Origin of the sequence: Muriicola sp. SD30 (genome assembly GCF_041205185.1) — a bacterium.
GTDB lineage: Bacteria > Bacteroidota > Bacteroidia > Flavobacteriales > Flavobacteriaceae > Muriicola.
Genome location: NZ_JBGEWB010000003.1, coordinates 576,283 through 633,953 on the forward strand (window position 1 = coordinate 576,283; position 57,671 = coordinate 633,953).

Consider the following 57,671-nt stretch of genomic DNA (forward strand, 5'->3'; position numbering starts at 1 on the left):
AATCCATTTGTGATGCATTTCTGAAGGCATTAAGAGCTTCTTGTTTCTTCCCGAGATTTAGATAGCACTCAGCAAGGTGGTAATAAGCATTCTGCGCCACGCTGTTCGTACCCCCAATTATCTTATTGAATTGCAGGATGGCATTGGCATAATCCTGCTGCTGGTAATAACAGTAACCCAGCTGATAATAGTCTGTATTGTTCCATCTGCCGCGCTTCCCTCGATAGGCTTCCAGGTAGGGAATGGCCTGAGCGTATTGCTGCAGATTGAAATAACTCTCCCCTATAATCTTGTTGAGTTCGGAAATCTCCTGCCTGTCTGAATTTGGAAGCTGTTTTTTTCCCAGGGCGATGGCTTCTTCAAAATTGCCCAGCTTGAAGTTCAGATCTGCCTGAAAGTAGGAGAGTTTCTCATCGAGAAGATCCTGGTCTGTGATCTGATCAAATCTTTCGGTAGCTTCCTGATAATCGTCCTGCTGATAGGCTATAAATCCGAGGTAATATTTGGCTTGCGAACCGTATTCGGCTGAATTTAAAACACGGTTAAAATAGCTTTTAGCCTCCTCGGGCTTTTTTGCAGCGTAGAGGGAATAGCCAAGATTGAAGTTGTAGCGTTCCCGGTCCTTTTTGGGAACCGTATAAGGCTCTACTTTCTTATACCATTTAAGCGCATACGGATATTTACCATTCTCGAAGTAATAGTCGGCTACATCCATAAAGGCCGCATCGCGTTTGGTAGAAGTGGGGTAGCTTTCCACAAAATCTTCCATCAGTCGGTCTGCCCCCAGCTGATTGAGTCTTACAGCTGCGTTGGCCGCGTAATAGGCACTGTTGGCTTTGGTTTCCTCGTTTTGGGTCCTTGCTTTTACTTTTTCAAAGAGGGTCTGCGCAGCCTGGTACTGTTTATTATTATATAGTTGCAGCGCTTCCTGGTATTCACTGTCATCATGGGTATAGATACCAGATTCCTGGGCATTTGCCACAAATAGCAGCCCAAGGGCCACGAGGGTGAAGGCGGTCTTTTTCTTTAACATAGTGTTCTAAAACTCGTGAGAATTACCGTATTTGTCTTAGTAACGGCAAATATCGGGTTGCAGTATAATCCAGTCAAAGAAAAAGTTTTTTAAGGAGGCTGTACTTTTTATCCTGCAGAACTTATTACTTTTATATCAACAAAAGATGCATGGAAGAGCCTGTACTAAGCTTAAAGGAAGTTGCTGTTTTCCAAAAAGAAAATTTGGTTTTAAACGATATCAATTTGGAGGTCAGGAAAGGTGAATTTGTATACCTGATCGGAAAAACCGGGAGTGGAAAGAGTAGTTTTATGAAAACTCTTTATGCCGATCTTCCATTGAAACAGGGTCATGGCCGGGTTGTAGGGTTTAATCTTAAAACACTTGAGGAGAAGAATATCCCGTACCTGAGACGAAAACTAGGAGTAGTTTTTCAGGATTTTAAACTTCTCCCGGACAGGAACATCCATAAAAATCTTCTATTTGTCCTGAAAGCTACTGGTTGGAAAGATTCGAGTAAGATGGATGCCAAGATCGAGGAGGTTCTCGAAAAAGTAGGGATGAAGACCAAAGGATTTAAATTTCCCCACGAACTTTCGGGGGGAGAGCAACAGCGGGTAGCCATTGCCAGAGCCTTACTCAATGACCCCGAACTTATCCTTGCTGATGAACCTACGGGAAATCTCGATCCTCAGACCAGCGTGGAAGTAATGAAGGTGCTACAGGAAATCAACCAGACAGGACGTACTATCCTAATGGCCACACACGACTACGCCCTGATCCTGAAATACCCTTCAAAGACCTTAAAATGTGATGGAAATAAGGTTTTCGAAGTAGTTCAGAAAGCTGTATAATAATTTATACAACCACCTATTTTTAGGATTTCTGAAAGGAAAAAAAACGTATCTTTCCACAACAACCAACCTGATTTATTATGAAACTGAAAGCTTTTACCTTACCCCTATTCTTGCTATTCCTATTTTCATGTAAAACAGATACTGCTCCACTAGCTGAAAATGTTGTAGAGGAAGTAAAAGTTTGGCAGCCTGAGGATACCCGCAGTATGACCGGAGTCATGGCCAAAAGGGGCCTGATCTACAATTCTGAAACGGATACTGAAGGTTTTGTTCTATTTGAACCATCGAGCAGTACATCCACTTTTTTAATAAACAAGAATGGAGAGGTAGTTCATCGCTGGGATTCCGATCTCAATTCAATGAACTCCTACCTTCAACCAAACGGACATCTTATCCGGATGGAACGCGATGAAAATTTCCCAACCTTTGCGGCGGGAGGGCAATCCGGTAGAATTAAGGAATACGACTGGGAGGGTAATCTCGTATGGGACTTTGCCTATTTCAGTGAAACCTACCTCACCCACCACGATATAGAAGTAATGCCGAATGGCAACATCCTTGCGATTTCGTATGATGCACTAAGTGCAGAGGAGGCCGAAGCAGCAGGCATGGATCCCCAACATATCCCAAAGGCGGGGATATGGCTCGATAAGATCGTAGAGATTGAACCTGTAAAGCCTGAAGGAGGCAAGATAATCTGGGAGTGGAGAATGCAGGACCATCTCGTACAGGAATTCGATCCTGCGAAAAAGAACTATGCAGCAGTTGCAGAACATCCCAGAAAGATCAATCTCAATACAGCCAGTGAAGAAGCCGGGCCACCCATGTCCCAGGAACGTCTGGACCAGATGAAAAAAATGGGCTTTTTAACTTCCAATGCGACAATAGACAACCAGGGCTCGGATATCACCCATACAAATGCCATATCGTATAATCCTGAACTCGATCAGATCGTCATTAGTGTTCCAGGATATGGAGAGATCTTTGTCATTGATCACAGTACTACCACAGAGGAAGCCAGAACAACATCCGGAGGCAGGTCAGGATTAGGGGGAGAATTGTTATACCGCTGGGGAAATCCCGCCAACTACGGAAAGGGAACTAAAGAAGATCAGAATTTATATGGACAACACGACAGCAAATGGATCCCCAAAGGATACCCTGGAGAAGGGAATCTAATGGTCTACAACAACGACATTCCTCATCCGGACAACAAGCTTCCCAATATGTGGGCAGCTCTGGCAGGTAATCCCTCGCCCGAATTAAATGTATCTGTAGGAGATGTAGGTAATTATTCTGCTGTCCATGAATGGAAGATACCCACATCAGAAAACGGAATTTACGAGCCCAATGAGGATGGGGTATTCGGGCCAAAAACACCCGACTGGACCTACACTGCCCCGGATAAATATTCTATGTATTCTTCCTTTATATCAGGGGCACATCGACTAAAAAACGGACATACTTTTATCACACAGGGGAAGCAGGGTAGATTTATAGAAGTTGATGAGAATGGCAAACTGGTCTGGGAATACTGGAATCCTTACATAGATGACTACAAATTACCAGACGGATCCCCTGCTCAACCAACGGGGCCTTTTATATACGGAATTTTCAGGGCCACTTTATACCCGGAAGATCACCCAGCTTTCATGGGTAAAAACCTGGAGCCAATAACTCCCCAACCCGATCCCTTTATCTTTAAAATGCCTCCTCCACAGGAAGAAACCACTCAATAAAATATCAACCTTAAACCAAGAATAATGTCAATTAAAATTATCGGAGCCGGATTCCCTAGAACGGGAACCACCACACTTAAAAGATCGCTTGAAATGCTTGGGTTTGATCATGTTTATCACATGAAAGAACTTCTTGTAAACCCACATAATCTTCACTACTGGAAAACTCTTTCTGAAACAGGCGACACAGATTGGGAAGGCCTTTACAAAGGGTATGATGCCACAGTGGACTTTCCTGGATATCCCTGGTATAAAGAACATATGAAACGCTATCCGGATGCCAAGGTAATCCTTACTGTCAGGGATTTTGATGCCTGGTACAAAAGTGTAGACAGTACAGTTTACCGGGCCGGACCTCAGACTCCCGGAGAGAAAATAAAGATGATGGGGAAGCTGCTTTTTAGCTCAAGGGCCAGAAATGTGGTGAAATGCATTAAATTCTTTAAAAAGACCTTTTTTGCTGGGGAGTTAAATGGCAATTTCGAAGATAAAGCACATGCGCAAAAAGTTTGGGAAGGCCATCTGGCAGAGGTAAAACGGTTTGTCCCTGAAGATAAACTATTGGTATACGATGTGCGAGATGGCTGGGCACCCCTTTGTAAATTCCTGGGGGTTGAAGAACCGGGCGAATCTCTGCCACATTTAAACAAGAAGGAAAACTTTAAAGAAATGCTTCCTAAATTAATGAAAGGGCAAATGGCCTGATTGATTTTAAATGTAATTCTTTCTCAGGTCTGTAACCAGATCATTTAGTAATCCGCATTGAATTTCCCTGTATGAATTCAGAAACCTGGCAGGTAAAGGCCACGCTTTTGTTGGTGAGTAGTCTTACCATCATGTCTATGATCACCATTTCGGCTTCGCTTCCGGATATGACCGAAACTTTTTCAGATGTTCCCAATCATCTTGCCCTGGTAAAATTATCCCTTTCGTTTCCAGGGTTATTTATTGCCCTCAGTGCCATTGCAGCAGGAATAATTATAGATAAAACCGGGAGATTAAAACTATTAGGGGTTGCGCTGGTCCTGTATGCCATCGGTGGCACTTCGGGGTACTGGCTTAAAAACCTCTATGCGATCCTGGCCGGAAGGGCACTGCTTGGTATTTCCGTTGGAATTTCCATGACTATCGTCACTACACTCGTAGCCGATTATTACCAGGGAAAGGCCCGGCAGAAATTTGCGGGACTGCAAATCGCCGTAATGTCCTTAGGAGGTATACTATTTATTACCCTTGGGGGGATCCTTGCCGACATCAACTGGCGTGTTCCTTTTTTACTATACCTGTTTTCACTCCTCATCCTTCCCCCCGCCTTCCTTTTTCTAAAAGAACCCGGGAGGGTAAAACAACCCGAACAAAAGAGTAAAATTAAATCCCCGGGGATTATCTGGTTGATCTTTGGCAATGTGATGCTGATGTGGATCATCTTCTTTATTATCCCCGTACAGATTCCGTTCTATCTGAAATCAATTGGAATAGAAAAAAATACAATGATTGGGATTGCTATCGCTTCCAGTACGCTGTTTTCTGCCATTTCCTCATTTTCCTATAGCAGGATCAAGGACTTGTTGGGTTTTCGCCAGATCTTTGGCCTTGGTTACTTCCTGATGGCCCTTGCATTCATTGCGATCGCATACGGAAACTCATATGTCATGGTGCTGTTGGGAATGCTTCTGGCCGGTTTTGGTATGGGCCTTATGATTCCAAATGCCAATGTCTGGGTAATGCAACTGGCTCCTCAGGAAATCAGAGGTCAGGAGATAGGGCGCCTGACTACCTTCTGGTTTCTAGGGCAGTTCTTATCCCCACTTGTGCTTCTTCCTTTTTTGGATTATTTTTCACTTGCTCAATTATTTTATGGCCTTGGCATCGTTTTGTTTGGACTTACCTTGACCTTTCTGGTCTGGTATTGGGTTCAACCACGACAAATACAGTGAATTTTTGATAATAGTTATCCCCCAATCTATTGATACGGAAGATAAAAACCTCAGCCCCCGATAAGAAATCGAACCCCATGATTGGGGTATTGCTCTTTATTATTTCCCTGATATTACTTGTCATCACAGGTCCAGTCGGATTTCTCTACGGCCTATTTCACTCTTTGATTAAAGGTGGGATTTCTGGTCTGGGGGAATACCTGTTGAAGATTGCCGTTTCGATAGACCAGCTGGGCAATGTGATGATGCAGCATTTACTGAATCTGTTATGGATAAGGAAGGGAGGCTATCCCTTCGGCAACAGGGATGAAACCATCTCCAGTGCTCTTGGAAGGAATAAGAAACTGGGTATGCTAACCGGGTTCGGGAAAGGCATCGACAAATTTCTTGATACAATCGATCCCAATCATTCACTGAATTCCATTGATTACTATGTAGAGCCCTCCCCCAAAATTATAGACAAACTAGCATGGGTACTGGTTGAAAACAAAAAGCTTTTATGTGTCAGGAGTAAGGGAAAGGAATTGTTCTATATCCCAGGTGGAAAAAGGGAAAAAGGTGAATCGGATCTGATGGCATTGAGCCGGGAAATTCTGGAAGAACTGCAGGTAATTCTGAAACCGTCCAGTTTTAGCTTTTTAGGAAATTTTGAAGCACAGGCCGATGGGCGACCAAAGGGAATTTTGGTTCGATTGCGCTGTTACGAATCGAATTACAAAGGAATACTACAGCCGGCCTCTGAGATCGCGGAAATGCAATGGCTCGAATTTAAGGATAGGGAGAAAGTATCTAAAGCGGGGCAATTGGTTTTTGATTTTCTTCGAAAACAGGACAGGCTTTAATCATTTTGCTTCACTTTTCATCTCTTAGTTTTTTGTTACTTTTACGGCCGACTAACCGGGCGGGAATCGCCATTTATTTAAAAATTAAATGACAGTACTGGGAATTGACATTGGAGGATCGGGCATGAAAGGTGCCCTGGTGGATTCTATAACGGGAGAAATGCTATCAGAACGATTTCGAATTCCCACACCTGCCTCGCGCAAGCCCAAACCCATGGCCAAGGTTTTTAAGGAAATTGTAGATCATTTCAACTACTCCGGCCCCATTGGTTGTGGCTTTCCCACCACCCTAAGACATGGGGTTTGTAAATCAAAAGGCAATCTCCATAAGAAATGGATCAATGTCAACGTAAAAGAACTATTTAGTGAGGCCTCCGGTTTGCCTGTGACAGTTATCAATGATGCCGATGCTGCGGGTTATGCCACGATGAACTATGGAATAGGGAAAGGACGCAAGGGATTTGTGGTAATGATTACCATCGGTACCGGACTAGGAAGCGGAGCTTTCTGGGATGGTGAACTCATCCCTAATTTTGAATTAGGACAAATACCCTACAAGGAATACGATAAGATTGAGAAATGGGCCGCAGCATCTGCCAAAGAAAAAGAAGGTCTTTCCTATGAGGAATGGGGCAAGAGATTTAATATTTTCCTCGAATACGTAGAAGTCATTGTCTCGCCTGATTTGATTATCCTCGGTGGGGGAACATCAAAGGATTTTGATGAATACAAAGAATATATAACAATCGAAACACCTGTTATTCCGGCCGGTCTCCAGAACCATGCAGGAATCATAGGCGCAGCCGCAGCTGCCATGCACCATCCTATTACCCTTGATTAAAAAGAAAAAAAGCGCCTGATGGCGCTTTTTCTAATTTATTTTATTTCGTTTACGATCCACTTCTTTAAGATAAATCTTCCGTAACCGAATGTGTTTTGGTGTCACTTCAACATATTCATCTTTCTGAATATATTCCAGGGCCTCCTCAAGGGAGAATTTGATCGCAGGAACGATCTTGGCCTTGTCGTCAGCACCAGCCGACCTCACGTTAGACAACTTTTTGGTTTTTGTGACATTAATGGTCATATCATCACCTCTTGAGTTCTCACCGATCACCTGGCCTTCGTAAATATCTTCTCCCGGATCAATAAAGAATCGACCTCTCTCCTGTAATTTATCAATAGAATAAGGGATCGCCTTTCCATTTTCCATAGAAACTAATGATCCGTTCTGCCTTTGAGGAATATCCCCTTTCATAGGCTGATATTCCAGAAAACGGTGTGTCATGATAGCTTCCCCTGCGGTTGCTGTAAGTAATTGGTTCCTCAATCCTATAATCCCTCTTGAAGGGATTAAAAAATCACAGACCATTCGCTCTCCTTTGGCTTCCATTCCGATCATCTCTCCTTTTCTAACGGAGACCATTTCCACTGCCTTTCCTGAAACAGTTTCAGGAAGGTCGATGGTCAGCTGCTCAACGGGCTCACATTTAACCCCGTCAAATTCCCTGATAATTACCTGGGGCTGCCCGATCTGAACTTCATATCCCTCCCTCCTCATCGTTTCAATGAGTACAGACAGGTGTAGTACACCTCTTCCGAACACCATAAACTTATCGGCACTATCGGTTTCTTCAACTCTTAAAGCCAGGTTCTTCTCCAGTTCCTTTTCGAGGCGTTCCTTGATATGCCTGGAAGTCACAAACTTTCCATCCTGTCCAAAAAATGGACTGTCGTTAATAGTGAACAACATGCTCATGGTTGGCTCGTCTATAGCTATGGTTTTTAATCCTTGTGGATTCTCGCTATCTGCAACGGTATCACCAATGTCAAAACCTTCGAGTCCAACCAGGGCACAAATGTCCCCTGTTGCAACTTCTTGTACCTTAATTTTTCCCAGGCCTTCAAAAGTATAAAGCTCTTTGATCTTGGATTTTACCTTACTCCCATCCCTTTTGACCAAAATAATGGGCTGCCCTTCTTTTAAAATGCCTCTCTGTAACCTTCCGATTGCGATTCGACCCGTAAAAGAGGAGTAATCTAGGGAGGTGATCAGCATTTGGGTATTACCTTCTGCCGGTTTAAATTCGGGAATATGTTCCAGGACCATTTCGAGTAAAGGCTCTATGGTTTCAGTGGGTTTTTTCCAGTCTTCGCTCATCCAGTTGTGTTTGGCAGAGCCATAAACCACCGGAAAATCTAACTGCCACTCTTCAGCACCTAATTCATACATCAGATCGAAAACCTTCTCATGCACTTCTTCGGGGGTACAATTTTCCTTGTCTACCTTATTAATTACCACGCAGGGCTTTAATCCCAGACTCAGTGCTTTCTGCAATACAAAACGAGTTTGTGGCATCGGTCCTTCGAAGGCATCTACTAAAAGTAATACCCCGTCTGCCATATTCAAGACCCGCTCTACCTCCCCGCCAAAGTCGGCGTGACCAGGAGTATCGATGATATTGATCTTGGTATCCTTATAGGTAACAGACACATTCTTGGAAACGATAGTAATCCCTCTTTCCCGTTCCAGGTCGTTGTTATCCAGAATCAGGTCGCCAGTCTTTTCATTCTCGCGAAATAACTGACAGTAATGTAAGATCTTATCAACCAGGGTAGTTTTTCCGTGGTCGACGTGAGCAATAATTGCTATATTTTTGGTAGTAGACATCTCTTTGTTTTGAGCCGGCAAAGATAGTCCTATTTTCGGTACCGAAGCTTAAAGTTATAATAATTTTACATTCCTGGTTTTGAGGAAGTTCTGGTAAAATTCAAGTCCTAATAAAGTCTCCTCAAATTCCTACCTTTACGAAAATTTTAGAATGGACCTTACTAAAATCCCACGGCTAAAACACACTGACAGTCAGCAGTTTTTTCTGCTCTCCGGGCCCTGTGCCATCGAAGGAGAAGAAATGGCCCTGCGCATCGCAGAGCAGATCGTAAAAGTGACAGATCGACTGAAGATCCCTTATGTATTTAAAGGGAGTTTTAAAAAGGCCAATAGGAGTCGGGTCGACTCCTTTACGGGGATTGGCGACGAGAAAGCATTAAAGATCCTTCAAAAAGTTTCGCAGACTTTTGATGTACCCACGGTTACAGATATACATGAGGTCTCTGATGCTGAAATGGCAGCTGAATACGTAGATATATTACAAATTCCGGCATTTCTTGTACGCCAGACCGATCTTGTGGTTGCAGCGGCCAAAACCGGTAAAACGGTAAATTTGAAAAAAGGGCAATTCATGAGTCCGGAAAGCATGAAACACGCCGTTACTAAGGTGACCGATTCGGGGAATGATCAGGTGATCATTACCGACAGGGGAACTATGTTTGGTTACCAGGACATGATTGTCGATTTCAGAGGGGTGCCTACTATGAGGCAATACGCCCCTGTTGTGTTAGACGTCACCCATTCTCTTCAACAACCAAATCAATCGTCCGGTGTTACGGGAGGAAGGCCTGCTCTGATCAGCACCATGGCCCGGGCCGGCATTGCGGCGGGCGTTGACGGCCTCTTTATGGAGACCCACTTTGATCCTGCTAATGCGAAGAGTGACGGAGCCAACATGCTTCCTTTGGATAAATTGGATCAACTACTCACTCAATTGACACGTTTGAGGGAAACAATCAACCAATTTGATTCGTAATTAGTTCAGGAATAAAACTTCTTATTCCTCACCTCATATGCGTTACGCAATATGTCGCAAAGGATGTATTCATCGATATCCGCTAAATTTCGATAGCGAAGGGACTTCATCATTTTCCGGCCTTTAGTGGTCATCTTATCCAAATGAACGCTCAGGTGAGCGGCCATCCAAAAGCCCAGGTCTACATAGTCCTCAGTCTGATTGAGATAGCAAAAAGGCCTTCCTTCCAGGTAATAAAACGGAATCCGGTATTTAAATTTAAGGGTGACATCGGGAATTTCCCTTTCGATTATCCCTTTTAAATGCAGGAGTATTGAGCGAAAAGGTTCGGTCTGATCCAGAATAAAAGCAGAGGCAGGATCCATTTTAAAAATCCCTCAGGTACAACAAAGACTATTGATCTCCCTTTCAAAGTCGCGTTTGATCATTCTGGCAAATCTGGAAGGCGTTCTGGGAGAAATTCGAATAGTATTGGTAACCATATCCACGTCAAAATGAAAAGAGGAAAAGTCTCCTGAACATTCATGTTCTAAACGAGCCATCAGGAATTTTGTGATCCTCGGTCTTAATCTATATTCTAAATCGATACATTGACGCTTTAAGTTGACGTCCATATCGTTGGAAAGTATCCAATTAAATTTCACCTTAGAATCCGATTGGTTAATCCATGAAATATATTAAATTTCTTGTACAATCAGGATATTTTGAATCAACTTTTCAATATTTTTAGAAGCACATCGACAAAAGACAATTAATCATAGATTTTGTATTAGAATTCTATCTATTAAATAATGGATACCCTGCCATCTCAGTGGGCAAATTATTAATTAGTTTTTGTCATGGACCAACCTAAATGATGATATTATGAAATTACAAACCCTGACTTTTTATGTACACCTTCTCTTTTTTGCGACCGTCTGGTCACAGAATCATAATCACTTAGGTGGAAAGGCACTTACGTATCCTGACATCCCTGGATTTATAACCCTGAAGAGTGATCTCCATCAGCACACTGTCTTTTCAGATGGTGAGGTTTGGCCTTCCATCAGGGTAATGGAGGCACTGCGTGAAAACCTCGATGTTATTTCTCTTACTGAACATTTGGAATATCAACCCCACAAGGATGACATCCCTCATCCCGACAGAAACCGATCCTACCAACTGGCTCTCGCAGAGGCGGAAGAGCACGATCTGCTCGTTGTACATGGATCTGAAATCACCCGAAATGCTCCCATCGGACACAGCAATGCTGTCTTTTTAAATGATGCTAATCTTTTGTTAGACACCAATCCCAGGGTACCTTTTGCAGAGGCTAATAAACAGGGGGCTTTTGTATTCTGGAACCACCCTGCCTGGTACCGGCAGAGTCCGACCGGAAATCCCGTCCTGGGTGAATTTCAGCTCGAGCTGATCAAAAGAGGAGAATTACACGGGATTGAGGTGATCAATGAATACGATTATGCGGAAGAATCACTTGCTTTGGCTTTGGAGCACGACCTTACGATCATGGGAACAAGTGATATCCATGGATTAATCGACTGGCAGTATCTGGAAAAAGGGTACCACCGTCCTATCACACTTGTTTTTGCAAAGGAAAGAACTCGTGAAAGTTTAAGAACTGCGTTGTTTGAAGGCAGAACCGTGGCCGTGTATAATTCACTGCTGGTGGGGAAGTCGGAATTCCTGATCCCTTTAATTAAAAATAGCATTCAGGTCAAAAGAGCAGAATACATAGAGAACACACAAATTCTCGAGATCGAGCTTGAAAATATTTCAAGCAGTGACCTCTTATTTGAAAATAGAATGGAATATACTTTTTACAGCAACGCAGCGGTATTTGAAATTGCGGCAGGAGAAACAAGGATACTCAAGGTTAAAACCCTGGAACAACAAACACAGATTAGTTTGAAGTTAAAGGCCCTTAAGGCATATACAGCCCCTAAAACAAATCCTGAAATAAGCTGGGTTATTCAATTAAACTAAGAACTACTCTTTGCCGTCTACATAATCCTGTAAATATGCATAATGAGGGGTTAACTTCCCGTTATGTGTCATTCTGGCCCTGTCTAAGATGCCTCTTTTATCACCATTAAAAAAGGCCGGAATAACGTGATCAACAAAGGTATCTCCAAAGCCTTCGCTGGCATCTCTTGGTAATTCTGCCGGAAGATTATCTACCGCCATTACGGCAATAGTTCCTTCTTGGGTATAGGAAGTTTCAGCCTCTTTCTCAGGATCATAGCCGTAAATTGGATCGGCAATTGTAGATGCCCGCAGTGTTGTGGCGACCGGTCCGTCAATATCGCAGCTGATATCAGCGACCACCTGAACCTTAAATTCTTTTCGTTTTACGTCTGATCTGGTAAAAAGGAAGGGGGCTCCATCTCCGTAAAAATGTCCTGCAATATAGATATCAGATACACTGGCAAAACGCATAAAGTCTGATTCGTATTCCTCAGGGTGATCAAAGAAATCCTGCATGGGTAATGGCTGCCCATCTTTCCTGCGATTATAATCTAACACATCGATTTGACAATACACCGGTTCCTGAAACGACTTATGCAGGTAATCTTCTACGGTCACCTCTTTAAGCTGCATTCCATCGAGAATTTCTTTAGCGCCGTTCCCAACTCTTCCTTTTCCCGTCAGGAGAATTTTTATAGGGGGCAAAGAAATTGTTTTCAAAGTACTGATCAATTCCTGCTGGTCTTTCAGTGCTTCGGCCTTTGGGATTTCAAATGATGAGCTTTTTAAACCATATGCCCGAATGCCATTATAGGCTCCAACAATACCCGCATAGCGTCCGAAAGCAACAAGTCTTACGCCTTTCTCGTTCGTAATCACCTCATGGTCGTACAACTCGATATTCATTTGTAAAACGGCCTGCAACAACTTGCGGTTATAGGGCTGTTTCTTAATTGTATGAGAGAAAAAGAAATATTTTTTACCAGGGATCAAAGCTTCAATAGGGACTTCTTTTACGCCTATTAATACATCGCAGTTTTCCATAGCAGGGGTTACCGAAATACCTGCGGACCGGTACTCATCATCGTGAAATACACGGATGGGAGAGGGTTCTACACTTATTTTAGCCTCTGGAAAGGATTTCAGGACTTTTTGGCAGGCTGTAGGAGATAGCACAACCCTCTTGTCTGGTGGGTTTTTTCGCTCTCTGATGATTCCGAAATGTATCATAGGGTTTGGTATAGAATTTGCTCAAAATTACGCGGATTTAAGGCGGTGCACAAACTTTTTGGTATCTTCGCAATCCTTTTTACCAAAAGTAAGTTCTTTAACATATTGGGGCCGACTGGTTTTGACAGCGAGACCAATGGCATTGTAAGCATGTCGAGCGCTGGGATATAGCTCGTTAATCTCATATTTCACACTTTTTAAATGGCGAATCTAATTACGCTCTTGCCGCTTAATCTGAATTATAGTAGGATTTAGCCTCGTCCCTGCAAGGCAGGGAAGCGAGATGTCCCGGGATAGCCCTTGTTGATGGCGATCCGTTATGGGGCACCATAAAAATCAACATAAAGCCCTTTTTGCTTTATTAAGGGTTAAAAGATAAGGAAGCTAAGTGTTCATTAGGCGGTTTTTGGTCAGATGGACAACGAAAATCAAACAAAAACTAAGCATGTAGAAAGCAGTGATATTGCTTGTTTGGACGGGAGTTCGATTCTCCCCGGCTCCACCTTCGCCCTCCGTAGCTTGAGCACAGCGAAAGCGAAGGAGGGCTTTATTTTTTTACTCCATATTTAGATTTATATATAGGTAACTGGAGGGCTTGCCGCCCCCGCTAAAGCTTTAGCGGCACGCGGGCGGCGGATGCCGATCCACTTGTTCTAATATTTTAATTAATTCCAAATCTTGAGCACAGCGAAAGCGAAGGAGGGCTTTATTTTTTGTATCTCTTCATTTTGAGTTAAATATATAGTTCTGGTAGGTTGAGGTTTTCAATGTATTTCCCAAGCATGATTATGCAATATCATTTCAGTCTGGAATTATACCTTTTGTCTTATTTCGTAAAAATTGTGGTTCTTCCCTTTGCCATATACATTTTAAAATGCGAGAACGGACAGTTCTACACTGGATTTACGAGTAATATTACCAAAAGACTATCTTCCCACAGAGAACGCAAGGTGTCTTTTACTAAAGACAAACTCCCGGTTAGACTCATCCATGTCTCCTATTTTTCAGATGTCCAAAAAGCTTATGACTTTGAGCGGTATTTAAAGTCGGGGTCTGGAATTGCTTTCAGAAATAAAAGATTGATATAAATACTATCGGCAGCTTGGTTTAGCCTCATTTAAATAATAGACTGGAGCTCTGTCGTTAAGGTTGCAGATCTGAAGCATATAGAACACCGAAGGTAATCTCCCCGGCTCCACGACACTCAAAAATACGCAGCAGATAAAGGCAGAAAAAAATGCCGAGCTTGCTTGAGCATTTTTGAAAGCATTTGGATGCCCATTGTGCCAACAATGGGTATTTTTATTTGCAAACCTGCGAGACCCGGAGAACACCGAAGGTAATCTCCCCAAAACCTACATATACAATTTGAAAGACTAAGATCATTAAATTATAGAAGCCCATTGTTCGCAGAATTGATTTCTTTCTTAACTACCAATTTGCCTCTCTTAATGCCTAAATCTATGTGCTTTAACGTTTTAAATGATGAAATCAAGGAATTTCTGAGTTCTATTGCAGGATTTCCCTTAGATTAGGAGTCCCAAAAAATCAATTTTGAATATAACCAAGACCAAATTTGCTATTGTTCTAGCTATTGTAATAGTTGGATTTGGCATTGGGATATACCTTCAAGATCTCAAACACCAGGAGAGTACGGAAGCAGCCTGGAAAGCAAATAGGTATAATCTGGAAAGATTTAATCAAATCAGGGATTATACTATAAAATTGAATGCTGCCAATTGGAGGTTGATGCGGGATAGTATAGGACAAGAACTAGACAGCTTTATCATACTGCGATTCCGCAAAGAAGTTGATAGCCTGAAGGCCCTGGAAAATAATCAATAAACCTCTTTCCGAGAGTTAGCACACTTCACAACAGTACTTGAAAGTTATCTTTTAGAAAATCTGACAATCTCATGCAATTATTCCGCTGCTTTCCTTCATATCTTAGGACCTGATTAAAATGCAACCAAGTGACCTTGATCTTTTCTGGGACTATTACTGCCTTCAATAAATCAAATCCTTCGCAGGCTTTGGCATTTTTGATAACAATCTTGTTATTGATCCAGGTAAATATCCAAGGTCAGGAATTCATATCTGACGAAAGAGATACTTTAGTTCGGAGTCAGTTAAGGTTAAAACACGACAATGACTTCCTCACCCTAAGTGATCGCTACTATTCTTCAGGGCTTTTTCTGAGTTATACACGGCGACTGAGATCATCGGTAAGGGAAAATGAGCAGCAGCAACTCTCGCTCACTATGGGACAGGAAATCTTCACCCCTTCTAATATTACAACTACCGATATTTCGCAGCAGGACCGACCTTACGTGGGATACTCAGGATTACAGGCGAGCTGGTCCAGAGTAAGGGAAAACAGGGCGCTAGAAACGAGACTACTCCTTGGCCTTGCCGGAAATAACTCCGGTGCAGGCGGATTTCAGCGCTGGTACCACAATTTTTTGGTAGTATCCGATCCGCCGGTTTGGGTAGGGGAAATGAACAATAGTTTTCACGCTAACCTGTATCTCAATTTACATCGGGAATGGTGGCTTGCTCCACTCCCCTTTTCTGTTAGCCTGGGTCTGCAGCCCGAGGTTGCGTTTGGAACAAGGGATCAATACGGCGAAATCAACCTTATCGCTTTTTTCGGGCGGAGAAATCCATTGATGTCGAGCATGGTGTATGAACGCATAGGGAGCACGGCAAGGGAAATTTTCATCACCCTTCAGGCTGGCTATAGGAAGGTGTTTTATAATGGCATGTTACAAGGGAACGCCCTCGGAGATGATTCAATTTTTCTTATCGATGCCAACGAGAATTTAATTTTTGGAACCTTTAGCGTTCAACACCGATTTCAGAAAAATGAATATCGCTTTAGATACCAAATCCAGTCGGCTGAAGCGGCGGGAAACAAGTCACATAAGTTCATTACCCTTTCCTATGCCAGAAACTTCTAAGAAAATAGGGTTGGTCACTTACTTTTTCTTTTCACAGAAACTACAGAAATTTAGTATTTTTAGCCTGTAAAAATTGTTTATGAAAACCGCAAAGAATCTATTTAGCCTTATTTTACTAGCCTTTTTAACTGTACAATGTTCAAATGACGAAGGCGATGATACGAATACAGTTATCAGTCCGCCTGTTGCAGATTTTGACGCTTTGGCTACAACCATTCGTGCAGGTACAAGGGTTCAGTTTGTAAACGGTTCAACAAATGCCACTTCTTTTGAGTGGACTTTCGAGGGTGGAACACCCGGAACCAGTACCGAAGTAGAACCTTCTATTGAATATCAGGTTGCAGGAACTTATGACGTTACCCTAACTGCGATAAACAGTGAAGCAGAAAACACCTTATTGCTCGAGAATTTTATCACCGTGGTTGATCCTCCGGCAGCAAACTGATCTGATTCTAGAATTTTAGGCCGTATTTTACTCCTTTTTTATGATCATCTTTGTATTGGAATAGATGATATAGGGAATTCTATTTACTTGATATACAGGTATTAACATTTAATCAGCATAGATCTCAGATACCTTTCACATTTGTTTAAGTAAATTATATGAAAATATTATGCTAAGTTAGATATGGCTTATCTGAAATCTTTCCTATCTTTTGGCCTTGATTTTTGAAACGTACTACTATGGACTTACTTAAAAGGGCAGAGACATTTGAAAACTTAAAAATGAGTCATATGTCTACCAGTGACAGGGTACAGGCATCGAGAGATGCCAAGGCACTGATCCTGGGATTGAACGAGATATACAAAAAAACGAAAGATCCGGAACTTATGGATCTTATGAAGCGATTGACCGAAAAAAAGCAAAAGATAGAAAAGCGGATAAAAGGATCTCCGGTGATCTAGAAGCACGGCTTCTCTTGTTACTAAGAGAGAGAATCGTAAAAAATTGATAATGTTTTAATAATCCACAGTAAGATGTGGATTATTTTTTGTCATATTCCCAAAAAATTTAGTTTTAAGTGTTAATTTTGGGAAAATAAAAATATTTCAAAATGGGCAAATTCGAGATTAAAAAAGACAAATCAGGTCAATTCAGATTCAATCTTAAGGCTGGTAACGGACAAGTTATCTTAAGCAGTGAAGCATACAAGACAAAATCGGCCTGCGAAAATGGCATTGAATCTGTTAGAAAAAATTCTAAGAACGACTCAATGTTCGAGCGGAAAGTCGCTAAGAACGGAAAACCGTATTTTGGCCTGAAAGCCTCTAACGGGCAGGAGATCGGAGCGAGTCAGATGTATGCATCGGCATCCTCTATGGCCAGTGGTATTGCTTCAGTAAAAAAGAATGCTCCGTCGGCAAAAGTGGTAGATAATTCCTAAATACTGAACGCTTATTATCTAACCCTGAAATTAATCAGGGAAGAAAGGACAACTTCTGTTGTCCTTTTTTTATGATTTACTACCTTTAAAGTAAGAAGTAAGCAGTGTATTGTATAATAGACATTGAAACCACAGGAAACGGGATCAAAGGCAATAAGATCACCGAGATCGCTATTTTTAAATTCAATGGAAAACAGATCACCGAAGAATTTACTTCCCTGGTTAATCCCGAGTGTGAGATTCCGCCTTTTATTACCGGACTTACAGGTATAGACAATGACACCGTCCGAAACGCCCCTCTGTTAAAAGATATTGCAGAAGATATACTGCGGATCACCGATGGCTGTATTTTTGTCGCTCATAGTGTCAACTTCGATTATAATGTAATCCGGAATGAATTTGAACAATTAGGCATCAACTTCGTGAGGAAAAAGTTGTGTACAGTACGTCTTTCAAGGGTCGTATTTCCAGGGTATCGATCGTATAGTCTGGGTAAACTTTGCAGCTCTCTCGGGGTACCCCTTGAAAACAGACACCGGGCAAGAGGTGATGCCCATGCTACGGTTCTTTTGTTTTCTAAAATTTTAAATACGGAAGGAATCGATATTACACTAAAAAAGTTCCTGAATGCACGATCCCAGGAAGCAACCCTTCCTCCTTCATTGCCCAAAGCACAATATAGCAGGCTACCTCAAAAGCCCGGTGTTTATCATTTTAAAAATGATAAAGGAGAAGTTATATATACGGGTAAAGCAAAAAACATTAAAAAAAGGGTTTTGAGCCATTTTTACGATAAAAGTGAAAAGGAGATAAAAATGTGCCGGGCAACCCAAAAGATAGATTTTGAATTATCAGGGAATGAACTCGTAGCCCTTTTGATGGAAAACCATGCGATCAAAAAACTATATCCCCTTTATAACAGAGCTCAGAAAAGGAAGGTGCCAAGAATTGCCATTTTTTCCTATGAAGACAGGGAGGGAATTTTACACCTCGCTTTTTCGAAAATCAACAGTGTACCTCAGCCTTTAACTACATTGTATTCGCTTACTGAAAGCAGGGAATTCCTGGAACAGATTTGTGCCAAATTTGAATTGTGCGCCAAATATTGCCATCTCCAGGATGGCGTTGCTCAATGCAACCATTTCCGACTTGGACCTTGTTCAGGAATTTGCCGAGGGAAAGAAGATATAATTGAATACAATTTAAAAGTGCAGAAAGCCATTGACTATGTCACTTCTGAACGTGAAAACTATATAATTAAAGAGCAAGGCAGGAATCCGGAGGAAGATGCCCTGGTAGTAGTTCGTGATGGATTATATTGTGGGTATGGATTTATTCCCAAGGACCAGCAAATTTCATCGCTGGAAGATGCTATGGCCTATGTTACACCCCAAACAGAGACTCTGGAAGCTAAACGCCTTATAAGTTCATATACTTTTAAAAACCAAAACAATATACTTCTGATGGGGCAAGAATAAAAGGTTATCCAGTTATCGTTTTTTATTTAACTCTCGATACATTCTTACAACAAAAACCATCCATATCAGGAAGATAAAAGCGACGAATATAGAATATGCCAGTATAAAATCCATCACTTCCTGTATTTAAAATAGTTCATAAATCCAAGGATGGTAGGCGCCCAAAAGGCTATAAAAATGGCATCGAGCTTGTTCCCGGTAAGGTAAAGGTATTCAGAGACCACGATGATAGAGAGAACACAAAGGAGCAGTAAAATATTTATTACCCCTACACTTTTAATAAAGTTTTTAAGCATTCCTGTTGGTTATTTGAAATAAAAATACACAAAATCCCTTTCTACCGAAGAGGGTTGTAGGAAATAATTCAAAATAGCTAAATAGAGAGAAACAATGAGTTAACCCTTACATTAAAGAGTTGGGGTATCAGTTAAAAATCGATTGAAGCCTGGAAGAGATTTAGTAAAAACTTCATTTACTTCTCACGGCACATGTATTAAGGCCGAAAATCCCATAGAGCGGACAAAAACCAATCAGACTTGTCAATAGGAAAATAGCCGTAATTGTCAGAAGAACATACGAATACATCCCGGTTACAACTTCGTAATAAACCAATGCACCAGCTACTAAAGCAACAACTACTCTGATCAGTTTATCTAAGGCACCCATGTTCTTTTTCATCTGAATTGGTTTTAAGTTAGTCTATATACGAGCTGAACCACCAGGTATATTAACCCCAGGCAAAGGACACATACTCCTATAAATTTCAATACCCGTTTCAATTTTACGAACCTAAAGTAATTCAGCCAATTAAGACGTCAAATGATTTCAATCATAGGGTCGTTGGACAAACATAATCTGTAAGTTCCATTCCCGCCTCTTTCATGGCATCAAAACCTCCACCAATATCAATCAGGTTGTGAATGCCCCTGCTCTTCAGAATGGAAGCTGCTATTACAGATCGGTAACCTCCGGCACAATGAAGGTAAAAAGGTTGTTCAGCAGGATAAGTATTTAAATGTTCATTGATGTTATCCAAGGGGGTATTTTTTGAGCTTACCAAATGTTCAGAAAGGTATTCAGTCTCTTTCCTCACATCAAACACCGGGGCCGATTCATCGGCTAATTGCTTTTTGAGATCTGCAGCAGGTACAGAAACAATAGTATCGGTTTCCTTTCCGGCTTTAACCCAACTTTCGAATCCACCTTTTAAAAACCCAAGGGTACGGTCGAACCCAACTCTCGATAAGCGGGTAACTGCTTCTTCTTCCTGTCCCTCAGGCGTCACAAGAAGCAAGGTCTGATTCACATCGGCGATCAAGGCACCCACCCATGGAGCAAAATCACCATTTAATCCAATAAAAATTGATCTGGGAATGTGCCCTTTTACAAAGTCCTCCTGGGTTCTGACATCGAGTACAACAGCCTCGGTCTCATTAGCAAGGTTTTCGAACTCATCTGGGGTCAATGCTTTAGTTCCCCTTTTTAAGACATCTCCTATATCTTCATAGCCTTCTTTGTTCATTTTTACATTAAGTGGGAAGTATTTTGGAGGGGGAAGCAGGCCTTCTGTTACCTCCTGAATAAATTCCTCCTTACTCATATCAGCCCTAAGGGCGTAATTTACTTTCTTTTGGTTTCCAAGTGTATCCACCGTCTCCTTCATCATATTTTTTCCACATGCAGATCCTGCTCCATGAGCTGGATATACAATGACATCATTGGCCAGGGGCATGATCTTGGTTCTCAGACTATCGTATAGCAAACCGGCAAGATCTTCCTGTGTCATATGTGCCGCTTTCTGTGCAAGATCGGGTCTTCCTACATCTCCCAGGAAAAGGGTGTCCCCCGAAAATATTGCTACATCCTTGCCTTTTGAATCCTTTAAAAGATAGGTTGTACTCTCCATGGTATGCCCCGGAGTATGCAGAACTTTAATAGTTAGTTCTCCAAGTTTAAATTCCTCTCCGTCTTTTGCAATATAGGCCTCGAAGGTGGGGTCTGCTTTTGGTCCATAGACAATAGGGGCACCGGTTTCTTTGGCCAGCGTTACATGTCCACTTACAAAATCGGCATGAAAGTGAGTTTCGAATACGTATTTTATTTTAGCCCTATCCTTTTCTGCTCTTTTTATATAAGGCGATACTTCTCTAAGGGGGTCGATAATAGCCGCCTCTCCCTTGCTCTCAATGTAATAAGCACCCTGGGCCAGGCATCCTGTATAAATCTGCTCTATAGTCATAGTCTTTTTTGTTTAATTTCTTCGCAAAAATAAGGCAATATCCCCTAGCTTGAGTAACCCTTGTTACCAAGCGAATTTCTTTGTAAGGCTACTTTATCCTGAAGTTCCGACTTTTTTCCCGGATCATCAAAAAATGATACAGCTTCCCGTGTCTCCACAAAAAGACACTCTTTCGGCAACAATTCCATAAGTCCGCTTGAGAACAAAATATCCCGTGTAGGTCCTATGGCACCGGCAATAAAGAAGTGGATCCCCCTTTCATACATGGCCTCAATAAGATTTCGTAACATATGAGCCGCAGATGAATCTATGTAATTTATCGCCTCTGCATTCAAGATCACTGCTTTTAGTTCTGGGCCTTTCTGATCAATAAGGTTGAGGAGGCGCGACTTGAAAAATCCTGAATTTCCAAAATACATCTGGGCATCAAAGCGAACAATTAGCAAATCATTTCGTACCAAAGCATCAGATTCAAACCTCCTGATATTCCTGTAGTAAGGAGTACCTTTAATATTTGCCAGGACAGCAAAATGAGGATTGGAAGTTCTGTAAACCATCAGGAGCAGAGAAATCACCACCCCGACGATAATTCCCTCCATGATTCCTATGAAAATTGTAATAGCGAAGGTAGCCAGTAGGACAAAAAACTCATCCTTCCTGTATTTCCATAATTCACGGGCGTACTTAAAATCGATTAAATTATATACCGATACCATAATTATGGCAGCCAAAGCTGCTTTAGGCAAGTAATAGAGTAAAGGTGTCAGGTATAACAAAGTAAGCAGTACGAATAATGCTGTAAAAAGAGTTGCCAGATTCGTTTTTGATTTTGCTTCATAGTAAATAGCCGACCTTGAGAAACTCGCTGCAACAGGGTAGGACTGAAAAAGTGAACCCGTCATATTTGAAAGTCCCAATGCCACAAGTTCCTTATTGGCATCGAGCTGATCTCCATTCATCTTATCCTCGATTCCCTTTGCTATCGAAATGGTTTCCAGATATCCGATCAGGGATAGAGTAAGGGCGATGGGCCACAACTCCATAATGGAATTGAGGGATACTGAAGGCAGGACTACTTCTGGCAAGCCCTTAGGAATTTCCCCTACAATATCCACGCCTTTATCGACCCATTGAAAAAGGTATACAGCAAGTATCCCCAGAATTACTACCATTAAAATATACGGCAGTTTCTGATTCCATTTTTTAAAAACTATTATCAGAAGGATGCCTATCAGCCCAATTCCAAAATCGAATGGATTTAAATCCGCCATTTTCCCGAATGCATTCCAGATAATGGCATGTAATTGGTTACTCCCTTCGATATCGGTCCCCAGCAAGTATTTCAACTGACTAAACATAATGATCAATGCAGCGCCTGAAGTAAATCCACTAATCACGGGTTTCGATAGAAAATTAACCAGGAATCCCATCCTCAACAACCCGAGTAAAAATTGAAAAGCCCCAACCATAAAAGCCAGCAAAATGGCCATAGCTATATAATTTTCAGGACCTACCGAGGCGATAGCTCCCAGTCCTGCGGCAACCAGAAGCGAATCCATTGCCACCGGGCCTATTCCAAGAGATCTCGAGGTGCCGAAGAAAGTATAGATCAGCAAGGGTACCATGGAAGCGTAAAGGCCATATACGGCAGGTAATCCGGCAATAAGGGCATAGGCGAGGCCCTGCGGAATTAATACAATGGCCACGGTAAGTCCGGCCAAAAGATCTTTAGGCAGGAATGACCATCTGTACTTCCTGATCCAGGCTGTAAATGGAAATATATTATGCATTTCTTACAGTAATCACTAACTATGGAATCATAGCGAATTGATCTTTATATGGCTGCGCTGAAGGTCAATGATCCCTTCTCGTTCCATCTTTTTTAATACCCGGGAGATTACGACTCTGGACGTATGAAGGTCCGCCGCAATTTCCTGGTGTGTAGCGTGGATTACATCATTGTGATTTACCATGGCCTTATCCCTGAGGTATTTCAATACCCGTTCGTCCATGTTCATAAAGGCAAGAGTATCAACAGTTTCAAGTAATTCTTCCATTCTGTTATTGTAACTATCCAGGATAAATGCCCTCCAACTCCTGTATTTGCCCATCCAGTCTTCCATTTTATCCACAGGAATCATCAGCAGGTCCACATCAGATTCGGCCACCGCCCTGATCTTACTTGTCCCTTTCTTTACACAGCAGGATAGTGTCATTGCACAGGTATCACCTTTTTCAATAAAATACAATAGAAGGTCCTCCCCTGCCTCGTCTTCCCGCATGATTTTGATAGCCCCACTGATTATTAAAGGCATAAAAGTGATGGAATCCCCGATATCTATGAGATAATTTCCCTGTTTCACATTTTGAAGTTTCCCAGTAGTACATATTTCTTCCAGTAGTTCATCCTCGAATAAATACCCGTAGAGTTCCTTGAGTAGTTCAAAGTCTAATTCATTTTTATTCTGGTTGTCCATTGTTATCATTTTGGTATTATTCTTAGCCTGAATTCAGCTTCGGGTTGATTCAGATGCTTAAACCCTTCGTGTAAAAACCGTTGTTCTACCCCATATGGATAAAAAGTAATCGGCTCTATACAAATCATATTTGAAACGGGTGACCAGAGCATAAAATGACCAAACCCATTAGACACTATCTGCAGTTCCCTTTCGTCTTTCAGGATTAGACTTTCTTTCTGAGGCAAATGCAAGGCAATATTTCCCGCAGCCATAACCTCATCCAGGCTGTATGAAATATCGTCTGATACAACCTGTGCAGAAGCCGATCGCAATTTAAACGCAGGATGATAACCAAGCATATAAGGCATATCCTTGTCGCCACTGATAACAAAGGTAATTTCCAAACTGTCTTTTAAAAGAACAACCCGCTTTTCAAACCGAAAACTAAAAGGCCATATGAGTCGACCTACCTTAGATCGATCAGGGTATTTTGAATTCTGAATCACTGTACCGGCAATGTATTCTTTACTAAAACTTGCCGAATGACCGTCATCACTATCCAGAGAATACTTGAGTTCACGAAGCAGGCCATGCTGATCCTGAATAGCATTGCCTTTTGGCACCTGCACCCTGTATCCCGCATTCTCAGTAGGGCCTATGATGGGGAACATTTCCGTATCTGTATGCCCCCAGCCCGGGCTGCCCTTCTGATGCAGATACTCATAGTCATTAAGCTGATAACTGATAATCTCTCCGGAGTCGATGACAACAGTCTGATTATTATTTTTTAGTGTAACCATAGACTATTGATTAATAAGGCGATAGATCAGTACAGCAGATCGTTTTGTAAGTGCTTCAATCGTTTTAAGATTCACCGTTTCCTCAGGGGTATGCGCTCCAGAGCCCATAGTCCCAAGTCCGTCGAGACAATTTACATAATCCGCCACAAAAGATGTATCGGCTGCTCCCCTCTTTCCCGGGTCGTAGCCCAAAACTTCTCCCTGCCCCAGATCCTGGCTTACCTCATTTAAGGCAGTAAGCAATTTCATGTTGCCTGCGGTAGGCTGCATGGCAGGATAACTATCCGTAAATGAAATAGTAGCCGTGGTATTGGGCAAATTATCCGCTACAATCTGCTTCATTTTTTCCCGTGCATTCTCCTTTTGTTCTTCCGAAATAAATCGCAGGCCGCCTTTAACATAGGCCGTTTGGGCCACCACATTCGATTTTCCGAAGACTTCTGCTGTGCTTTTTAAGGGATCGTAGTCCACAAAGGTACCTCCCATTAGTATTCCAGGATTAAAAGTTAGGAATTCCTCTCCCCTAACTTCAGTGTAGAAAGAGTTTAGTATCCGACTCATCTCAAAGATGGCTCCTGCGCCGGTTCTTTCACTAAATACTCCTGAAGAATGTGCGCGTTTGCCTTGTACCTCAACCTCCCACCCGGAAGCTCCTCGCCGGGCTACAGTGGCATAATTAAATCCTGTAGAGGTTTCGTACCCAAGTGCTATGTCACTTCGTTTTGCAGCTTCTATCAGATCCTTCCTGCTTAATTCCAGGGGTTTGCCGGTACTTTCTTCATCCCCGGTAAAGGCCACGATTATCTGTGCATTACCTAACAGATTCTGCTCATGCAAGGCCTTTAAGGCATAGAGAATGATAACATTCCCGCCTTTCATATCATTTCCTCCAGGAGCATGGGCTATACTATCGTTAATTTTTTCAAATTTCTGAAACGGACTGTTTTCTTCGAAAACCGTATCAAGATGCCCGATAAGTAGTAATTTTTTTCCTTTTTTCCCGGATGTCTCAGCAAAAAGGTGGCCTGCCCTGTTCATTTCCTCCGGCATGTCAATCCATCGTGTTGTAAATTCCAATTCTTCAAAAGCTTCCTGAAAAACAGCTCCTACATACTTTACTCCCTGAGCATTAAGAGTTCCACTATTAATATTCACTACCTTTTCCAGAAAACTGATAGCCTCATCATTGTTCTTTTCTACAGAAGCTATGATCTTACTTTCAATACTGGACAATTTTTGGGAGAAGGTGCACAAGGGGATGGCACTGGCCATCATCAAAATCAGGATTTTACGCATTTTCAAGGGATTGTTTTGGCTTCAAAAGATAGGAAAACTATTCAAGAAAGCCTTGCTTTTCCATCCACTCATCATTGTAAATTTTTCCGACATACCTGCTGCCGTGATCGTGAAAGAGTACCACTACCACGTCATCCTTAGTAAAATGTTTCTGCAACTGAATAACACCTTTAATGGCTGCCCCTGCCGAATTCCCAAGGAACATTCCCTCTTCCCGGGCCAGACGCCGGGTATACACCGCTGCATCCTTATCGGTCACCTTGGTAAAGCCGTCGATAATATCAAAATTTACATTTTCAGGTAAAATGTCCTCCCCTATACCTTCTGTGATGTAAGGGTAAATTTCATCCTTATCAAATATACCAGTCTCGTGGTACTTCTTAAATACTGATCCATAGGTATCTACTCCCCATATTTTGATATCGGGATTTTTCGATTTTAGATAGGAGCCTACTCCCGAAATCGTTCCACCAGTACCTACACCTACTACAAAATGCGTGACCTTACCATCGGTTTGTTCCCATATTTCAGGGCCGGTAGTCAGAAAATGCGCTTTGGTATTTGATGGATTATCGTACTGATTTACATACCAGGAATTGGGAATTTCCTCAGACAATCTTTTAGCTGTAGAATAATAACTCCGGGGATCTTCCGGGGCGACATCAGTAGGACATACATGAACCTCACTTCCCATGGCCTTGAGAATATCAATTTTTTCCTTCGATTGCTTATCACTAATTACACATATCATTTTATAGCCCATTACCACTGCAACCAAAGCCAGGCCCATGCCTGTATTTCCGGAAGTCCCTTCAATTATGGTTCCTCCCGGCCTGAGTTTCCCCTCTGCCACAGCATCTTCAACCATTTGAATTGCCATACGGTCTTTAACAGAATTTCCCGGATTAAAGGTCTCGTACTTGGCCAGGACAAGGCATGGTAAATCCTTGGTCAGTTTGTTTAGTTTAACAAGGGGTGTATCCCCAACGGTTCCTAAAATGTTTTCTGCATATTTCATAGGGTGCAAAGATACAGGTTCACAAAATCAAGGCCTAAGAAGTGTGTAATTTTGACGTTAACATATTATCAAAGCCCGGGGTTGGATTAATCGAATTTGATTGCTTTAACCGGACTGATCCTTGTAATGATATGTGAAGGAATAAGGAGCATTAGCATACAGAGTAGCAATACCCCTGCATTTAATAAAAGTATAGTTGGCAGATCCATATAGACGGGAATGTAGTCGATGTAATATTCCTGGGGATTGGGAAATTGAAAGTATCTGAAACGATCCTGGAACCAGATCAGACCCAGACCCAGCAAATTTCCCCAGAACAAGCCGATAAGAATTAGGTATGCCGCGTTGTAGAGGAAGACTTTTCGTATACTCCAGTTGGCAGCCCCGAGAGCTTTGAGTACACCTATCATTGGGGTTCGCTCCAGGATGAGTACCAGTAAGGCCGTGATCATATTGATCCCCCCTACGATGATCATAATCCCTATTATGATTCCGATATTAAAATCGAACAACCCAATCCACTCAAAGATTTTATAGTATTTATTTTTAATGGTCTGGGTATCCAGGGTACTCAGTGTCTGGCCGTAGATCTCTGCACTTTTTTCTTCAATGGTATCAAAATCAGTTAGAAAAACCTCGAAGTTCCCAACCTCATCACTTTCCCATTGGTTCATCCGCTGAATATGCCTTATGTCAGCTATAATGTAGGTACCGTCAAACTCTTCAAATCCACTGTCATAAATACCCGTAATTTTAAATTTTCGCTGATTGGGGATCTTAGACGGATCTTCTTCCTTCAGGAAAAAGGTGAAAAACTCATCCCCCACTTCCATTTGTAGTCGGCTTGCCATCAAAGCAGACATAAGTACTTCCGAATTGAGCTTGGAGCTGTAATCGGGAAGTTCTCCTCTTATCAGAAAATCTTCAAAGGCGGTCCAATCGTAATCCTCCCCCACACCCTTGGCGATAATACCCTCAAAAGTATCTTCGGTTCGGATGATCCCCGCCTTGGTGGCAACGGCCTGAATATGCCTGACCCCTTCAACCAAATTAAATTCGGGATAGAAATCCTGTTCGAGAGACACCGGAATGACAGAGACCTCGGAATTGTTATTATCGTAATTGTAGATCTGTATATGCCCGTTAAAAGCCGCTATTTTTTCCCGGATCTTGTATTTGAGTCCGACCCCTGTCGCTACGGCGATAAGCATCATCAGAATCCCCAAAGCAATAGCCGCAATAGCTATTTTTATTATTGGAGCAGATATGCTAATTTTATGCTGCTTACCTTTGATAAGGCGTTTTGCGATAAACAGTTCTAAATTCAACCGATGTTTTTTTTTCTCCCTCAAAAATACAGTTTTCATCTGTTAGTTACTGATGTTTCTGAACTTTCAAAGCAGCTACTCAATGTGACAGCCTTGGCGGGTAGACTGGTTCTTGGGCTAAGTATCCTTACGGCATCCCTGCTCTATGGATGCGGGGACAAATCCGTACAGGCTTCCGCTGCCGGAAAAAATTTACCTGTGGTAGAGACACTCCCGTCTACGGATGGGCTAGTTGTTGGTGCGAACCGAACTGAACTATACCTCCCCTTACTAAGCGGAAAAAGAATCGGTCTTGTAGCCAACCAAACCAGTGTGATCTTCAAAGAAAAAAACACAGAGCCTGGTGCAAAGACCCCCTTTACTCATCTCGTTGATTCTCTGCTTGCCTTAGACATCGATCTTATACGTGTTTTTTCTCCTGAACATGGATTTCGGGGTACGGCCGATGCAGGTGAAAAAGTGAAGGATGGTATCGATCAACGCAGTGGACTCCCCATCATTTCCCTTTATGGGGCCAATCGGAAACCTACTAAATCACAATTAGAAGGACTTGATGTTGTGGTATTCGACATACAGGATGTTGGGGTGAGGTTTTATACCTATATCGCTACCCTGCAATTGGTGATGGAAGCATGTGCAGAATCGGGTATTCCGGTTATTGTTTTAGACCGTCCCAATCCCAATGGGCATTATATTGACGGCCCCAGCATGGAACCCGAATTTACAGGTTTTCTGGGTATGACTCCTATCCCGCTAGTCTATGGGATGACCATCGGAGAATACGCAACGATGATCAATGGAGAAGGTTGGCTGGAGAAGGGAAATAGGGCAGAATTAACGGTAATTCCAATTGAGCACTACACGCATCAGACATCTTACAGCCTCCCTCTCAAACCCTCCCCTAATTTGCCCAATGACCAGGCCATCAATCTTTACCCTAGCCTGGGATTATTTGAAGGGACCAATATAAATGCAGGGAGGGGAACAGACTATCAGTTTCAGCGCTATGGGGCACCGTTTCTCAATCCTTCTGTTTATAACTTCAGCTATATCCCTGAATCCAATCCAGGCGCAAAATCGCCAAAACAGCTAGGAACTGAATGTTATGGGGAAGACCTAAGAGATGTTCCCAGGCTCGACAAAGTTTCACTGGAATGGATTATCAAAGCATATAATAACTCTGAGGACAAAGAGCGATTTTTTAATACTTCAGGATTTACTAAGCATGCCGGGACAGACAAATTGCAAAAGCAAATTGAGGCCGGGTATTCCGAAGAAAAAATTAAAGAATCCTGGGAAGCAGATCTGAACTCCTTTAAAAAGATCAGGAAGAAATATCTTCTCTATCCCTGAGAAGAATCCTTCCCCCCTGTAGGTTTGCGGTATTTGTGGAAAGGTTGTTTCAGCAAGCCCATAATCGAGCCATTTTCCTTTTTGTCCGGAAAAGTGTCAACACCATATACAATAGCTTCCCGGTCTAATTCCATATACGTGCCAAATAACCTGTCCCAGATGGAGAAAATATTCCCATAATTAGAATCGGTATAAGGCAATACATAATGATGATGGACCTTATGCATATCAGGGGACACCAGAATATAGCTGATCATTCGGTCTACTTGTCTTGGCAATCTGATGTTGGCATGGCTAAACTGTGTAGCTATAAGGGAAAGGGACTGATAGAGCATCACAATGCCTATAGGAGTACCCACTAGAAAAACTCCGAAGAGGGTAAAAGAAAATCGGATAAGACTTTCCAGGGGATGATGTCTGTTAGCCGTTGTAGTATCTACCTCGTGGTCTGTATGATGCACCAGGTGGATCATCCATAAGGGTTTTACATTGTGCTCCACATAATGGGCCAGGTAAGCCCCAAAAAAATCGAGTAACAAGACCCCGAGCAGAATATAACTCCAGAGAGGCATAGCCGGCAACCAATTGATCAGTCCGAATTCGTTAGCCGCGACCCAGTCACTGGTTTTTAAAAGCAAAAAAGCCAGGGCAAAATTGATGACAATTGTCGTGAAGGTGAAGAAAAAATTAGGCACGGCATGTCGCCACTTTTTATAACGAAAACGAAACAAGGGTACAGCCCCTTCCAGCAGCCAGAAGAAAGTAATCCCCAGAACCAGGATCAGACTTCTGTGACTCGATGGGATGGTTTCGAAATATTGAATCAGAGTTTCCATGAACTCAAAAATAATCAAATTGAGGGTAAATATCAGAATCAGTTTCCTATCCTCTTTTTCATTTCCTCCACAATATTATAAGCTGCAGGACAAACAAAAGTATTCTTAACTGTAAGTTTCCCCAGTTGTTCAAACCGCCTTCGATCCGTATGCGGATATTCCCTGCAAGCCTTGGGCCGAACTTCATAAATGCTGCAATAGTTATCAGGACCCAGAAACGCACATGGAAGTTCCTGCAACACATGGTCGCCATCTTCATCCGTCCTGAGATAGGTATCTTCGAAGCTGGCAGCCTTCATTTTTAAATGCTTTGATATCCTGTCGATATCGGCCCGTGTAAAAAGCGGACCCGTTGTCTTGCAACAATTGGCACAACTAAGACAGTCTGTATGCTCAAATTCATTATGGTGCAGCTCTTGTACAATGCTATCGAGGTTTTTTGGAGGCCTGCGCTTTAAACGGGTAAAAAACTGGCGGTTTTCACGCTCTTTTTCCCTGGCCTTTTTTGGAAGGACCCTCAGGACATCCTGCATACTCTTTTCATTCTCTTTCTTTAATTTCACCCTGATTTCATTTTCCTTACCGCAGCAAATATCCCACTTTTGCATTAAAGAAAAGACGAAATGGTTGCAGATGTGTTCGGCAAGGCAATCCTGGATTACCAGTTGGGTGAAAAGGACGGTGAGATTTTCACTATTTCTTCCCTTGGAGACGAGGATTCCATCCCGGTATCACATCTCTTCAGGAAATACGAAACCATGCCCGATTTAGAGCAAACTGCCTTAAGCCTGTGCAGGGGTCGAGTACTAGATATAGGTTGCGGTGCCGGCAGTCATAGTCTATACTTATCATCCGGGGGATTAGATGTGACATCAATCGACATATCTCCCGGGGCAATACAAGCCTGCAGGTCACGCGGATTAACAGATGCCGTTCAGGCTGATTTCTGGAATTACCAGGGCGGTAAATTTGACACTCTTTTATTACTGATGAATGGAATTGGTATTGTAGGGCAGGTGTCAAAACTAACGCAGTTCTTTAAAAAGGCAAAGGAATTGCTCAATCCCGGAGGCCAGATTATTTTTGATTCAAGCGATATCATTTATATGTTCGACCAGGACGAAGATGGCGGATTCTGGATTCCAAACGATGGTACTTATTACGGGGAGCTTACATACGAAATGAAGTATAAAAACGTAAAAAGTGAACCTTTCTCTTGGTTGTTTGTCGATTACAATACCTTCCAGGTAGAAGCCCTGAAAGCCGGTTTTGATTGCAAACTTGTAAGGATGGGAATTCATTACGACTATTTGGCCAGAATAGTGGTAGAGGCATAATAGCAAGCGTAATTTGCCGTTCTTATGTAGGGTTTTAGAGTTTATACTTGTTATAAGTGTATAGATATCATAGTTTTAAAAGATGAATATGATGATGAAAAGATATTATTTCTTCCTGATTGGCTTGCTACTTATTGCCGGATGTTCCAAGGATACGGACAACCCGGGAGGCAATGGCCCCGATCCTATCGACAAATCGGCTAACTTACTGTCCACAGGTGATTCGGCCAATGACATCCTAACCAATGATACTTTTACCAAATTACTGATTGAAATTGGATATGTCACAGGATTTCAACCCAGTGCAGAAGCCATGAACAATTTTCAGGCCTTTCTGCAGGCAAGGACGTTTAAACAGGATATCGAGATTCAATATCTTGAATTGCCTAGTCCGAATGAAAATGACCTGAGTTTACAGGAAATTGCAGATCTGGAAAGTGATAACCGTACAGCTTATAATGAGGGTTCAACCCTTGCGATTTACATATACTTTGCCGATGCGCCGGCTGATACCGACGATCCACAGGAAGGCACCGTTACCCTGGGTGCCGTGTATCGCAATACTTCTATGGTAATCTACGAATCCACAGTAAGAGATCTTGCCGTAAATAGCAGTCAGGTTACCATTGCAGATGTGGAAACTGCTGCCCTTAATCACGAGTTTGGACATTTGCTGGGTCTGGTAGATCTGGGATCACCACCTGTAAATTCTCATGAGGATCCCAATGCGGAACATCATTGTGATATCAATGGTTGCCTGATGCGGGCCGAATTGCAATTTGGTGGTGGCTTACTTGGAATGATGAATAAACGAATCTCCTCAGGGAAAGCCCCTGTACCTGGCCTGGATTCCGAATGTATTACTGATTTGCAGGCAAACGGTGGCAGGTAAATAAGGTGATTAGAGAGGCAATCCCCTCTACCCTGATTTAAGGGATGTTTAAATATTTGTGAGTTTGAAGGGAGACTTTCCATTTGGGATTGGCCATTACATAATCCACAATAAGAGGTGTAACCTTTTCCCTTACACTCCATTCCGGTTGTAAATAAAGCACACAATTCTCACTTACCCTGGCGGCGTGCTCTTCAGCAAACCTCAAATCATCCTTGTTGTAAACAATTACTTTTAGTTCATGTGCCTGGAGATGAATATCCCCAACAGGGGCCTTATTTTTCTTAGGGCTCAAACAGATCCAGTCCCATGACCCGCTGAGGGGATAAGCCCCTGAGGTTTCTATATGGGTTTTGAGTAGCTTTTCTTTCAGCAGGGAGGTAAGAGGTGTCATATCCCATGTTAATGGTTCTCCCCCTGTAACAACGATTGTATCTGAATATTTTGCGGCATTTTCGGCAATACTTTCAACGGCAGTCGGAGGGTGTATTTCGGCATTCCAGCTCTCTTTTACATCACACCAGTGGCAGCCCACGTCACAACCGCCAATCCTTATAAAGTAGGCAGCAGTTCCCTTGTGGTATCCTTCTCCCTGAATAGTATAAAATTCCTCCATTAAAGGGAGCATCTTCCCCTTATTGACCAGCTCCATAATCGATTTTACTTCCATGGCCCAAAGATAAGGTTAACTTATGGAGAAACCTCAGGAATACCTCGCCTTGCCTACCTTAATTCCTGGCAGCTATTACATCTATTTCTACCCTGGCATTGCGAGCAAGACCCAGGGCTGCAAAGGTGGTACGGGCGGGTTTATTGACAAAATATCTGGCATACACCTCATTAAAGGCACCAAAATCTTCCATTGAACTGAGGATAACCGTACATTTCACCACGTTTTCAAAACCTAACCCATGCTGTTCCAAAACGGCTTTGATATTCTCAATAGCCTGGGTTGTTTCGGCTTGTATTCCGCCCTCAACCATGGTTCTTGTTGTATGATCCATCCCGATTTGCCCGGCGAGGAAAAACAAGTTACCAACTTCCACAGCATCACTGAAAGGGGCCATTTGTTTTTTGGGTTCATGAGACTTATGAAATATTATTTCCCCTGTTTCCTGGGACATCGCCACAGGAGAACACAGAAAGAAGCACAGTAGAAGGAGCGGAAAGAGATGATTCATAATTAGTCGTTTTAATGTTGCTTAAAATTACCCTATTTTTATCGAAAATTAGGAAACATGAGTAGGAAGGACGATTTCTTCGCACATATAGAAAAAGGGTATGCTACCAAGGGTGATTTTATTTCTATGGGAGCAGCTATGCTAGAAGGTGAAACCGTCACCAATGCCCTGGTGAAAATTCCTCTGAAAACGCTTAACAGACACGGCCTGATCGCGGGTGCTACTGGAACGGGGAAAACAAAAACACTCCAGGTACTGGCTGAAAACCTTTCTGATAAAGGAATTCCTGTACTGTTAATGGACCTGAAAGGGGATTTAAGCGGCCTTGCCCAGCCCAGTCCGGGCCATGCTAAAATTGATGAAAGGCATGAAAAAATCGGATTTCCCTTTACGGCCAAGAAATTTCCCGTCGAAATCCTCTCTCTTTCAGAACAGGATGGGGTAAAGCTTCGGGCAACTGTATCCGAATTCGGACCGATATTGCTCTCCAGAATTCTCAACCTCACAGTTACCCAGGAGGGTATCGTTGCCGTAATTTTCAAATATTGCGATGATCACAAACTACCCCTCCTAGATCTCAAGGACTTCAAGAAAGTTTTGCAGTATGCCACCGGAGAAGGGAAAAAGGAGTTTGAAAAAAGCTATGGAAGGATCGCTACAAGCTCAACTGGGGCTATACTGCGTAAGGTCATTGAATTAGAGCAGCAGGGAGCCGACCTGTTTTTTGGTGAGAAATCATTTGATGTGAACGACCTTACCAGAATCGATGAAAACGGCAGGGGGATGATAAGCATTTTGAGACTTACCGATATTCAGGACCGACCCAAATTGTTTTCTACTTTTATGCTGAGCTTGCTTGCAGAAGTGTACGCCACATTCCCCGAGCAGGGAGACAGTGAAAGGCCCGAACTAATTCTCTTTATAGATGAGGCCCACCTCATCTTTAAGGAAGCCTCAAAAGCCTTGTTAGACCAGATTGAAAGCATTGTAAAACTCATCCGTTCCAAAGGCATAGGCTTGTATTTTGTCACTCAGAATCCTACAGATGTCCCCAATGCCGTACTTGCGCAGCTGGGATTAAAAGTACAGCATGCTCTCAGGGCTTTTACAGCCAAAGACAGAAAAGCAATTAAACTCACTGCGGAAAATTACCCCATATCAGAATATTACGACACCAAGGAAGTTCTCACTTCCCTTGGTATAGGTGAGGCATTGATCAGTGCGCTGGATGAGAAAGGGCGTCCTACCCCTCTGGCGGCAACCCTGCTGAGAGCACCCATGAGCAGAATGGACATTTTGACAAAAAAAGAATTAAAAGAGGTTATTGACAATTCCCGACTCGTCCACAAATACAATGAAACAATTGACCGGGAAAGTGCCTATGAAATGTTGAATGAGAAGATCGAAAAAGCTGAAGCCAAAGCTAAGAAGGAAGAAACCCGATCCTCTGGCAGATCCAGATCTACGAGTACCAGAAGCAGAAGTACCCGGCAAAATCCTGTGGTAAAAGTTCTTACTAGTGCCACTTTTATAAGAGGGGTCCTTGGTATTCTTAAGAAAGTTATGAGGTAAAAGGATCATTTCTATAATTTCTACTTAATCCCTAAAAACCATTATTCATGAAATATTTCACGGGCATATGCCTTCTTTTTATACTTATTGCCGCTTGTAAAAAAGAGCCGGATCCCAGGTTCAGTATTACAAAAGACCGCGTTGGTTTGCTTGAAAAGTCGGCAACCATTGAGGAGCTCGATCGCATTTTTACAGAAGACTCAATTGTCAGACCCACGTCTTTACCCAATAATCAGGGGGCTTCAGGGATTATTGAAGTGTTTGAAAAAGGCGGAAAACAGTTGCTCAGTATCACCCCTTCAGAAGACAGTATTCCCGGTATCACCAATATACGGATCCACGATGCGAGGTTTACCACCGGGGAAGGCATCTCCGTTTCGAGTACTTTCGGGGAGATTAGAGAAAAGCTTACCGTAAAAAAAGTGATCACTTCCCTAAACAATGTAGTTGTTTTGATCAGGGAGAGCGACATTTATTTTACGATCAGCAAGGATGAATTACCTGCAGAACTCCGGTTTAATAACTCCGATATCGATTTGGTTCAAATCCCCGATAATGCTAAGATCAAGTATATGATGGTGGGATGGAATTAGTATATCGTGAATTCGCCCCTTTTATCACCCTATCCCTAAATTATATGCCGTGAAAAGAGCGCTCAAAAGTATGCTTCCCCTGGCTATAGGAGCTTATTATAACATCCTTGCCTTCTTCTCAAAAAGAACGGCGGCTATTAAAGCGTACCGACTTTTTTGTACGCCCAGAAAAGGGAGGGTTTTGCCTATTCAGGAAGAATTTCTCAAAAAGGCAAAACTCGAAAAAGTGCTGGTCGACGATATGGAGATACAGACCTACCACTGGAAAGGACCTGGAAAAAGAGTAATGCTGCTCCACGGGTGGGAGAGCAATACCTATCGCTGGAGAAATATGATCGGATTTCTCAAAGAAGAAGGGTACGATATCATTGCATTTGATGCTCCCGCCCATGGATGGTCTAAAGGAAAACTGTTTCACGTGATCAGGTATACCGCCTGTACAAAAAAGCTGGTTGACAGGTATAAACCCGTTTATCTAATCGGCCACTCGGTTGGGGGAATGAATGCCGTCTATCACCAGTATTTAAACCCAAAAAATTCCCTCCAAAAAATAGTTACCATTGGCTCTCCTTCAGAAATGCAGGATGTAATGAAGCAATACCAGGAAATACTGCAGTTCAATGATCGCGTAATGCAAGCCCTTGATGAATTGATTTTTGATAAATTTGGATTTCGGATTGTTGATTTTTCTACCTCCCGATTCGCGAAGGAACTCGACATTGACGGATTGCTTATTCACGACAGGCTCGATACAATTGCCCCGTTCAGGGCTTCAGAGGAGGTACACGCAGAATGGAAAGGAAGTAAGTTGATCAGCACTGAAGGTTTTGGTCATTCCATGCACCAGGACTTTGTAAGCAAGGAAATTATCGATTTTCTGAACTCATAAAAAAAAGATATTTTTAATCTGCTCAAAAAGGGCTTAACTTATTCTCATTACTCAATCTTCAAACTATGTCTTCATTAAATCCTTTTCATATTGCCATTCCCGTACACAACCTTGATGAATGCCGAACTTTTTACAGGGAGATCCTCAATTGCACTGAAGGTCGGAGTAGTGATCACTGGGTAGATTTCAACCTATTCGGGCACCAATTGGTGATACATTACAAGCCAAGGGCGAATGAGGAAACCCATACAAATCCTGTAGATGGTAAAAACGTTCCCGTTCCGCATTACGGAGTGGTTCTTCCCTGGAATGACTTTCAGATATTTTCCGCAGAATTAAAGAAGAAGGGAGTCGACTTTATAATTGAACCCTATGTACGCTTTGAAGGAGAAGTAGGTGAGCAGGCCACTATGTTCTTCCATGATCCCGCCGGAAATGCTTTGGAGTTTAAGGCGTTTAAGGATATGGGGCAATTGTTTGCAAAATAGCATTCTTCCGTACAAGTTTCTGGTTTCCAGGTGGATATATCAACTTTTTGATGGAAAATACTCGTTTTTTCGTATCTTAAAGGGATTAATCTTTCTCAAACAACCCAATCATGGAAAAAAAAATTATTGCCGTTGTGGGTGCAACGGGCGCACAGGGAGGTGCGGTTGTAGCAGCCCTGCTCAATGACCCCTCAGGTGAGTTTGCCGTAAGGGCAATCACCCGTAATTCAGATTCCGACAAATCGATAGCACTCGCTAAAAAAGGAGCCGAAGTTATCGAAGCTGACATCTCAGACAAATCGAGCCTGGTAAAAGCATTTAAAGGAGCCTATGGTGCTTTTTGTGTCACCTTTTTCTGGGAGCACTTTTCTCCCGAAAAAGAGATGGATAACGCAAGAAACATGGCCGATGCTGCAAAAGAAGCCGAACTCTCACATGTAATTTGGTCTACCCTTGAAGATACGCGAAGATGGGTTCCGTTAGAAGATAACAGCATGCCAACCCTAATGGGGAAATACAAGGTTCCCCACTTTGATGCCAAAGGGGTTTCCAATGCCTATTTTGAAAGAAGCGGAGTTCCCTACACATTACTGTTAACATCATTTTTCTGGGAAAATTTCATCTATTTCGGAGCGGAACCACAAAAAGGTCCGGACGGAGAACTTGCCATCACCTTCCCGTTAGCGGAAGCTAAAATGCCAGGTATAGCTGTTGCTGATATAGGAAAATGTGTGCTTGGCATTTTAAAAGAAGGAAACAAGTATTTGGGAAAATCTGTCGGTATAGCCGGCGAACATCTCAGTGGCATGGAAATGGCAGAAATATTTACAAAGGTGCTGGACAAAAAAGTGAAATACAATGCCGTGCCACCTGAAATGTACCGATCCTTTGGATTCCCCGGAGCAGAAGACCTGGGAAATATGTACCAGTTTAAAACCCAATTTGAATCAGTATTTCGAAAAGCCAGAAACGTAGATGAGTCGCGAAAGCTAAACCCTGAACTTCAAACCTTTGAAGCCTGGTTAAGAAAAAACCGAGCCAAAATCCCGGTACATACTGAAACTGCCTGAACAGGTAATCACGGATAATCTAGCACTTGAAAGAAGTGAAATGCCCCTTGAAAAGAGGGGCATTTTTGTTAATAGGATCAGTTTTCTTCTTTTTTCCTAAAACGATTTCTAAGAAAAAGGTATAAACCGTAAAGAATACCAAAAATAAAACCTTCTCCAGCCTCCCTGATGAGAATATCCCTGGAATAATCCTTTTCTAAAATAAGGGATACAATGATGTACAACACCATTGCTACAATTATTGGTATTATATATTTTTTGATATTCATTTTTCCCGATTCTATCAATTTTACCCGAGAATAAGTCCTCTGCGACGTACCCAGAAAAAGGCGAAAATTAAATTGGGTACCCAACACAGCCAGGCTACGATCCTGTAGGCCGTAATAAATTCCCCCAATATCATAGTGAGCAAAGGCAACCAGATCCGAAGGGTAACTGCCGCAAAGCACAATGCATAGCTGTATATCATAAATCCCTGGTGAAGGGAAATATCTTTATTCCGAATCGCTTTGAAAGCCATATAGGTGGTCCATAGCCACAGAATCCCCAGGCTAATAAATCCTATGGATGAAATGGGTCCGCCCGTAGCATAAAAACCAATGTAAATTCCACAGCTACCACTCACTAGTACAGCTATCATATATATCCTGCCGATGAGCCTGTGCCGTTTCAAATTTCGGTTTCTGAATTCCTTGTGGAATTGAATCCACCCTATAAGCAATGCCAATCCGCCAAAGAGGATATGACCATAAAAGCCTGTATTCCAGATGACATCAGAAAACAATGCATCGCTCTTGGATGCAAGCAGACCAAATTCCCTGTCGATGAGAAAGTATGTCAGGGGATACAAACCAATTGAAATTGCCATTATGGCAAAGATGATCCAGGCGAATATGTTGGTTTTATTTTTCACAGTTTACCGGTACCTCCAGCTTTTCAGATCAGCACCTTCAGGAGCCGTTTCAGCTATTCTTTTCATAATCTTGGGGACGTACATGCTGTTATAGCGCAGGCGACTGATATGGTTGGGTTCCTCAGGATCCCCATTCCAGCAATGTTCTGCCCTATCACCGTATTTCACTTCTCCATCGTAGTAAGGATCAGTGGTGCTTTCAAGAAAGTCCTCCATCAGATATACGGCATTGTTAAGATAATAATTATCCATATCCCCGCAATAGATATGAATCTTCCCCTTTAGCTTTTCCCCAACTTTATCCCAGTCGCGCTCCAGAATATACCGGAGATCATAATTTTCTTTCCAGTATTCGGCCACACTATGATCAATCTCACCCGACATCTTATCCCATAGTCGCTGAGGATACCCATCTTCCCCTTGTGGAGAATAGGTTGCCTCCCAGATATCCCACTGCTGGCCTGAACGCGATTTGTCGCCCAACACCAGTTCAAGGTGGTTATTCTCTTTTACAGTACTCTGAATCTGCCCAAGGTAGTCTCTGTGTGCCGGAACTTCCAATTCTTTAAAATCACTTTCATAAAAATAGGCGTTCTCATCCTCGTATATGTCGGTAAGGCAATACGCCCTGAAATCTATTGGATCCGGACAGGCAGCGAAACATCCATTGTATTCTTCCGGATATTTTACCTGTACGGCCAGGGCCTCCCAGCCCCCGGTGGAACCACCGTAAAGGAATCGTGACCAGCCTTCCCCCAGCCCCCGGAATTCCTTTTCAATATGGGGAATGAGCTCATAGGTAATAGCATCTCCGTAAGGGCCCTGACTAGCCGAATTTACTGCATATGAATCATCGTAATACGGTGTTGGATGCTGGATTTCAATAATCAGGAACCTGGGGAAATCAGGATCATTCCAGCGTTTATAAAAGTCGTATGCCTCCTGTTGTTGAATAATGTTATAGCCTTCTACGTTAAATCTGGCCGAGTATACGGGCTCAAGATTGGGATCCGGGGGTGTTGTCCTGAATCCGCCAAAATCGTCGGGAAAATGCCCGTGAAAGATCATTAGGGGATATTTGGCTTCGGGGTGTTCTTCAAATCCCTTTGGAAGTAAAACATGTGCCCCCAGATACATATCCCGGCCCCAGAATTCCGATAGCTTTTCAGATTTAATTTTAATGTGTTTTATCCACTTCGTGTCTTCGGGTTCTTCTATTGGGGGAATCTTCTGATCTAAAAGAAGTTCTAAAGATCCTATGCCATTATCAGTAACAGTGATTTTTTGAGGAGTACTGTATAAATTCCCGGGCGATCTGTTCCATTGCTGCCCTTCTCCATTATCCATGGGGAGCTTTACCGTATGGCCGGTGGCCAGATTAAAAGTTTCGTATACATGCAGCAGTGCCTGAACCCAGTACTCCCCCGGTGGTATTTCAGAAAGATGCGCTATAGGGAAGCCTAAGGCATCAGCATCAAAAACTGTGGCTTGTCCGGGTTTCATCTGGTTGACATTCATCCCGTAGATCAACTGAGTTTTAAGGCCCCCACTGATCTGAAACCTGGGTTCCACGTCATTGTCTTTGGCCAGCATCAATAATAACCTACCGTCAAGGGCATCTTCACCTTGTGAATCCGGGATTGAAATTGAAATATTATCGTTTGTACCCGAGGAAACCGGACCGTCACAACCAACTAAAAAGACCAAAACACTGCTGAAAAAGAGGAAAAATCGTTTCATTACACCGAAATATTTTCGATAAAAGGTACCTATTTTTGGGAATGCCACCAATACCAAACCGTTTTTTTCCACGTTTTAATTAATCAGTAACTCGGTAATCATACCTACTAAATTATTGAGCTATGAAACGTCCCTATGTGATTTATTTCCTCTTGGTGATCCTGGCCATCATCTGTACGTGGAGTTGTACCAATCAAGAAGGTGAAAGTGATATCGACATTCTTACACCTAATGATTCCACCCAGAGTAGCTACGAATCAAGGGAAATACCAAAATAAAAAAACCCTCCGTTTGGAGGGTTTTTTTCACTTTTACTTTGAAATTTACCAGATTTTCACTCTATTTTCCGGAGCCAGGTACAGGCTGTCTCCTTCCTGTATATTAAATGCAGAATAAAACTCAGGTACATTTCTCACCACTCCGTTTACCCTGAAATCTGCAGGAGAATGCGGATCTGTATTGATCTGAACACGTATTGCTTCATCTCTGGCTTTTGATCTCCAGGCCTGGGCATATCCTATAAATACCCGTTGTTCTCCGGTAAAGCCGTCCATAACAGGAGCCTCAGCCCCATTGAGTGACATGTTATAGGCTTTTAAGGCAATACTTAATCCTCCCAGATCACCGATATTTTCCCCAAGGGTAAATTCGCCGTTAATATTCAGGTCTGGTAACACTTCGTAGGAATTGTACTGCTCTACAAGGGCTCCGGTTCGTTTTTTAAACTCTTCCTTATCGGCATCCGTCCACCAGTTTCTCATCGCCCCGTCACCGTCGAAGGTACTTCCACTGTCATCGAAACCATGACCTATCTCATGGCCAATTACAGCTCCTATCGCTCCGTAGTTTACGGCATCATCGGCGTTTAGATCGAAGAATGGAGGTTGTAATATGGCAGCCGGGAATACGATTTCATTTAAAGTGGGATTGTAGTATGCATTCACCGTCTGAGGAGTCATTCCCCATTCTTCACGATCGATGGGCTGCCCAAGTTTAGCCAGTTCACGGTTGTACTCATAGAGTTGTGATCGCTGCATATTACCAAACAGATCATCTTCTTTGATCTCAAAATCGTACTCTTTCCATTTATTAGGATATCCGATTTTGGGGGTGAACTTACTTAGTTTGTCAAGGGCTTCCTTTTTAGTATCATCGCTCATCCAATCGAGCTCCTTAATACTGGCTTCATACGCTTTCAACAAATTATCCACCAAAGTTTCCATACGTTCTTTGGCTTGCGGTGGGAAGTGTTTCTTTACATAAACTTTCCCTACAACTTCGCCCATGGTGCCATTGACTACAGATACGCCTCGTCTCCACAATGGACGTTGTTCCTTGGTGCCCCTGAGTTCCTTACTGTAAAATTCCCAGTTTTGCTTATCCATTTCCTCATTTAATCTGGAGGCATATGCATCAACAATACTCCATTTAAGGTAGGTCTTCCAGGTATCAAGATCTGTTGAAGTAATTATGTTATCGAGCGCCTTGGTATAATCCAGCATCAATATTCCCAATTTATCCTGTTCGGCCAGACCGGCTTCTCCCAGGAATGCCGTCCAGTTAAACTGAGGCATGATGTTACTCAGGGTGTCTACTGGGAACATATTATACAAGGATACGGGGTCTCTGGTTTTCTCCTTTTCAAGATGCTTTTCAGCCAGCGTAGTTTCCAGGTTCATGATGGCAGAAGCCGAAGAAGATGCATCTGGCATTCCGGCAAGTGTCAGCATTTTTTCTATATGCTCCAGGTACTTCGCCTGAATTTCTTTAGATCTTTCATCGTCTTTCAGGTAATACTCACGGTCTGGCAGCCCCAGTCCCGATTGCCAGGTGTATACTGCATAAATAGTAGGATTCTTTAAGTCCTGAGTAATGAAAAGAGCGATTGGCACGTTGATTCCCATTTTATTGGCATAAGCAAAATATTGGGCCAGATCATCGTAGTTTTCCAAGGCATCTACCTTGTCAAACTCAGGCTGAAGAGGGGCAGCACCAATTTCGTTTCGTTTGTCAAAATCGGTATAGGACTTAAATAGGTCGCCTACCTTCTGTTCGGCCGACCCTGCAGGAAAATCTCCCTTGGAAGACTCCTCGATTATTTTCTTGACGTTTTCTTCTGATTCTTCGTGAACTATATATCCAACACCGTAGCTGGCCTTATCATCCGGTATGGGTGTATTTTTTACCCATGTCCCATTGACATAGGCTGTAAAATTATCCCCGGGCTTCACCAGGGTATCCATGTATTGTGTAAGCACCCCGGAGGTGGGTTCTTTTTCCTCTTTTCCATCCGACTTGCAGGATGCAACGGCAAGGAAGGCTACGGCTAATATGCCGTAAACTAATTTTTTCATCATAATGTTTCTATTTAGTTCGTTTTAATTTGACTCCCGGAGACGGGTATTGTTACAACTAAGGTGTTAAAATATGGGTCCTTTCATGTTTTAACCAAAAATCAGGCATTTTCCCTGTGTCTTTCTCTTGCCAACAATGTATTCTTCAATAACATAGCTATGGTCATAGGGCCCACTCCACCAGGTACAGGGGTGATATATGAGGCCTTTTCTTTCACCTTCTCAAAGTCGACATCCCCGGTAATATAATATCCCTTTTCTTTCGACTTATCTTCAACCCGGGTAATCCCTACATCAATGACTACGGCACCGGGTTTTACCATGTCTGCTTTCAGGAAATGTGGTACCCCCAGGGCAGAAACTACAATATCTGCCTGCAGGGTTAATTCTTTGATATTTTTTGTACGGCTGTGGCAAAGGGTTACCGTTGCATTGGCGGCTTTTCCCTTCTGACTCATCAGAATACTGATGGGTCTTCCCACGATATGGCTTCGTCCGATAACCACTGCGTGTTTCCCTTCTGTGTCAACTTCATATCGGCGAAGAAGTTCCATTATGCCATAAGGGGTAGCTGAAATAAAGGTTTTCATATCCAGCGCCATTTTTCCAAAATTCGTCGGATGGAATCCATCGACATCTTTATCAGGGTGAACGGCCATCAGCACTTTTTCTTCATCTATGTGTTTGGGTAAGGGTAATTGAACTATATACCCGTCAATTTCCGGATCCTCATTGAGGTCTTTTACCAAACTCAGCAGGTCTTCTTCAGTGGTGTCTTCCGGTAAATGTTTGAGGGTAGATTCAAATCCGATGCGCTTACAGGATCGCACCTTACTCCCAACATAGGTTAAACTTGCACCGTCATTCCCCACGAGAACTGCGGCAAGATGAGGCACTTTCTCTCCCCTTTCCTTCATCTGCGTAACTTCTGTTGCAATTTCATCCTTGATTTGGTTGGAGATTTTTTTGCCGTCTAATATGACCATGCCTGCTTAATTATGTTATTTCTATTGTTTACAATTTGCCAATGATTAAAAGGGAAGGTAAACCAGCCTAACCCTTGAGACCGCCCATCATTTGCATCATTTTCTTCCCTCCGCCTCCTTGCATCATTTTCATCATTTTTCCCATCTGGTTGAATTGCTTGAGCAACTGGTTCACCTCCTGCACTGTTCGGCCACTGCCTTTGGCAATTCGTTTTTTCCTGCTCGCATCCAGTTTAGATGGGTTAGACCTTTCATCAGGTGTCATCGAATGAATAATGGCCTCCACATGTTTGAATGCATCATCATCTATATCCATACCTTTCAGCGCTTTTCCTGCACCGGGAATCATTCCCATAAGGTCTTTCATGCTACCCATTTTCTTGATCTGCTGAATCTGCTTCAGAAAGTCGTCAAAACCAAAGGTATTCTTGGCAATTTTCTTCTGGATCTTTCTCGCTTCTTCTTCATCGAACTGCTCCTGGGCTCTTTCTACAAGGGAAATCACATCACCCATTCCAAGAATACGGTCGGCCATCCTGTCTGGATGAAAAACATCCAGGGCATCCATTTTCTCTCCTGTACCAATAAACTTTATGGGCTTTTCCACTACAGATCTGATGGAAATAGCTGCACCGCCTCTTGTATCACCATCGAGTTTGGTCAGAATCACCCCGTCAAAATTCAGGACATCATTAAAAGCCTTGGCCGTATTTACTGCATCCTGCCCCGTCATGGCATCGACAACAAAAAGCGTTTCCTGAGGCTCAACAGCATTTCTGATGTTTGAAATCTCCGTCATCATACGTTCATCCACTGCCAGTCGACCCGCGGTATCGATGATGACCACGTTTTGTCCATTAGCTTTAGCATGGGCAATCCCTGCCTTGGCTATGGCCACAGGATCAGAATTTTCTTTATCGGAATACACTGGCACCCCTATTTGATCCCCAACGACGTGCAATTGGTCAATAGCGGCAGGTCTGTAAACATCACCGGCTACCAGCAAAGGAAATTTGGTCTTCTTTGTTTTGAGATAATGCGCCAGCTTTCCGGAAAAGGTAGTTTTACCCGATCCTTGCAAACCCGACATTAGAATAACTGATGGGTTACCTGAGAGATCTATCCCTTCGGCATCTCCCCCCATAAGCTGTGTGAGTTCATCTTTGACGATTTTGACCATCAACTGTCCCGGCTGTAGTGTAGTAAGAACGTTCTGACCGAGGGCTTTTTCTTTTACTTTATTGGTAAACTCCTTGGCAATCTTAAAATTGACATCAGCATCGAGAAGAGCCCTTCTAACTTCTTTGGTCGTCTCAGCCACATTGATCTCAGTGATCTGCCCATGGCCTTTTAAAACGTGCAGGGCTTTATCTAGTTTCTCACTTAAATTATCGAACATATCCGCTTCATATTTAGAGGAATGCAAATTTAACAATTGGATCGGGATCAGGGAAGTCTGGTGGAGGAAATCTAACAAGAAAAAGGACCACTTCGATTTGAAGTGGCCCTTTTGTTAAAAATTGGGGACAAATAAGGTGTTCTATGGCTTTTCGAAGACTAATACATCATAGCTTGCATTAGCATCATTATAACTTTTAAGCTCTATTCTGTTGCTCTCCATGGAAACAAAGTCCCAGTCATCTGTCAACTCAGCGAGGTCTCCTTCTACTCCGGCATTCAGAAATACTTTGATTTTGCCATCGCTATTACGAAGTACTCTCCAAACTCCGGCCATGGTAACCCCGGTCTGACCGGTAGTGATGCTCATCACATGCTCTGCACCAAATCCAAAGGTATAGGGCATATAATTCTGAGTTTCATCCACCTCGCCGTCTTTGTACTGGGCAACCATCCATTCTCCACCCATCATCACATTCCTGATCTCAAGGACATCACCATCGGGCGTGTTAGGAGCATCTTCACATACTCTCTGAAGGATCAATTCATAGGCAGTTCCCTCTATATCGAATTTCAATCGATCATTTCTCAGGTCACTTAATAACCACTCAAAATAAATTTCATTCGGATTAGGATCTATCCTGTCTGGATCATTTGGATCTTCGCCAAACGTCAGGGCCATAACGAGTCGCCCCTGTGCATTGGTAGTGATTTCCCATGAACCTGTAGAAGTATTTACTCCGTTGCTCAGGGTCACTACACCTTCGGCCATGAATTTAAATTCATATCCAAGCAGACGATCAATTTCCTCACCATTATTCTTCACTTTTTTGATCACCCAGGCACATTCCCGTAATATCTCACGTAAGGTATTGGGGTCTTCGTTGTAAACATCGCATACCGATCTCAGAATTATCCTGTTTCCACCTTCTGCATACAATTTGATCTTTCCTGGTTCTATTTCATATACAAACCACTCAAGGGTAAAGTCGACCAGCACATCAAATTCGAGATTCACCAATACTCCGTGATCTGTAATTCGGGTACTCCATGTTCCGTTAAGGACATTACCTAATCGGTCTTTTACAGTTACAGCTCCGTCTTCAGTGAAGTTCATCAGATACTCAAAGTACTGATCTGTCTGATTGATTGCATCGCGTTGTACTTCGTTGACTAACCATGGACATTCTGTTATTAGATTATTAAATCTTTCCAGGGTAAAGTCGTCATCGTTATAATCATCATCATCATCTTCATCACAAGCTTCTTTAGCATTTTCTATAGCCGCGGCTAATTCGGCATTAGTCCTTACGGTAACCAGAGTTCCGTCATACAATTCCAGGGTTACAGGGAAATCAATACTGATCAGGTCGTCGTCATCCAGACCTTTGAAAAATAATCTCAGTTCCCTATCGCTGTTTACAGTAACGCTGCCGGTTTGCTGTTCATTGATATCGAAAGTATACAGGGTAATAGGGTAAACGAAGTCGATACATTCAATATCATCGTCATCCCCACCTTCTATACATCCTTCGGCAAGGGCTCGTAGTTCTTCCTTATTATTGATTACTTCCTCTGAAAAGTCGCTGAAAGTAATGGTAATAGGAAAAATTATTTCTAACACATCTACATCATCTTCAATAGCGTCGAAGATCTCTTCAATAACATGAAGGTCTTCTCTTGAATCGATGGTAATTTCAATTCCATTTACCTCAACGGTATACGGAAAATTCAGGGCAAAACAGCTGGCTCCATCAACGATATTGTCATAAGAACCGTCATTGGAAGTCGTTTTTTCAATTAAAAGAGCCGTTGATGAGCTGGCCATAATGGTTTGTTGCTCGTCTGGCTGAGGTAGTTCTTCAAACTCTTCCTGACAGGAAGTTACCATCAGTGTTGCCACAAAAAGCAAGGAAAACACCGAATACTTAAAAACATTTTTCATAACGATTTGGATTTTTTGTTGTTCGTACAGACTTATAACACCTCTTTAAGAAAATACCCTACCCCGTTTTTAATTTTTTTTAAAATATCTTTGGCTTACATCTATCAAATAAGAGGGGCACTATATGGATAATGTTTGCGAAGAGCAGGTTTTCAATACAATCTTCAAATCCAATTCTAAAACGATTTTTAATTATATATATTATAAATACGGTAATGAAGAGAAGGCCTATGATGCTGTACAAGAGGCTTTTGTAAAGCTTTGGGAAAACTGCGCCAAGGTGGCACCGGATAAAGCAAAGGCTTTTGTATATAAAGTGGCCAATAACCTTTACCTCAACGTTTTAAAAGCGGAGAAGGTCAGATTAAAGTACGCAGAAAAAGCAACAAAGGACCGAAACCAGGAATCTCCTGAGTTTTTGTTGGAAGAAAAAGAATTCAAGGAGAAGCTAGAACGTGCCCTTGACAGCCTCCCGGAAAACCAGCGTACCGTATTTCTCCTTAACAGGATAGACGGAAAAAAATACGCTGAAATAGCCGAAATGGAAGGGATTAGCGTAAAGGCCATCGAAAAACGGATGCACCTGGCCCTGAAAACCCTCAGGGAACAAATAGATGGTATATAGCCTAATGGCAATATTTTCAGGGCTTCCGGAAGGAACTAATAAAAAACCATCGATCAACGGTAGGGTTTTTTAAGGTTGGAGTGTTATATAGGAGTAAAGTGCAGAAATCATGCAAGAAAATTACCTGGCCAAATGGCTAAATAACGAATTAAGCGAGGAGGAACTCGCTGTCTTTAAGCAATCGGAGGAATACGCTTCCTATCAAAAGATTGTAGAGGCAAGCAGTACCTTAACTTCGCCTTCTTTTGATATGGATCGTGCTCTGGCCGACATTAAAAAGAAGCAGGGAGTTCGTGAGCCTAAGGTTGTAAAATTACACCCTGCCCGGTATTTGATGCGTATTGCTGCCGCTGTAACTGTGCTAATTGCAGCAACTGTCTTTTATATTTCCACTTTGGATGAATCCTATACCACCGAATATGCCCAGCGTACGGAAATTGTATTGCCGGATGCATCCGAAGTAATCCTCAATGCCGGATCAGAACTTTCTTTCAGAGAAAGCAAATGGGAAAAAGAACGTAAGTTATCCTTGAAGGGAGAAGCTTTCTTCAAAGTTGCCAAAGGAGAGAAATTCACTGTAAATACCCCTATGGGTACTGTTAGTGTACTCGGTACTCAATTTAATGTGGAAAGCAGGGGCGACTTTTTTGAAGTGACTTGTTATGAAGGCCTCGTAAGTGTGAACTTTCAGAACGAAGAGAGAAAGTTAGCTGCCGGAACCTCATTTATGGTTATTGGAGGGAAAATCACAGATGTTCAGGCACCTACTACAACCGAACCTTCATGGGTTAATAATGAAAGTACTTTTAAAAGTATTCCTTTCTCCTATGTTCTGCAGGAATTTGAACGACAGTACAATGTTGAGGTTGAAACCAAAAACGTTGATCTCAATGAACTTTTTACGGGTACATTCAGCAACACAAACATAAATTTGGCGTTACAGAGTATAAGTACTCCTTCTCAAATTAAATTTACTTTAGAGGGGAATAAAGTGCTCTTTTATGCAGATACCGCGCCTTAAAAGATTCCTCTTTTGCATCTTCCTGCTTTTTGGTATCCTTGCGAATGCGCAAGATCAGGATACCAGTAGGCTAAGCCTTATCTCCTATCTTCAGAAGTTAGAGACACAGTATAATGTGAAGTTTTCTTTTGTCGATGAGGACCTCCAGGATCTTCAAGTATTGCCGGTTGAAGAAGCAGAACTTTCGGCAATCTTACGTGCCCTTGAAAAAGAAACTCAACTTCGCTTTAGTAAATTGTCTGATCGGTATTTTTCGATCACCCCCAGTACAACCTTAGACATATGTGGTTTTGTCTATGACAATTTTGGCCAAAACACTATCCCCGGGGCTAGCGTTGAAGTGCTGGGAAGTCCTATGGCGGTCCTTACAGATATGGAAGGCAAGTTCAGCCTCACAAATATTCCCCGGGAAGCTCATCTTAGAATACGGTTTCTTGGCTTTAAACCCCGATATATAAGTGCTTCAGAACTTATCAATAATTCTGATTGCCCTGTTTTGTTACTGGCCCTGAATTATCAGGAACTGGAAGAAGTGGTCGTCTATCAATTTCTAACCACAGGTATTTCCCGTGAAAAAGACGGGAGCATCTTATTGGATATCGAAGATTTCGGTATCCTCCCCGGCTTGTCCGAACCCGACATCCTGCAGACCATACAGGCCTTGCCCGGGATAAAAAGTATTGATGAAACGGTATCAGACATCAATATCAGGGGTGGAACCAATGACCAGAATCTCATTTTGTGGGATGGAATAAAGATGTATCAGTCGGGTCACTTTTTCGGTCTTATTTCTGCTTTCAATCCCTATCTGACAGATCAGGTAACGATCATTAAAAACGGCACCAGTCCACAGTACGGAGACGGTGTCAGCGGTATTATCAGCATGGAAACCAAAGACGAGGTGCAGGACGGTATTTTCGGAGGCGGAGGTTTTAATCTCATCAGTGGCGATATGTACGGGCATATTCCATTGTCGAATCGGCTTGCCGTTCAATTTTCGGCCAGAAGGTCGGTAACCGACTTTCTGAATACGCCCACCTACAACCAATTCTTTGAACGGGCATTCCAGGATACTGAGGTGAAAGGTAATAACGGTACTGATGAGCAGATCGACCGGGAGGAGAACTTTTACTTTTATGATTTTACCGCAAAGGTTTTGTACGATATCAATGCCTACCATAAATTGAGGATCAGTGCCATACAGATCAATAACAATCTCGACTACCTGGAAACCAATCAGGCTACAAACCGGACAAATCAAAGCCTGCTCGACCAGACCAATTTTTCTTTTGGCGGACGACTTTCCAGCGAGTGGTCTGATCGATTTTCCACACAAATCAATGCTTATTACACTCGATATAATCTCGATGCCCAGAATATAGAAGGAAATGGCCAGCAAACCCTCTTCCAGAACAACAGGGTTCTTGAATCCTCATTTAAAGCCCTATCGGATTACGAGCTTACTGATGAACTTCTCACAAGGAACGGATACCAGTTCACCGAAGTAGGGATCACCAACTTTACCGATGTTAGCCAGCCTCCATTTATGAGTAATGTAAAGGGAGTTATCAGGTCACATGCCCTCTTTAGTGAATTACAATTCAAGTCGGCAGATCAAAAATTTGAATTTCTTGGGGGTGCCCGCCTCAACTATCTGCAAAATCTGGGAACCTTTGAGGAGATCATCCTGGAACCCCGCTTAAACATGAGTTATATGCTCTGGCCTGATTTTCGCCTGGAATTCAGAGGGGAATTCAAGAATCAGACTACTAACCAGGTTATCGATCTTGAACAGAATTTTCTGGGAATTGAAAAAAGGCGATGGATATTGTCTGATAACGATGAGCTGCCCATTACAAAGAGCAAACAAGCTTCTTTGGGAATCAATTATGATAAGAATAGGTGGTTTATCGGCCTGGAGGGATTTTACAAAGAGGTAAGCGGCGTAAGCACTGCTACTCAGGGATTTCAGAATGAAGATCAGTTCAACGGCGAGCTCGGGAGTTATACCATCAAAGGAGGCGAATTCCTTGTCAATTACAAGAACAACCGATTTAGTAGCTGGCTGAGTTATGCCTTCAATGACAACACCTATTTTTTTGAGGATATTACCCCAAATGAATTTCCAAATAATCTTGACATCAGGCATACCGCTACCCTGGCAAGCACTTATAACTACAGGAATCTCAAATTAGGGATAGGGTTAAACTACCGAACCGGCAAGCCTTACACAAAACCACAGGAAGGAAATAACTCCATTATCACCACTGTATTTCCCAATAGGATCAACTATCAGGATCCCAATAGTAGCAGACTCCCAGATTATTTGAGGGCTGATGCATCGCTTATTTATAATTTTAAGATAAGCGAAAAGGTGAAGGCTTCGGCAGGAGCTTCGGTATTGAATATTTTTGGCAAGCGAAATGTATTAAATATCTATTACCGACTTAACGAGCAGAATGAAATCGAAACTGTGGAAAGTATTTCCCTTGGCCTTACTCCTAATGCGAGTTTCAGAGTTAGCTTCTAACCCCGATTAAGGCGGTTCATTACAATAACATGAGGAAAGGTAATAGCCGCGAGGAAATAGATCATAAGGGAGAGAAACAACCCTTGTTTCTCATGAAAGAGAAAATATAGAATCCCCAGACCAATCATTGAAACCAGCCAGTAAACAAAAGAGGTTTTCAGGTATTTAAGCAGCGTATTTTTATTGACTTTCCCATAGAGGTAGGTAGTCTGATCCATCAGGGAAGGGATACTGTGCCACACCACAAAATAAATGCTGAAAGCCCACAAGAGGGAGGCAGTTTTAAAAACAATAGCAAAAACCAGGAGAAAGAAAAGTTCCTTCACCAAATTTACTTTGAACTTATTTTTTCTTTGACTCCACAGGAAAATGACTAAAAATCCTGCAAAGGAAGCGCATAGCACATAGAGATAATAAGTGGCCAGTATCTGTATTCCTGTCACCTGATAAATGATGGATGACACTTCTTCTGCATTGGTATAAAAAAGTAGAAAGAAGATCACCAAGCCGTAACAGCTGTAGAAAAGATAGGACAGTGGAGAGGATTTAATCCTGTTAGACCAGTGTTGTTCTCCGAAATGATAACTGCTGGCCAGAACAAAAAAGACAAGGGCAAGGGTGGGGACTATCGCAAAAAATACTACTGTCAATGCTATTACAGCCACATAGCTGGCCAGAGCTCTGAGGAAAAACTTCTTTTTTGATATCGAGGAAGTCTGCTGAATAAGCTTCAGATCATTAGACCCATGTAAGATTCCAAAGGTGAAAATTAGAAAATAGGCCAAAACAGCCTCTGCTTCAATGTTAAAATTAACAGTGATCCAGAGGAAGAAAAACGTCAGCACGATCATAAAACCGCTGAAAGTGTTAATATTTTGTTGTTTTTTTTCCAAATCGATAAAATACTGGGTGTAAATTTATGAAATATTGTTTAATCTTTTATATTTTTGATTAAACAAAATTAACTAATTCTATATCGATGGAAAATTTATTAGCATTAATTTCACTGGTCTCCAGAATGGCGACCGACGATTATGTAGGGTTTACCTTCTTCGTAGGCTGTATGGCCATGATGGCAGCCTCTGCATTTTTCTTTTTGTCGATGAGCAGCTTTGACAAAAAATGGAGAACTTCAATCCTGGTTTCAGGATTAATTACTTTTATAGCTGCTGTACACTATTGGTACATGAGGGATTACTGGGCAGGTTTTGCAGAATCCCCTACTTTCTTCCGCTATGTGGATTGGGTATTAACTGTACCTCTAATGTGTGTTGAATTCTTTTTAATCCTCAAAGTGGCCGGAGCCAAAAAATCTCTGATGTGGCGTTTGATCTTCGCTTCAGTGGTTATGCTCGTAACCGGATACTTCGGAGAAGCTGTTTACAGAGATAGCGCTGCTTTCTGGGGATTACTCTCAGGTATCGCTTACTTCTGGATTGTTTATGAGATCTGGTTTGGTGAAGCAAAAAAGCTGGCAGTTCAGGCAGGAGGCTCTGTGTTGAGCGCTCACAAAACACTGTGCTGGTTCGTATTGGTAGGATGGGCTATTTATCCCCTTGGATATATGGCCGGAACTCCCGGATGGTATGACGGACTTGGTAATATCGGACTCAACATGGACGTTATCTACAACATTGGCGATGCCGTCAATAAAATTGGATTCGGACTTGTTATCTACGGCCTTGCTGTAGCACAGAGTAAAGAAAAATAATTTTCCTGATCACTTATAGAGAAGACCGCTTTCGAGCGGTCTTTTTTATTACATCCTATCCGGAACCTGAATTCCCAGCAGTGCAAATCCTCTCTTTATTACCCCGGCTACTTCTGAAGAGAGTAGTACCTTGAATTCTCTTACCGCTTCTTCTTCCTCTCCCAGAATTGATACCTGCTGATAAAATGAATTAAATTCCTTCACCAGATCGTACACATAATTGGCAATAAGAGCCGGACTGAACTGCTCGGCGGCAGCCTGAACAACGCCTGGAAAAAGTTGCAGCAATTTGATCAGTTCCTTTTCCTTCGGATGTAATTCTTCAACAGTTTTTGTTGAACTATTTATTGTATTTGATTGATCAAAATTAGCTTTTCTTAAAATAGATTGAATTCGGGCGTACGTATACTGAATAAACGGACCTGTATTTCCCTGGAAATCGACAGATTCCTCAGGGTTGAACAATATCCTCTTTTTGGGATCAACCTTCAGGATATAGTATTTTAAAGCTCCCAACCCTATGATCCCGTACAACTCCTGCTTTTCATTTTCTGAATAAGCATCGAGTTTTCCTAATTCCTCTGATATCGACTCTGCAGTTTGTGCCATATCCCTGATCAGATCGTCAGCATCAACAACAGTGCCTTCCCTGCTCTTCATTTTTCCACTTGGCAGGTCAACCATCCCATAACTGAGATGATAAAGGTGGTCTGCCCAATTATAGCCCAGCTTCTTTAGAATCAGGAATAAGACTTTAAAATGGTAATCCTGCTCGTTCCCTACAGTATAAACCATCCCGGTGATATCAGGAAAATCCTTTACCCTTTGTATAGCAGTACCGATATCCTGTGTCATGTAGACCGCTGTACCATCGGATCGTAAAACGATCTTCTCGTCAAGACCTTCATCAGTGAGGTCGATCCAGACACTTCCATCTTCCTTTTTAAAAAATACACCTCTATTGAGGCCGTCCTCCACCACATCTTTCCCCAATAAATAGGTGTCACTTTCATAATACAATTGGTCAAAATCGACTCCCAGATTGGCATAGGTTTCTTCAAATCCCTTATATACCCATGAATTCATGGTTTTCCATAAGTCCACCACATCCTGATTACCTGCCTCCCACTGGCGAAGCATTTCCTGGGCTTCAAGCAGAATCGGGGCTTTCTGTTCAGCTTCCTCCCTGCTCTTTCCTTCACTGACCAACTGCTCTATTTCCTTTTTATAGGCCTTGTCAAAGGCAACGTAGTAATTCCCAACCAGTTTATCTCCCTTCAGGCCAGTAGACTCAGGTGTTTCACCCTTACCAAAACGCTTCCAGGCCAGCATACTCTTGCATATGTGAATCCCACGATCGTTGATGATTTGAGTCTTGTACACCTTGTTCCCGGAAGCCTTCAGAATTTCCGCTACTGAATATCCCAAAAGATTATTGCGGATATGGCCCAAATGCAACGGCTTGTTCGTATTTGGTGAAGAGTATTCTACCATTACAGCCCCTTCCCTCTTTTCCTCCGCAATTCCAAAGTTCTCCTCTCCAAGAATCGTATTGAACTCTCTGAGGTAATACGCATCGGAGAAAGTGAGGTTTAAAAATCCCTTAATGACATTAAATCCTGAAACTTCGGCAACCTTATCCAATAAATAGTCTCCTATGGCCGTACCTATCTTTTCGGGATTTCCTTTGACAAAACGGAGCATGGGAAAAATCACCAGGGTTATGTCGCCCTCAAAATCCTTCCTTGTGGGTTGAAGTTCAACCGAAGGTAAGTCCACTTCGTAAAGCTCCTTAACCGCTTCTTTTACCTTTGAGACAAGTTGCTGCTCCATAGTTTTTAAATGACCTGCTTTAAAGATGCAAAACTACGTATTTTTTAAGCTTTTATACCTTTTCAAATCGGTATTCCCCAATGTTTTCGGTAACTTTATACAGCTAATGAAAAAGAAAGAATATGTTACTCAACGTATCCTATAACAACAAGGAAATTACCCAAAAAATAGATGAGGAAGTGGGCAAACCATTTCCCCTGAAAGATCGATGGGCGATGGGCGGAATTGGGTCGCCCAAGTTATTTATTACTGAAGCCAGCCTGGAAATCAGAAATCTCCTTATTCTTGACAACAACCTGGATAGCTGCAATGTAGAGATAAGACCGAAAGGAATTGTTGTCAGATTTCGTTCTCTGCTCGAAACCTTTGCACTGGTCATTCCATTTTACAAGCTCACTATTTATAAAGGCGATCTGGCTGTATATTCCATCTATCGCGACCATTACTTTATCAAAGTGAGATCAGACACCAAGGCAATTCAGAAATTCTTTAAAAAATTGATGGATTACAAGGCCGACAATGCGCCTACACATATTGAAGATCTCTAACCGATGAAAATTTTCCTGACCGGAGCCAACGGATATATTGGTATGCGCCTTTTACCAAGGCTATTAGAGCTGGGCCATGAGGTAGTCTGTGCCGTAAGAGATCAGAAACGGCTTTCTGTTGATGAGGAAACACTATCACGTATTGAAATTGTCGAAATTGATTTCCTTAAAGAGGTGAAAGCCGATTTAATCCCTAAGGATATTGATGTAGGTTATTACCTCATCCACTCCATGAGTTCTTCTACTCAGGATTTTGATGAAAAGGAAGCCCTGTCTGCCGAAAACTTCAATACCTATATGAATCAAAGTGGGGTAAAACAAGTAATTTACCTCAGTGGGATTGTCAATGATGAAGAACTTTCAAAGCATTTAGAATCGAGGAAAAATGTTGAAAATATCCTTTATCAGGGATCCTATCACCTCACCGTGCTCCGGGCCGGGATTATCGTAGGCTCAGGGAGCTCTTCTTTCGAAATTATCCGGGATCTCTGTGAAAAGCTGCCTGTGATGATTACCCCAAAGTGGGTTTTGACCAGGACACAGCCAATTGGAATACGGGATGTGATCAATTTCCTTTCAGGAGTCTTGGGCAGAGAAGACACCTATGACGATTCATTTGATATCGGGGGAAAAGATATTCTTACTTACAAGGAAATGCTGCATCAATATGCGAAAGCCAGGGGTTTTAAAAACTGGATAATCACCGTTCCCATTATGACACCCAAATTATCCTCCTACTGGTTGTACTTTGTGACTTCCACCTCCTATAAGCTGGCTGTAAATCTGGTAGATAGTATGAAGATGGAAGTTGTGGCCAGAGACAACCGCCTGCAGGACCTTCTCAACCTGGAAACCCATACCTATATGGAAGCCATCGACATGGCATTTAAAAAAATTGAACAGAACCTCGTTATCAGTAGCTGGAAGGACAGTATGGTAAGCGGCCGGTTTCAGAAAAACCTCGAAAAATATATTCAGGTCCCTAAATACGGGGTTTTGAAAGATGAAAAGAAGATAAAAGTAGATGATCCCGACCAGGTTCTGCGGAATATCTGGAAAATAGGAGGAGAACAGGGCTGGTACTACGGGAACTGGCTATGGAAAATCAGGGGCTTTATCGATAAGCTTACAGGCGGAGTGGGTCTGCGCAGGGGACGTACACATCCCGATAAGATTTATCCGGGAGATTCTCTGGATTTCTGGAGGGTGCTGCTGGCCGATAAAAAAGGGAAACGCCTCCTTCTATTTGCAGAAATGCGATTGCCGGGTGAAGCCTGGTTGGAGTTTAAGATTGACAAGAACAATGTCCTTCACCAGACAGCTACTTTCAGGCCCAAAGGACTCAGAGGCCGACTATACTGGTACTCCATTGTTCCTTTTCACTACTTTATTTTCGGAGGAATGATTCGTAATATTTCCAAGGCAAAAACCTGAGGTCCCAATCCAGGTTCCTTATTCCAACTAACAAACTGCTATTCTTGTGCCCGTGGCAAGAATATTTCGGCCATCATACAGCGTGCACTACCGCCGCCGCAAGTCTCAATGGTTTCCAGCGGACTGTGAAGGATCTCACAATGCCGGTTAATTGCCGTGATCTGCTCGGGTGTCAGGCTTGTAAACGCAGCTGAACTCATCGCCAGATATCTTTTTTCTTCTTTCCCAAT

The 57,671-nt window shown here is 42.4% G+C and carries 58 protein-coding genes and 1 other RNA gene (2 of these 59 only partly in view); 31 read left to right on the top strand and 28 right to left on the bottom strand.

Annotation, left to right across the window (positions count from 1 at the left end):
- Positions 1-1,033 carry the start of a tetratricopeptide repeat protein gene (locus AB8P51_RS11605; protein ID WP_369748992.1) on the bottom strand. The gene continues 1,988 nt to the left of window position 1, outside the view, so the window shows 1,033 of its 3,021 coding nt (coding positions 1-1,033); the start codon lies at positions 1,031-1,033; its stop codon lies beyond the left edge, outside the window.
- A gap of 149 nt (positions 1,034-1,182) precedes the next feature.
- Here AB8P51_RS11605 and AB8P51_RS11610 point away from each other — a divergent pair, with 149 nt between their 5' ends.
- The 6 genes from AB8P51_RS11610 to ppgK all read left to right on the top strand — a co-directional run bounded on the left by AB8P51_RS11610 (position 1,183) and on the right by ppgK (position 7,228).
- The gene (locus AB8P51_RS11610; RefSeq protein WP_369748993.1) at positions 1,183-1,866 is read left to right on the top strand and encodes a cell division ATP-binding protein FtsE; all 684 of its coding nucleotides are present in this window, start codon (positions 1,183-1,185) and stop codon (positions 1,864-1,866) included.
- A gap of 80 nt (positions 1,867-1,946) precedes the next feature.
- Entirely contained in the window at positions 1,947-3,608 is a 1,662-nt protein-coding gene (locus tag AB8P51_RS11615) for an aryl-sulfate sulfotransferase (RefSeq protein WP_369748994.1), read from the top strand.
- A gap of 24 nt (positions 3,609-3,632) precedes the next feature.
- The gene (locus AB8P51_RS11620) at positions 3,633-4,313 is read left to right on the top strand and encodes a sulfotransferase family protein (RefSeq protein WP_369748995.1); all 681 of its coding nucleotides are present in this window, start codon (positions 3,633-3,635) and stop codon (positions 4,311-4,313) included.
- 71 nt (positions 4,314-4,384) lie between these two features.
- The gene (locus AB8P51_RS11625) at positions 4,385-5,545 is read left to right on the top strand and encodes an MFS transporter (RefSeq protein ID WP_369748996.1); all 1,161 of its coding nucleotides are present in this window, start codon (positions 4,385-4,387) and stop codon (positions 5,543-5,545) included.
- A gap of 77 nt (positions 5,546-5,622) precedes the next feature.
- The gene (locus tag AB8P51_RS11630) at positions 5,623-6,387 is read left to right on the top strand and encodes an NUDIX domain-containing protein (protein WP_369748997.1); all 765 of its coding nucleotides are present in this window, start codon (positions 5,623-5,625) and stop codon (positions 6,385-6,387) included.
- An 88-nt stretch (positions 6,388-6,475) separates the two neighbouring features.
- Complete coding sequence (ppgK, locus tag AB8P51_RS11635; protein WP_369748998.1) at positions 6,476-7,228, top strand: polyphosphate--glucose phosphotransferase; 753 nt, start codon at positions 6,476-6,478, stop codon at positions 7,226-7,228.
- A gap of 30 nt (positions 7,229-7,258) precedes the next feature.
- Here the strand turns inward: ppgK and typA are convergent, their stop codons facing one another.
- Positions 7,259-9,058, bottom strand: a complete 1,800-nt coding sequence (typA, locus tag AB8P51_RS11640) for a translational GTPase TypA (RefSeq protein ID WP_369748999.1) — start codon at positions 9,056-9,058, stop codon at positions 7,259-7,261.
- Between the two features lie 151 nt (positions 9,059-9,209).
- Between typA and kdsA the strand changes: the two genes are divergently transcribed.
- Complete coding sequence (gene kdsA / locus AB8P51_RS11645) at positions 9,210-10,034, top strand: 3-deoxy-8-phosphooctulonate synthase (protein WP_369749000.1); 825 nt, start codon at positions 9,210-9,212, stop codon at positions 10,032-10,034.
- Positions 10,035-10,039: 5 nt separating this feature from the next.
- Here the strand turns inward: kdsA and AB8P51_RS11650 are convergent, their stop codons facing one another.
- Both AB8P51_RS11650 and AB8P51_RS11655 read right to left on the bottom strand, forming a co-directional pair.
- A complete protein-coding gene (locus AB8P51_RS11650) occupies positions 10,040-10,399 on the bottom strand; it encodes a DUF1801 domain-containing protein (RefSeq protein WP_369749001.1) in 360 nt (119 codons plus the stop codon).
- Positions 10,400-10,411: 12 nt separating this feature from the next.
- Positions 10,412-10,678: a hypothetical protein gene (locus tag AB8P51_RS11655; RefSeq protein WP_369749002.1), complete on the bottom strand. Its 267-nt coding sequence runs from the start codon at positions 10,676-10,678 to the stop codon at positions 10,412-10,414.
- 220 nt (positions 10,679-10,898) lie between these two features.
- On the opposite strand from AB8P51_RS11655, the gene AB8P51_RS11660 reads away from it, so the two are divergent.
- A complete protein-coding gene (locus AB8P51_RS11660; protein ID WP_369749003.1) occupies positions 10,899-12,017 on the top strand; it encodes an Sb-PDE family phosphodiesterase in 1,119 nt (372 codons plus the stop codon).
- Positions 12,018-12,020: 3 nt separating this feature from the next.
- Here the strand turns inward: AB8P51_RS11660 and AB8P51_RS11665 are convergent, their stop codons facing one another.
- Positions 12,021-13,226: an NAD(P)-dependent oxidoreductase gene (locus AB8P51_RS11665; protein ID WP_369749158.1), complete on the bottom strand. Its 1,206-nt coding sequence runs from the start codon at positions 13,224-13,226 to the stop codon at positions 12,021-12,023.
- A gap of 110 nt (positions 13,227-13,336) precedes the next feature.
- Here AB8P51_RS11665 and ssrA point away from each other — a divergent pair.
- From ssrA to AB8P51_RS11705, 8 genes are all read left to right on the top strand, one after another.
- Positions 13,337-13,734, top strand: a transfer-messenger RNA (tmRNA) gene (gene ssrA / locus AB8P51_RS11670).
- A gap of 283 nt (positions 13,735-14,017) precedes the next feature.
- Entirely contained in the window at positions 14,018-14,317 is a 300-nt protein-coding gene (locus AB8P51_RS11675; protein WP_369749004.1) for a GIY-YIG nuclease family protein, read from the top strand.
- 466 nt (positions 14,318-14,783) lie between these two features.
- Entirely contained in the window at positions 14,784-15,074 is a 291-nt protein-coding gene (locus AB8P51_RS11680) for a hypothetical protein (RefSeq protein WP_369749005.1), read from the top strand.
- Positions 15,075-15,202: 128 nt separating this feature from the next.
- The gene (locus AB8P51_RS11685; RefSeq protein ID WP_369749006.1) at positions 15,203-16,189 is read left to right on the top strand and encodes a lipid A-modifier LpxR family protein; all 987 of its coding nucleotides are present in this window, start codon (positions 15,203-15,205) and stop codon (positions 16,187-16,189) included.
- 79 nt (positions 16,190-16,268) lie between these two features.
- Positions 16,269-16,634: a PKD domain-containing protein gene (locus AB8P51_RS11690; RefSeq protein ID WP_369749007.1), complete on the top strand. Its 366-nt coding sequence runs from the start codon at positions 16,269-16,271 to the stop codon at positions 16,632-16,634.
- Positions 16,635-16,873: 239 nt separating this feature from the next.
- Positions 16,874-17,095, top strand: coding sequence for a hypothetical protein (locus AB8P51_RS11695; protein ID WP_369749008.1), 222 nt, complete (start codon positions 16,874-16,876; stop codon positions 17,093-17,095).
- A 149-nt stretch (positions 17,096-17,244) separates the two neighbouring features.
- Positions 17,245-17,574: a YegP family protein gene (locus tag AB8P51_RS11700; RefSeq protein WP_369749009.1), complete on the top strand. Its 330-nt coding sequence runs from the start codon at positions 17,245-17,247 to the stop codon at positions 17,572-17,574.
- A gap of 104 nt (positions 17,575-17,678) precedes the next feature.
- A complete protein-coding gene (locus tag AB8P51_RS11705; RefSeq protein WP_369749010.1) occupies positions 17,679-19,052 on the top strand; it encodes an exonuclease domain-containing protein in 1,374 nt (457 codons plus the stop codon).
- Between the two features lie 113 nt (positions 19,053-19,165).
- On the opposite strand, the gene AB8P51_RS11710 is transcribed toward AB8P51_RS11705, so the two are convergent.
- The 9 genes from AB8P51_RS11710 to AB8P51_RS11750 form a co-directional block, all read right to left on the bottom strand.
- Positions 19,166-19,348, bottom strand: coding sequence for a hypothetical protein (locus tag AB8P51_RS11710; protein WP_369749011.1), 183 nt, complete (start codon positions 19,346-19,348; stop codon positions 19,166-19,168).
- Positions 19,349-19,520: 172 nt separating this feature from the next.
- The gene (locus AB8P51_RS11715; RefSeq protein ID WP_369749012.1) at positions 19,521-19,730 is read right to left on the bottom strand and encodes a DUF2892 domain-containing protein; all 210 of its coding nucleotides are present in this window, start codon (positions 19,728-19,730) and stop codon (positions 19,521-19,523) included.
- A 151-nt stretch (positions 19,731-19,881) separates the two neighbouring features.
- Complete coding sequence (locus AB8P51_RS11720; RefSeq protein ID WP_369749013.1) at positions 19,882-21,291, bottom strand: rhodanese-like domain-containing protein; 1,410 nt, start codon at positions 21,289-21,291, stop codon at positions 19,882-19,884.
- A 44-nt stretch (positions 21,292-21,335) separates the two neighbouring features.
- Complete coding sequence (locus tag AB8P51_RS11725) at positions 21,336-23,081, bottom strand: SulP family inorganic anion transporter (RefSeq protein WP_369749014.1); 1,746 nt, start codon at positions 23,079-23,081, stop codon at positions 21,336-21,338.
- Positions 23,082-23,108: 27 nt separating this feature from the next.
- Entirely contained in the window at positions 23,109-23,768 is a 660-nt protein-coding gene (locus tag AB8P51_RS11730) for a Crp/Fnr family transcriptional regulator (RefSeq protein ID WP_369749015.1), read from the bottom strand.
- Between the two features lie 5 nt (positions 23,769-23,773).
- Positions 23,774-24,550 (bottom strand): aldose 1-epimerase, encoded by a 777-nt coding sequence (locus tag AB8P51_RS11735; protein ID WP_369749016.1) that lies wholly within the window; start codon positions 24,548-24,550, stop codon positions 23,774-23,776.
- 3 nt (positions 24,551-24,553) lie between these two features.
- The gene (locus AB8P51_RS11740) at positions 24,554-25,846 is read right to left on the bottom strand and encodes a M20/M25/M40 family metallo-hydrolase (RefSeq protein WP_369749017.1); all 1,293 of its coding nucleotides are present in this window, start codon (positions 25,844-25,846) and stop codon (positions 24,554-24,556) included.
- 37 nt (positions 25,847-25,883) lie between these two features.
- Positions 25,884-26,864, bottom strand: coding sequence for a PLP-dependent cysteine synthase family protein (locus AB8P51_RS11745; protein ID WP_369749018.1), 981 nt, complete (start codon positions 26,862-26,864; stop codon positions 25,884-25,886).
- 86 nt (positions 26,865-26,950) lie between these two features.
- Positions 26,951-28,192 carry an ABC transporter permease gene (locus AB8P51_RS11750; RefSeq protein WP_369749019.1) on the bottom strand — a complete coding sequence of 414 codons (1,242 nt, stop codon included), beginning with the start codon at positions 28,190-28,192 and terminating at the stop codon, positions 26,951-26,953.
- 3 nt (positions 28,193-28,195) lie between these two features.
- On the opposite strand from AB8P51_RS11750, the gene AB8P51_RS11755 reads away from it, so the two are divergent.
- Complete coding sequence (locus AB8P51_RS11755; RefSeq protein WP_369749020.1) at positions 28,196-29,545, top strand: exo-beta-N-acetylmuramidase NamZ domain-containing protein; 1,350 nt, start codon at positions 28,196-28,198, stop codon at positions 29,543-29,545.
- Here AB8P51_RS11755 and AB8P51_RS11760 read toward each other — a convergent pair.
- Together AB8P51_RS11760 and AB8P51_RS11765 are read right to left on the bottom strand one after the other, a co-directional pair.
- Entirely contained in the window at positions 29,536-30,381 is an 846-nt protein-coding gene (locus AB8P51_RS11760) for a sterol desaturase family protein (protein WP_369749021.1), read from the bottom strand. The two genes, AB8P51_RS11755 and AB8P51_RS11760, sit on opposite strands and share 10 nt — an antisense overlap.
- A gap of 38 nt (positions 30,382-30,419) precedes the next feature.
- Positions 30,420-30,914 carry a YkgJ family cysteine cluster protein gene (locus AB8P51_RS11765; RefSeq protein WP_369749159.1) on the bottom strand — a complete coding sequence of 165 codons (495 nt, stop codon included), beginning with the start codon at positions 30,912-30,914 and terminating at the stop codon, positions 30,420-30,422.
- A 90-nt stretch (positions 30,915-31,004) separates the two neighbouring features.
- Between AB8P51_RS11765 and AB8P51_RS11770 the strand changes: the two genes are divergently transcribed.
- Positions 31,005-31,718 (top strand): class I SAM-dependent methyltransferase, encoded by a 714-nt coding sequence (locus AB8P51_RS11770; protein WP_369749022.1) that lies wholly within the window; start codon positions 31,005-31,007, stop codon positions 31,716-31,718.
- A gap of 88 nt (positions 31,719-31,806) precedes the next feature.
- The gene (locus AB8P51_RS11775) at positions 31,807-32,610 is read left to right on the top strand and encodes a hypothetical protein (protein ID WP_369749023.1); all 804 of its coding nucleotides are present in this window, start codon (positions 31,807-31,809) and stop codon (positions 32,608-32,610) included.
- A gap of 37 nt (positions 32,611-32,647) precedes the next feature.
- On the opposite strand, the gene AB8P51_RS11780 is transcribed toward AB8P51_RS11775, so the two are convergent.
- Both AB8P51_RS11780 and AB8P51_RS11785 read right to left on the bottom strand, forming a co-directional pair.
- Positions 32,648-33,280 carry a 7-carboxy-7-deazaguanine synthase QueE gene (locus AB8P51_RS11780; protein ID WP_369749024.1) on the bottom strand — a complete coding sequence of 211 codons (633 nt, stop codon included), beginning with the start codon at positions 33,278-33,280 and terminating at the stop codon, positions 32,648-32,650.
- A 58-nt stretch (positions 33,281-33,338) separates the two neighbouring features.
- A complete protein-coding gene (locus AB8P51_RS11785; RefSeq protein ID WP_369749025.1) occupies positions 33,339-33,791 on the bottom strand; it encodes a Rid family detoxifying hydrolase in 453 nt (150 codons plus the stop codon).
- A gap of 57 nt (positions 33,792-33,848) precedes the next feature.
- Between AB8P51_RS11785 and AB8P51_RS11790 the strand changes: the two genes are divergently transcribed.
- The 5 genes from AB8P51_RS11790 to AB8P51_RS11810 all read left to right on the top strand — a co-directional run bounded on the left by AB8P51_RS11790 (position 33,849) and on the right by AB8P51_RS11810 (position 38,403).
- On the top strand, positions 33,849-35,363 hold the full coding sequence (locus tag AB8P51_RS11790) for a helicase HerA-like domain-containing protein (protein WP_369749026.1): 1,515 nt from the start codon (positions 33,849-33,851) through the stop codon (positions 35,361-35,363).
- Positions 35,364-35,410: 47 nt separating this feature from the next.
- Positions 35,411-35,956, top strand: a complete 546-nt coding sequence (locus tag AB8P51_RS11795) for a hypothetical protein (RefSeq protein ID WP_369749027.1) — start codon at positions 35,411-35,413, stop codon at positions 35,954-35,956.
- Between the two features lie 49 nt (positions 35,957-36,005).
- The gene (locus AB8P51_RS11800) at positions 36,006-36,845 is read left to right on the top strand and encodes an alpha/beta fold hydrolase (RefSeq protein ID WP_369749028.1); all 840 of its coding nucleotides are present in this window, start codon (positions 36,006-36,008) and stop codon (positions 36,843-36,845) included.
- A gap of 65 nt (positions 36,846-36,910) precedes the next feature.
- Positions 36,911-37,333, top strand: coding sequence for a VOC family protein (locus AB8P51_RS11805; protein WP_369749029.1), 423 nt, complete (start codon positions 36,911-36,913; stop codon positions 37,331-37,333).
- Between the two features lie 110 nt (positions 37,334-37,443).
- Positions 37,444-38,403, top strand: a complete 960-nt coding sequence (locus AB8P51_RS11810; RefSeq protein WP_369749030.1) for an NmrA/HSCARG family protein — start codon at positions 37,444-37,446, stop codon at positions 38,401-38,403.
- Between the two features lie 77 nt (positions 38,404-38,480).
- On the opposite strand, the gene AB8P51_RS11815 is transcribed toward AB8P51_RS11810, so the two are convergent.
- Genes AB8P51_RS11815 through AB8P51_RS11825 form a run of 3 tightly spaced genes read right to left on the bottom strand, consistent with a single transcriptional unit; the run spans position 38,481 to position 41,056 of the window.
- Positions 38,481-38,672 (bottom strand): hypothetical protein, encoded by a 192-nt coding sequence (locus AB8P51_RS11815; RefSeq protein ID WP_369749031.1) that lies wholly within the window; start codon positions 38,670-38,672, stop codon positions 38,481-38,483.
- A 20-nt stretch (positions 38,673-38,692) separates the two neighbouring features.
- A complete protein-coding gene (locus AB8P51_RS11820; RefSeq protein ID WP_369749032.1) occupies positions 38,693-39,316 on the bottom strand; it encodes a DUF2306 domain-containing protein in 624 nt (207 codons plus the stop codon).
- A 3-nt stretch (positions 39,317-39,319) separates the two neighbouring features.
- Positions 39,320-41,056 carry an alpha/beta hydrolase-fold protein gene (locus AB8P51_RS11825; RefSeq protein ID WP_369749033.1) on the bottom strand — a complete coding sequence of 579 codons (1,737 nt, stop codon included), beginning with the start codon at positions 41,054-41,056 and terminating at the stop codon, positions 39,320-39,322.
- A gap of 122 nt (positions 41,057-41,178) precedes the next feature.
- Here AB8P51_RS11825 and AB8P51_RS11830 point away from each other — a divergent pair, with 122 nt between their 5' ends.
- Entirely contained in the window at positions 41,179-41,334 is a 156-nt protein-coding gene (locus tag AB8P51_RS11830; RefSeq protein ID WP_369749034.1) for a hypothetical protein, read from the top strand.
- A 45-nt stretch (positions 41,335-41,379) separates the two neighbouring features.
- On the opposite strand, the gene AB8P51_RS11835 is transcribed toward AB8P51_RS11830, so the two are convergent.
- The 4 genes from AB8P51_RS11835 to AB8P51_RS11850 all read right to left on the bottom strand — a co-directional run bounded on the left by AB8P51_RS11835 (position 41,380) and on the right by AB8P51_RS11850 (position 47,739).
- Positions 41,380-43,413, bottom strand: a complete 2,034-nt coding sequence (locus AB8P51_RS11835; protein ID WP_369749035.1) for a M13 family metallopeptidase — start codon at positions 43,411-43,413, stop codon at positions 41,380-41,382.
- Between the two features lie 98 nt (positions 43,414-43,511).
- Positions 43,512-44,396, bottom strand: a complete 885-nt coding sequence (gene folD, locus AB8P51_RS11840) for a bifunctional methylenetetrahydrofolate dehydrogenase/methenyltetrahydrofolate cyclohydrolase FolD (RefSeq protein ID WP_369749036.1) — start codon at positions 44,394-44,396, stop codon at positions 43,512-43,514.
- A gap of 67 nt (positions 44,397-44,463) precedes the next feature.
- Positions 44,464-45,795 (bottom strand): signal recognition particle protein, encoded by a 1,332-nt coding sequence (gene ffh, locus AB8P51_RS11845; RefSeq protein ID WP_369749037.1) that lies wholly within the window; start codon positions 45,793-45,795, stop codon positions 44,464-44,466.
- A 141-nt stretch (positions 45,796-45,936) separates the two neighbouring features.
- Positions 45,937-47,739: a hypothetical protein gene (locus tag AB8P51_RS11850; RefSeq protein ID WP_369749038.1), complete on the bottom strand. Its 1,803-nt coding sequence runs from the start codon at positions 47,737-47,739 to the stop codon at positions 45,937-45,939.
- 124 nt (positions 47,740-47,863) lie between these two features.
- On the opposite strand from AB8P51_RS11850, the gene AB8P51_RS11855 reads away from it, so the two are divergent.
- The 3 genes from AB8P51_RS11855 (at position 47,864) to AB8P51_RS11865 (ending at position 51,915) form a co-directional block, all read left to right on the top strand.
- Positions 47,864-48,364, top strand: coding sequence for an RNA polymerase sigma factor (locus tag AB8P51_RS11855; protein WP_369749039.1), 501 nt, complete (start codon positions 47,864-47,866; stop codon positions 48,362-48,364).
- Positions 48,365-48,473: 109 nt separating this feature from the next.
- Positions 48,474-49,385, top strand: a complete 912-nt coding sequence (locus AB8P51_RS11860; protein WP_369749040.1) for a FecR family protein — start codon at positions 48,474-48,476, stop codon at positions 49,383-49,385.
- Positions 49,366-51,915 (top strand): carboxypeptidase-like regulatory domain-containing protein, encoded by a 2,550-nt coding sequence (locus tag AB8P51_RS11865; RefSeq protein WP_369749041.1) that lies wholly within the window; start codon positions 49,366-49,368, stop codon positions 51,913-51,915. Before AB8P51_RS11860 ends, AB8P51_RS11865 begins: the two co-directional genes overlap by 20 nt.
- Here the strand turns inward: AB8P51_RS11865 and AB8P51_RS11870 are convergent.
- Positions 51,912-52,766: a Brp/Blh family beta-carotene 15,15'-dioxygenase gene (locus AB8P51_RS11870; protein ID WP_369749042.1), complete on the bottom strand. Its 855-nt coding sequence runs from the start codon at positions 52,764-52,766 to the stop codon at positions 51,912-51,914. The genes AB8P51_RS11865 and AB8P51_RS11870 overlap by 4 nt on opposite strands.
- A gap of 128 nt (positions 52,767-52,894) precedes the next feature.
- On the opposite strand from AB8P51_RS11870, the gene AB8P51_RS11875 reads away from it, so the two are divergent.
- Positions 52,895-53,626 (top strand): bacteriorhodopsin-like, encoded by a 732-nt coding sequence (locus AB8P51_RS11875; RefSeq protein WP_369749043.1) that lies wholly within the window; start codon positions 52,895-52,897, stop codon positions 53,624-53,626.
- Positions 53,627-53,674: 48 nt separating this feature from the next.
- Here AB8P51_RS11875 and argS read toward each other — a convergent pair whose 3' ends face one another.
- Positions 53,675-55,459: an arginine--tRNA ligase gene (argS, locus tag AB8P51_RS11880; protein ID WP_369749044.1), complete on the bottom strand. Its 1,785-nt coding sequence runs from the start codon at positions 55,457-55,459 to the stop codon at positions 53,675-53,677.
- A gap of 122 nt (positions 55,460-55,581) precedes the next feature.
- Between argS and AB8P51_RS11885 the strand changes: the two genes are divergently transcribed.
- Both AB8P51_RS11885 and AB8P51_RS11890 read left to right on the top strand, forming a co-directional pair.
- A complete protein-coding gene (locus AB8P51_RS11885) occupies positions 55,582-56,007 on the top strand; it encodes a hypothetical protein (protein WP_369749045.1) in 426 nt (141 codons plus the stop codon).
- Between the two features lie 3 nt (positions 56,008-56,010).
- Positions 56,011-57,441: an SDR family oxidoreductase gene (locus AB8P51_RS11890; RefSeq protein ID WP_369749046.1), complete on the top strand. Its 1,431-nt coding sequence runs from the start codon at positions 56,011-56,013 to the stop codon at positions 57,439-57,441.
- A 38-nt stretch (positions 57,442-57,479) separates the two neighbouring features.
- Here AB8P51_RS11890 and ctlX read toward each other — a convergent pair whose 3' ends face one another.
- A protein-coding gene (gene ctlX / locus AB8P51_RS11895) for a citrulline utilization hydrolase CtlX (protein ID WP_369749047.1) crosses the window boundary here: on the bottom strand, positions 57,480-57,671 show its end. It continues 744 nt past the right edge of the window; 192 of the gene's 936 nt are visible here — the last part of the coding sequence; its start codon lies beyond the right edge, outside the window; the stop codon is at positions 57,480-57,482.

Bases quoted from the DNA above. Each gene is read 5' to 3' on its own strand.
- AB8P51_RS11650 (WP_369749001.1), bottom strand. From the start codon at position 10,399: ATGGATCCTGCCTCTGCTTTTATTCTGGATCAGACCGAACCTTTTCGC.
- AB8P51_RS11725 (WP_369749014.1), bottom strand. From the start codon at position 23,081: ATGCATAATATATTTCCATTTACAGCCTGGATCAGGAAGTACAGATGG.
- AB8P51_RS11780 (WP_369749024.1), bottom strand. From the start codon at position 33,280: ATGGAAGTAAAATCGATTATGGAGCTGGTCAATAAGGGGAAGATGCTC.
- argS (WP_369749044.1), bottom strand. From the start codon at position 55,459: ATGGAGCAGCAACTTGTCTCAAAGGTAAAAGAAGCGGTTAAGGAGCTT.
- AB8P51_RS11690 (WP_369749007.1), top strand. From the start codon at position 16,269: ATGAAAACCGCAAAGAATCTATTTAGCCTTATTTTACTAGCCTTTTTA.
- AB8P51_RS11770 (WP_369749022.1), top strand. From the start codon at position 31,005: ATGGTTGCAGATGTGTTCGGCAAGGCAATCCTGGATTACCAGTTGGGT.
- AB8P51_RS11885 (WP_369749045.1), top strand. From the start codon at position 55,582: ATGTTACTCAACGTATCCTATAACAACAAGGAAATTACCCAAAAAATA.
- ffh (WP_369749037.1), bottom strand. From the start codon at position 45,795: ATGTTCGATAATTTAAGTGAGAAACTAGATAAAGCCCTGCACGTTTTA.
- folD (WP_369749036.1), bottom strand. From the start codon at position 44,396: ATGGTCATATTAGACGGCAAAAAAATCTCCAACCAAATCAAGGATGAA.
- AB8P51_RS11805 (WP_369749029.1), top strand. From the start codon at position 36,911: ATGTCTTCATTAAATCCTTTTCATATTGCCATTCCCGTACACAACCTT.
- AB8P51_RS11660 (WP_369749003.1), top strand. From the start codon at position 10,899: ATGAAATTACAAACCCTGACTTTTTATGTACACCTTCTCTTTTTTGCG.
- AB8P51_RS11710 (WP_369749011.1), bottom strand. From the start codon at position 19,348: ATGCTTAAAAACTTTATTAAAAGTGTAGGGGTAATAAATATTTTACTG.
- AB8P51_RS11815 (WP_369749031.1), bottom strand. From the start codon at position 38,672: ATGAATATCAAAAAATATATAATACCAATAATTGTAGCAATGGTGTTG.
- AB8P51_RS11825 (WP_369749033.1), bottom strand. From the start codon at position 41,056: ATGAAACGATTTTTCCTCTTTTTCAGCAGTGTTTTGGTCTTTTTAGTT.
- AB8P51_RS11740 (WP_369749017.1), bottom strand. From the start codon at position 25,846: ATGCGTAAAATCCTGATTTTGATGATGGCCAGTGCCATCCCCTTGTGC.
- AB8P51_RS11630 (WP_369748997.1), top strand. From the start codon at position 5,623: ATGATTGGGGTATTGCTCTTTATTATTTCCCTGATATTACTTGTCATC.
- AB8P51_RS11775 (WP_369749023.1), top strand. From the start codon at position 31,807: ATGATGATGAAAAGATATTATTTCTTCCTGATTGGCTTGCTACTTATT.
- kdsA (WP_369749000.1), top strand. From the start codon at position 9,210: ATGGACCTTACTAAAATCCCACGGCTAAAACACACTGACAGTCAGCAG.
- AB8P51_RS11715 (WP_369749012.1), bottom strand. From the start codon at position 19,730: ATGAAAAAGAACATGGGTGCCTTAGATAAACTGATCAGAGTAGTTGTT.
- AB8P51_RS11695 (WP_369749008.1), top strand. From the start codon at position 16,874: ATGGACTTACTTAAAAGGGCAGAGACATTTGAAAACTTAAAAATGAGT.
- AB8P51_RS11720 (WP_369749013.1), bottom strand. From the start codon at position 21,291: ATGACTATAGAGCAGATTTATACAGGATGCCTGGCCCAGGGTGCTTAT.
- AB8P51_RS11730 (WP_369749015.1), bottom strand. From the start codon at position 23,768: ATGGACAACCAGAATAAAAATGAATTAGACTTTGAACTACTCAAGGAA.
- AB8P51_RS11875 (WP_369749043.1), top strand. From the start codon at position 52,895: ATGGAAAATTTATTAGCATTAATTTCACTGGTCTCCAGAATGGCGACC.
- AB8P51_RS11795 (WP_369749027.1), top strand. From the start codon at position 35,411: ATGAAATATTTCACGGGCATATGCCTTCTTTTTATACTTATTGCCGCT.
- AB8P51_RS11860 (WP_369749040.1), top strand. From the start codon at position 48,474: ATGCAAGAAAATTACCTGGCCAAATGGCTAAATAACGAATTAAGCGAG.
- AB8P51_RS11790 (WP_369749026.1), top strand. From the start codon at position 33,849: ATGAGTAGGAAGGACGATTTCTTCGCACATATAGAAAAAGGGTATGCT.
- AB8P51_RS11625 (WP_369748996.1), top strand. From the start codon at position 4,385: ATGAATTCAGAAACCTGGCAGGTAAAGGCCACGCTTTTGTTGGTGAGT.
- AB8P51_RS11865 (WP_369749041.1), top strand. From the start codon at position 49,366: ATGCAGATACCGCGCCTTAAAAGATTCCTCTTTTGCATCTTCCTGCTT.
- AB8P51_RS11675 (WP_369749004.1), top strand. From the start codon at position 14,018: ATGCAATATCATTTCAGTCTGGAATTATACCTTTTGTCTTATTTCGTA.
- AB8P51_RS11700 (WP_369749009.1), top strand. From the start codon at position 17,245: ATGGGCAAATTCGAGATTAAAAAAGACAAATCAGGTCAATTCAGATTC.
- AB8P51_RS11810 (WP_369749030.1), top strand. From the start codon at position 37,444: ATGGAAAAAAAAATTATTGCCGTTGTGGGTGCAACGGGCGCACAGGGA.
- AB8P51_RS11735 (WP_369749016.1), bottom strand. From the start codon at position 24,550: ATGGTTACACTAAAAAATAATAATCAGACTGTTGTCATCGACTCCGGA.
- AB8P51_RS11745 (WP_369749018.1), bottom strand. From the start codon at position 26,864: ATGAAATATGCAGAAAACATTTTAGGAACCGTTGGGGATACACCCCTT.
- typA (WP_369748999.1), bottom strand. From the start codon at position 9,058: ATGTCTACTACCAAAAATATAGCAATTATTGCTCACGTCGACCACGGA.
- AB8P51_RS11835 (WP_369749035.1), bottom strand. From the start codon at position 43,413: ATGATGAAAAAATTAGTTTACGGCATATTAGCCGTAGCCTTCCTTGCC.
- AB8P51_RS11765 (WP_369749159.1), bottom strand. From the start codon at position 30,914: ATGCAGGATGTCCTGAGGGTCCTTCCAAAAAAGGCCAGGGAAAAAGAG.
- AB8P51_RS11850 (WP_369749038.1), bottom strand. From the start codon at position 47,739: ATGAAAAATGTTTTTAAGTATTCGGTGTTTTCCTTGCTTTTTGTGGCA.
- AB8P51_RS11760 (WP_369749021.1), bottom strand. From the start codon at position 30,381: ATGGAAACTCTGATTCAATATTTCGAAACCATCCCATCGAGTCACAGA.
- ppgK (WP_369748998.1), top strand. From the start codon at position 6,476: ATGACAGTACTGGGAATTGACATTGGAGGATCGGGCATGAAAGGTGCC.
- AB8P51_RS11755 (WP_369749020.1), top strand. From the start codon at position 28,196: ATGTTTTTTTTTCTCCCTCAAAAATACAGTTTTCATCTGTTAGTTACT.
- AB8P51_RS11855 (WP_369749039.1), top strand. From the start codon at position 47,864: ATGGATAATGTTTGCGAAGAGCAGGTTTTCAATACAATCTTCAAATCC.
- AB8P51_RS11785 (WP_369749025.1), bottom strand. From the start codon at position 33,791: ATGAATCATCTCTTTCCGCTCCTTCTACTGTGCTTCTTTCTGTGTTCT.
- AB8P51_RS11610 (WP_369748993.1), top strand. From the start codon at position 1,183: ATGGAAGAGCCTGTACTAAGCTTAAAGGAAGTTGCTGTTTTCCAAAAA.
- AB8P51_RS11870 (WP_369749042.1), bottom strand. From the start codon at position 52,766: ATGATCGTGCTGACGTTTTTCTTCCTCTGGATCACTGTTAATTTTAAC.
- AB8P51_RS11620 (WP_369748995.1), top strand. From the start codon at position 3,633: ATGTCAATTAAAATTATCGGAGCCGGATTCCCTAGAACGGGAACCACC.
- AB8P51_RS11615 (WP_369748994.1), top strand. From the start codon at position 1,947: ATGAAACTGAAAGCTTTTACCTTACCCCTATTCTTGCTATTCCTATTT.
- AB8P51_RS11830 (WP_369749034.1), top strand. From the start codon at position 41,179: ATGAAACGTCCCTATGTGATTTATTTCCTCTTGGTGATCCTGGCCATC.
- AB8P51_RS11890 (WP_369749046.1), top strand. From the start codon at position 56,011: ATGAAAATTTTCCTGACCGGAGCCAACGGATATATTGGTATGCGCCTT.